At 71.2% G+C, this 55,654-nt stretch carries 53 protein-coding genes (2 of these 53 only partly in view); 36 read left to right on the top strand and 17 right to left on the bottom strand.

Features of this window, described 5'->3' with window-relative positions:
* A protein-coding gene (locus C8P66_RS03660; RefSeq protein WP_111396792.1) for a tripartite tricarboxylate transporter substrate binding protein crosses the window boundary here: on the top strand, positions 1-50 show its 3' portion. It extends 925 nt beyond the left edge of the window; 50 of the gene's 975 nt are visible here — the last part of the coding sequence; the start codon falls outside the window, past its left edge; the stop codon is at positions 48-50.
* 27 nt (positions 51-77) lie between these two features.
* Here C8P66_RS03660 and modC read toward each other — a convergent pair whose 3' ends face one another.
* The 3 genes from modC to modA are packed head-to-tail and all read right to left on the bottom strand — an operon-like array spanning position 78 to position 2,610.
* A complete protein-coding gene (gene modC / locus C8P66_RS03665) occupies positions 78-1,142 on the bottom strand; it encodes a molybdenum ABC transporter ATP-binding protein (protein ID WP_111396793.1) in 1,065 nt (354 codons plus the stop codon).
* The gene (gene modB / locus C8P66_RS03670; protein WP_111396794.1) at positions 1,142-1,828 is read right to left on the bottom strand and encodes a molybdate ABC transporter permease subunit; all 687 of its coding nucleotides are present in this window, start codon (positions 1,826-1,828) and stop codon (positions 1,142-1,144) included. The genes modC and modB overlap by 1 nt, the downstream gene beginning before the upstream one ends.
* Positions 1,825-2,610, bottom strand: coding sequence for a molybdate ABC transporter substrate-binding protein (modA, locus tag C8P66_RS03675; protein WP_111396795.1), 786 nt, complete (start codon positions 2,608-2,610; stop codon positions 1,825-1,827). The genes modB and modA overlap by 4 nt, the downstream gene beginning before the upstream one ends.
* A 108-nt stretch (positions 2,611-2,718) precedes the next feature.
* On the opposite strand from modA, the gene C8P66_RS03680 reads away from it, so the two are divergent.
* The gene (locus C8P66_RS03680) at positions 2,719-3,870 is read left to right on the top strand and encodes an MFS transporter (protein WP_111396796.1); all 1,152 of its coding nucleotides are present in this window, start codon (positions 2,719-2,721) and stop codon (positions 3,868-3,870) included.
* A gap of 4 nt (positions 3,871-3,874) precedes the next feature.
* Here C8P66_RS03680 and C8P66_RS03685 read toward each other — a convergent pair whose 3' ends face one another.
* The 3 genes from C8P66_RS03685 to C8P66_RS23735 all read right to left on the bottom strand — a co-directional run bounded on the left by C8P66_RS03685 (position 3,875) and on the right by C8P66_RS23735 (position 9,504).
* Entirely contained in the window at positions 3,875-7,750 is a 3,876-nt protein-coding gene (locus tag C8P66_RS03685; RefSeq protein ID WP_158537082.1) for a Calx-beta domain-containing protein, read from the bottom strand.
* Positions 7,751-7,883: 133 nt separating this feature from the next.
* Positions 7,884-9,056: an OpgC family protein gene (locus tag C8P66_RS03690; protein WP_158537083.1), complete on the bottom strand. Its 1,173-nt coding sequence runs from the start codon at positions 9,054-9,056 to the stop codon at positions 7,884-7,886.
* A complete protein-coding gene (locus tag C8P66_RS23735; RefSeq protein ID WP_158537084.1) occupies positions 9,049-9,504 on the bottom strand; it encodes a hypothetical protein in 456 nt (151 codons plus the stop codon). Before C8P66_RS23735 ends, C8P66_RS03690 begins: the two co-directional genes overlap by 8 nt.
* Positions 9,505-9,622: 118 nt before the next feature.
* Between C8P66_RS23735 and C8P66_RS03695 the strand changes: the two genes are divergently transcribed.
* The 3 genes from C8P66_RS03695 to pcaF all read left to right on the top strand — a co-directional run bounded on the left by C8P66_RS03695 (position 9,623) and on the right by pcaF (position 12,171).
* A complete protein-coding gene (locus C8P66_RS03695; protein ID WP_111396799.1) occupies positions 9,623-10,252 on the top strand; it encodes a sigma-70 family RNA polymerase sigma factor in 630 nt (209 codons plus the stop codon).
* A complete protein-coding gene (locus C8P66_RS03700; protein ID WP_111396800.1) occupies positions 10,242-10,877 on the top strand; it encodes an NrsF family protein in 636 nt (211 codons plus the stop codon). Before C8P66_RS03695 ends, C8P66_RS03700 begins: the two co-directional genes overlap by 11 nt.
* Before the next feature lie 85 nt (positions 10,878-10,962).
* Positions 10,963-12,171 (top strand): 3-oxoadipyl-CoA thiolase, encoded by a 1,209-nt coding sequence (gene pcaF, locus C8P66_RS03705; RefSeq protein ID WP_111396801.1) that lies wholly within the window; start codon positions 10,963-10,965, stop codon positions 12,169-12,171.
* Positions 12,172-12,175: 4 nt separating this feature from the next.
* On the opposite strand, the gene C8P66_RS03710 is transcribed toward pcaF, so the two are convergent.
* Both C8P66_RS03710 and C8P66_RS03715 read right to left on the bottom strand, forming a co-directional pair.
* Complete coding sequence (locus C8P66_RS03710; RefSeq protein ID WP_111396802.1) at positions 12,176-13,726, bottom strand: Na/Pi symporter; 1,551 nt, start codon at positions 13,724-13,726, stop codon at positions 12,176-12,178.
* A complete protein-coding gene (locus tag C8P66_RS03715; protein ID WP_146422699.1) occupies positions 13,726-14,349 on the bottom strand; it encodes a hypothetical protein in 624 nt (207 codons plus the stop codon). The genes C8P66_RS03710 and C8P66_RS03715 overlap by 1 nt, the downstream gene beginning before the upstream one ends.
* A gap of 149 nt (positions 14,350-14,498) precedes the next feature.
* Here C8P66_RS03715 and C8P66_RS03720 point away from each other — a divergent pair, with 149 nt between their 5' ends.
* The 6 genes from C8P66_RS03720 to C8P66_RS03745 are packed head-to-tail and all read left to right on the top strand — an operon-like array spanning position 14,499 to position 20,951.
* Positions 14,499-14,825, top strand: a complete 327-nt coding sequence (locus C8P66_RS03720) for an STAS domain-containing protein (protein ID WP_111396804.1) — start codon at positions 14,499-14,501, stop codon at positions 14,823-14,825.
* The gene (locus tag C8P66_RS03725; protein ID WP_111396805.1) at positions 14,791-15,621 is read left to right on the top strand and encodes a CheR family methyltransferase; all 831 of its coding nucleotides are present in this window, start codon (positions 14,791-14,793) and stop codon (positions 15,619-15,621) included. The genes C8P66_RS03720 and C8P66_RS03725 overlap by 35 nt, the downstream gene beginning before the upstream one ends.
* Positions 15,618-16,718: a chemotaxis protein CheW gene (locus C8P66_RS03730; protein WP_111396806.1), complete on the top strand. Its 1,101-nt coding sequence runs from the start codon at positions 15,618-15,620 to the stop codon at positions 16,716-16,718. The genes C8P66_RS03725 and C8P66_RS03730 overlap by 4 nt, the downstream gene beginning before the upstream one ends.
* Positions 16,715-17,788, top strand: coding sequence for a chemotaxis protein CheB (locus C8P66_RS03735; protein WP_111396807.1), 1,074 nt, complete (start codon positions 16,715-16,717; stop codon positions 17,786-17,788). Before C8P66_RS03730 ends, C8P66_RS03735 begins: the two co-directional genes overlap by 4 nt.
* Positions 17,785-18,486, top strand: a complete 702-nt coding sequence (locus tag C8P66_RS03740) for a response regulator (protein WP_111396808.1) — start codon at positions 17,785-17,787, stop codon at positions 18,484-18,486. Before C8P66_RS03735 ends, C8P66_RS03740 begins: the two co-directional genes overlap by 4 nt.
* Positions 18,483-20,951 carry a chemotaxis protein CheA gene (locus C8P66_RS03745; protein WP_111396809.1) on the top strand — a complete coding sequence of 823 codons (2,469 nt, stop codon included), beginning with the start codon at positions 18,483-18,485 and terminating at the stop codon, positions 20,949-20,951. The genes C8P66_RS03740 and C8P66_RS03745 overlap by 4 nt, the downstream gene beginning before the upstream one ends.
* Positions 20,952-20,988: 37 nt before the next feature.
* Here C8P66_RS03745 and C8P66_RS03750 read toward each other — a convergent pair whose 3' ends face one another.
* Together C8P66_RS03750 and C8P66_RS03755 are read right to left on the bottom strand one after the other, a co-directional pair.
* Positions 20,989-22,140: a PP2C family protein-serine/threonine phosphatase gene (locus C8P66_RS03750; RefSeq protein ID WP_111396810.1), complete on the bottom strand. Its 1,152-nt coding sequence runs from the start codon at positions 22,138-22,140 to the stop codon at positions 20,989-20,991.
* Positions 22,137-23,786 carry a methyl-accepting chemotaxis protein gene (locus C8P66_RS03755; RefSeq protein WP_111396811.1) on the bottom strand — a complete coding sequence of 550 codons (1,650 nt, stop codon included), beginning with the start codon at positions 23,784-23,786 and terminating at the stop codon, positions 22,137-22,139. Before C8P66_RS03755 ends, C8P66_RS03750 begins: the two co-directional genes overlap by 4 nt.
* A gap of 184 nt (positions 23,787-23,970) precedes the next feature.
* Between C8P66_RS03755 and C8P66_RS03760 the strand changes: the two genes are divergently transcribed.
* From C8P66_RS03760 to C8P66_RS03775, 4 genes are all read left to right on the top strand, one after another.
* Positions 23,971-24,675, top strand: coding sequence for an RraA family protein (locus tag C8P66_RS03760; RefSeq protein WP_111396812.1), 705 nt, complete (start codon positions 23,971-23,973; stop codon positions 24,673-24,675).
* Between the two features lie 30 nt (positions 24,676-24,705).
* The gene (locus C8P66_RS03765; protein ID WP_146422701.1) at positions 24,706-25,002 is read left to right on the top strand and encodes a hypothetical protein; all 297 of its coding nucleotides are present in this window, start codon (positions 24,706-24,708) and stop codon (positions 25,000-25,002) included.
* An 83-nt stretch (positions 25,003-25,085) separates the two neighbouring features.
* Complete coding sequence (locus C8P66_RS03770; RefSeq protein ID WP_111396814.1) at positions 25,086-25,457, top strand: hypothetical protein; 372 nt, start codon at positions 25,086-25,088, stop codon at positions 25,455-25,457.
* Entirely contained in the window at positions 25,448-25,885 is a 438-nt protein-coding gene (locus C8P66_RS03775) for an acyl-CoA thioesterase (RefSeq protein WP_111396815.1), read from the top strand. The genes C8P66_RS03770 and C8P66_RS03775 overlap by 10 nt, the downstream gene beginning before the upstream one ends.
* On the opposite strand, the gene C8P66_RS03780 is transcribed toward C8P66_RS03775, so the two are convergent.
* Both C8P66_RS03780 and C8P66_RS03785 read right to left on the bottom strand, forming a co-directional pair.
* Positions 25,869-26,711, bottom strand: coding sequence for a DMT family transporter (locus tag C8P66_RS03780; RefSeq protein ID WP_245903193.1), 843 nt, complete (start codon positions 26,709-26,711; stop codon positions 25,869-25,871). The two genes, C8P66_RS03775 and C8P66_RS03780, sit on opposite strands and share 17 nt — an antisense overlap.
* A 115-nt stretch (positions 26,712-26,826) precedes the next feature.
* Positions 26,827-28,062, bottom strand: a complete 1,236-nt coding sequence (locus C8P66_RS03785; protein ID WP_245903194.1) for an NAD(P)/FAD-dependent oxidoreductase — start codon at positions 28,060-28,062, stop codon at positions 26,827-26,829.
* A 166-nt stretch (positions 28,063-28,228) separates the two neighbouring features.
* Here C8P66_RS03785 and C8P66_RS03790 point away from each other — a divergent pair, with 166 nt between their 5' ends.
* Genes C8P66_RS03790 through C8P66_RS03815 form a run of 6 tightly spaced genes read left to right on the top strand, consistent with a single transcriptional unit; the run spans position 28,229 to position 33,713 of the window.
* Entirely contained in the window at positions 28,229-29,338 is a 1,110-nt protein-coding gene (locus tag C8P66_RS03790) for an extracellular solute-binding protein (RefSeq protein WP_158537085.1), read from the top strand.
* Complete coding sequence (locus tag C8P66_RS03795; protein ID WP_111396818.1) at positions 29,338-30,276, top strand: 2-hydroxyacid dehydrogenase; 939 nt, start codon at positions 29,338-29,340, stop codon at positions 30,274-30,276. The genes C8P66_RS03790 and C8P66_RS03795 overlap by 1 nt, the downstream gene beginning before the upstream one ends.
* Positions 30,276-31,028 carry a class II aldolase/adducin family protein gene (locus C8P66_RS03800; RefSeq protein ID WP_111396819.1) on the top strand — a complete coding sequence of 251 codons (753 nt, stop codon included), beginning with the start codon at positions 30,276-30,278 and terminating at the stop codon, positions 31,026-31,028. The genes C8P66_RS03795 and C8P66_RS03800 overlap by 1 nt, the downstream gene beginning before the upstream one ends.
* Positions 31,025-32,080 carry an ABC transporter ATP-binding protein gene (locus C8P66_RS03805; protein WP_111396820.1) on the top strand — a complete coding sequence of 352 codons (1,056 nt, stop codon included), beginning with the start codon at positions 31,025-31,027 and terminating at the stop codon, positions 32,078-32,080. The genes C8P66_RS03800 and C8P66_RS03805 overlap by 4 nt, the downstream gene beginning before the upstream one ends.
* Positions 32,077-32,910: an ABC transporter permease gene (locus C8P66_RS03810; RefSeq protein ID WP_111396821.1), complete on the top strand. Its 834-nt coding sequence runs from the start codon at positions 32,077-32,079 to the stop codon at positions 32,908-32,910. The genes C8P66_RS03805 and C8P66_RS03810 overlap by 4 nt, the downstream gene beginning before the upstream one ends.
* Positions 32,907-33,713, top strand: coding sequence for an ABC transporter permease (locus tag C8P66_RS03815; protein WP_111396822.1), 807 nt, complete (start codon positions 32,907-32,909; stop codon positions 33,711-33,713). Before C8P66_RS03810 ends, C8P66_RS03815 begins: the two co-directional genes overlap by 4 nt.
* Positions 33,714-33,751: 38 nt before the next feature.
* Here the strand turns inward: C8P66_RS03815 and C8P66_RS03820 are convergent, their stop codons facing one another.
* Positions 33,752-35,341 (bottom strand): ABC transporter substrate-binding protein, encoded by a 1,590-nt coding sequence (locus C8P66_RS03820; RefSeq protein WP_245903195.1) that lies wholly within the window; start codon positions 35,339-35,341, stop codon positions 33,752-33,754.
* Positions 35,342-35,516: 175 nt separating this feature from the next.
* Between C8P66_RS03820 and C8P66_RS03825 the strand changes: the two genes are divergently transcribed.
* The 8 genes from C8P66_RS03825 to C8P66_RS03860 are packed head-to-tail and all read left to right on the top strand — an operon-like array spanning position 35,517 to position 44,722.
* Entirely contained in the window at positions 35,517-36,290 is a 774-nt protein-coding gene (locus C8P66_RS03825) for a class II aldolase/adducin family protein (protein WP_111396824.1), read from the top strand.
* Positions 36,287-37,897 (top strand): amidohydrolase, encoded by a 1,611-nt coding sequence (locus tag C8P66_RS03830; RefSeq protein WP_111396825.1) that lies wholly within the window; start codon positions 36,287-36,289, stop codon positions 37,895-37,897. The genes C8P66_RS03825 and C8P66_RS03830 overlap by 4 nt, the downstream gene beginning before the upstream one ends.
* Positions 37,897-38,838 carry an ABC transporter permease gene (locus C8P66_RS03835; protein WP_111396826.1) on the top strand — a complete coding sequence of 314 codons (942 nt, stop codon included), beginning with the start codon at positions 37,897-37,899 and terminating at the stop codon, positions 38,836-38,838. The genes C8P66_RS03830 and C8P66_RS03835 overlap by 1 nt, the downstream gene beginning before the upstream one ends.
* A complete protein-coding gene (locus C8P66_RS03840; RefSeq protein ID WP_111396827.1) occupies positions 38,835-39,683 on the top strand; it encodes an ABC transporter permease in 849 nt (282 codons plus the stop codon). Before C8P66_RS03835 ends, C8P66_RS03840 begins: the two co-directional genes overlap by 4 nt.
* A 20-nt stretch (positions 39,684-39,703) precedes the next feature.
* A complete protein-coding gene (locus C8P66_RS03845) occupies positions 39,704-41,284 on the top strand; it encodes an ABC transporter substrate-binding protein (protein ID WP_111396828.1) in 1,581 nt (526 codons plus the stop codon).
* 2 nt (positions 41,285-41,286) lie between these two features.
* Positions 41,287-42,720 carry an amidohydrolase family protein gene (locus C8P66_RS03850; protein ID WP_111396829.1) on the top strand — a complete coding sequence of 478 codons (1,434 nt, stop codon included), beginning with the start codon at positions 41,287-41,289 and terminating at the stop codon, positions 42,718-42,720.
* Positions 42,717-43,688: an ABC transporter ATP-binding protein gene (locus C8P66_RS03855; RefSeq protein WP_408881950.1), complete on the top strand. Its 972-nt coding sequence runs from the start codon at positions 42,717-42,719 to the stop codon at positions 43,686-43,688. The genes C8P66_RS03850 and C8P66_RS03855 overlap by 4 nt, the downstream gene beginning before the upstream one ends.
* Before the next feature lie 2 nt (positions 43,689-43,690).
* Positions 43,691-44,722 carry an ABC transporter ATP-binding protein gene (locus tag C8P66_RS03860; RefSeq protein WP_456303631.1) on the top strand — a complete coding sequence of 344 codons (1,032 nt, stop codon included), beginning with the start codon at positions 43,691-43,693 and terminating at the stop codon, positions 44,720-44,722.
* Here the strand turns inward: C8P66_RS03860 and mepA are convergent.
* The 4 genes from mepA to C8P66_RS03880 form a co-directional block, all read right to left on the bottom strand.
* Positions 44,719-45,534 (bottom strand): penicillin-insensitive murein endopeptidase, encoded by an 816-nt coding sequence (gene mepA, locus C8P66_RS03865; protein ID WP_111396831.1) that lies wholly within the window; start codon positions 45,532-45,534, stop codon positions 44,719-44,721. The two genes, C8P66_RS03860 and mepA, sit on opposite strands and share 4 nt — an antisense overlap.
* Entirely contained in the window at positions 45,531-47,120 is a 1,590-nt protein-coding gene (locus C8P66_RS03870) for an ABC transporter substrate-binding protein (protein WP_111396832.1), read from the bottom strand. The genes mepA and C8P66_RS03870 overlap by 4 nt, the downstream gene beginning before the upstream one ends.
* An 81-nt stretch (positions 47,121-47,201) precedes the next feature.
* Positions 47,202-48,683, bottom strand: a complete 1,482-nt coding sequence (locus C8P66_RS03875; protein WP_111396833.1) for an aldehyde dehydrogenase family protein — start codon at positions 48,681-48,683, stop codon at positions 47,202-47,204.
* Complete coding sequence (locus tag C8P66_RS03880; protein WP_111396834.1) at positions 48,680-49,528, bottom strand: NAD(P)-dependent oxidoreductase; 849 nt, start codon at positions 49,526-49,528, stop codon at positions 48,680-48,682. The genes C8P66_RS03875 and C8P66_RS03880 overlap by 4 nt, the downstream gene beginning before the upstream one ends.
* Before the next feature lie 101 nt (positions 49,529-49,629).
* Here C8P66_RS03880 and C8P66_RS03885 point away from each other — a divergent pair, with 101 nt between their 5' ends.
* The 7 genes from C8P66_RS03885 to C8P66_RS03915 all read left to right on the top strand — a co-directional run.
* A complete protein-coding gene (locus C8P66_RS03885; protein WP_245903196.1) occupies positions 49,630-50,064 on the top strand; it encodes a GtrA family protein in 435 nt (144 codons plus the stop codon).
* Positions 50,065-50,086: 22 nt separating this feature from the next.
* Positions 50,087-51,046, top strand: coding sequence for a glycosyltransferase family 2 protein (locus C8P66_RS03890; protein WP_111396835.1), 960 nt, complete (start codon positions 50,087-50,089; stop codon positions 51,044-51,046).
* 209 nt (positions 51,047-51,255) lie between these two features.
* On the top strand, positions 51,256-51,603 hold the full coding sequence (locus tag C8P66_RS03895) for a hypothetical protein (RefSeq protein WP_111396836.1): 348 nt from the start codon (positions 51,256-51,258) through the stop codon (positions 51,601-51,603).
* Positions 51,603-53,405, top strand: a complete 1,803-nt coding sequence (locus tag C8P66_RS03900; RefSeq protein WP_245903197.1) for a type I secretion system permease/ATPase — start codon at positions 51,603-51,605, stop codon at positions 53,403-53,405. The genes C8P66_RS03895 and C8P66_RS03900 overlap by 1 nt, the downstream gene beginning before the upstream one ends.
* A complete protein-coding gene (locus tag C8P66_RS03905; RefSeq protein ID WP_111396837.1) occupies positions 53,402-54,769 on the top strand; it encodes an HlyD family type I secretion periplasmic adaptor subunit in 1,368 nt (455 codons plus the stop codon). Before C8P66_RS03900 ends, C8P66_RS03905 begins: the two co-directional genes overlap by 4 nt.
* 11 nt (positions 54,770-54,780) lie before the next feature.
* Positions 54,781-55,074, top strand: coding sequence for a hypothetical protein (locus C8P66_RS03910; RefSeq protein WP_111396838.1), 294 nt, complete (start codon positions 54,781-54,783; stop codon positions 55,072-55,074).
* A 79-nt stretch (positions 55,075-55,153) separates the two neighbouring features.
* A protein-coding gene (locus C8P66_RS03915) for an ABC transporter substrate-binding protein (RefSeq protein ID WP_111396839.1) crosses the window boundary here: on the top strand, positions 55,154-55,654 show its 5' end (the start). The gene runs 1,107 nt beyond the window's last position; the window shows 501 of its 1,608 coding nt (coding positions 1-501); its start codon is at positions 55,154-55,156; its stop codon lies off the right edge, out of view.

The raw sequence follows: 55,654 nt of genomic DNA on the forward strand, positions 1-55,654 counted from the left end.
CGACCATGCTCACCGTCGGCAATACGCTCGGCGTGTTCAACGCGGGCTGAGCGCGGCGGCGCCGGGCGGTCCCGGCGCTACCCCGCGCCGTGATCCAGCGCGCCCACCCGGACCAGCGCCCAGAGGTCGCGCCCCGGCACCAGATCCAGCGCCGCCACCGCATGGCGCGGGGTCCGCGCCAGCAAGGTGACGCTGCCGGCATGCAGGGTCAGGAACACCTCTGCCGGCCCGGCCGGGGCGATGCCGACGAGCCGCGCCGCCAGCACCGAATGCGCCGCCAGCCCGTGTGGCGGCGCGGTCGCCACCGCCACGTCGCGCGCGCGCAGCCGCAGCCGCAAGGGGCTGCCCGCGGGCTCCGGCCGCAGCGGCACCGTCAACATCTGGTCCCCGACCGCGATCCGCGTCAGCCCCCGTGCCGCGTCATGCCCCGCGATGCTCGCGCGCAGCAGCACCCCGGCATCGCGCCGCCCCGCCAGCAGGGCCAGATCGGTGCGGGCGGAAAGCGCCTCGGGCGGGCCTTCGGCGACGACGCGCCCGGCCTCGATCAGCACCAGATGATCGGCCAGCCGGTCGGCCTCCTCCAGCGCATGGGTGACGTAAACCACCGGCAGCCCGGCGGTCGCGACCAGGGATTCGAGGAAGGGCAGGATCTCCGCCCGGCGCGGCAGGTCGAGCGAGGCCAGAGGCTCATCCATCAGCAGCAGCCGCGGCCGCGACAGCAGCGCGCGGCCGAGCGCCACCCGCTGCCGCTCGCCGCCCGACAGGCGCTGCGGCCGGCGGTCGAGCAGCCCGTCCAGCCCCAGCAGCCCGATCACCGCCTCGGGCGAGGGGCCCTCGGCGCCGCGCGGCGCCCGGCGCAGCCCGAACAGCAGGTTGCGCCGCACGCTCATATGCGGGAACAGCCGGGCCTCCTGGAACACCACGCCTGCCCGCCGCGCCTCGGCCGGCAATTGGTGCAGCGCCAAGTCGTCCAGCCGGATCTCGGCCCGTTCCGGCCGCAGCAGCCCCGCGATCGCCAACAGCACGGAGGATTTCCCCGCCCCCGAGGGGCCGAACAGCACCGTCACCCCGCCGGGCGCGGAAAACCCGATGTCGAGCGCCATCCCACCCGGAAACCGGTGCCCGATCGCGACGCGCAGCATCACCCGCGCCCGATGGCGCGGGAGAGGGCGCGATGCATCGCCTCGGCCAGCAGCAGCCCGGCCAGCGCCAGCGCGAAGGACAGCCCCGCCATCCGCGCCGCCGCCGCCTCGCCGCCCGGGGTCTGGATCGCGGCATAGATGGCGAGCGGCAGGGTCTGCGTCTCACCCGGCACATTGCCGGCGAAGGTGATCACCGCGCCGAATTCCCCGAGCCCCGCGGCAAAGGCGGTGATCCCGCCCGCCAGCACCCCCGGCGCCATCAGCGGCAAGGTGATCGTGAAGAATCGGTCGATGCGCCGCGCGCCGAGGGTCGCGGCGGCCTGTTCCAGCCCCTGGTCCACAGCCTCCAGCGACAGGCGCACGCTGCGGACCACGAGGGGCAGGGACATCACCGCGGTGGCCAGCGCCGCGCCCTCCAGCGAGAACACCAGCCGCACCCCGAACCAGTCATCCAGCCAGGCGCCGAAGGGGCCACGCAGCCCGAACAGCATCAGCAGCCCCCAGCCCACCACGACGGGCGGCACCACCAGCGGCAGATGCACGATGGCATCGAGCAAGGGCCGGCCCCAGAACCGCCGGCGCGACAGGATCCAGGCCAGCAGGATGCCGACCGGCAGGGCCAAAGCGACGGAGCGCAGCGCGACCGACAGCGACAGGCCAACCGCCTGCCATTCCTCAGGCGTCACTCCTGCGCCAGGGTGAAGCCGAGGCGGCGCCAGACCGGGGCCGCCTGTTCGCCGGTCAGGAAGGCCGCCAGGGCCAGCGCCTCCGGATTGCCCGCGGCGCGGCGCGTCACCGCGAAGGGATAGGTGATGGGGGTGTGGCTGCTGGCCGGGAAGGTGCCGACCACCCGCACCCCGGCGCCGGCGTCAGTCGCATAGGCGTCGGTCGCATAGACGACGCCGAACGGGGTCTCGCCGCGTTCCACCAGCAGCAGCGCGGCGCGCACATTCTCGGCCCGGGCCAGGCGCGGTTCGACCACGGGCCAGGCGCCGAGTGCCGTCAGCGCCTGCTGCGCATAGCGCCCGGCCGGGACATGCGCGGGATCACCGACGGCCAGCCGCCCGCGCGGCCCAAGCAGGGCCGCCCAGTCCAGCCCCTCGGCCAGCGTGACCTGCCGCGTGCCGCCGGCGGGTGCCACCAGCACCAGGCTGTTGCCGAGGGCGGTGCGCCGCGTCGCCGGGTCGATCAGGTCGCGTGCGGCGGCCCAATCCATCCAGGCCTCATCGGCCGAGGCGAAGACATCCGCCGGCGCCCCCTGTTCGATCTGCCGTGCCAGGGTCGAGGACGCGGCCAGCGAGACCCGCAGCGGCGCATGGCCCGCCGCCGCCCAGAGCGGGGCGAGCGCCCGCATGCCATCCGCGAGGCTGGCCGCTGCAAAAACGGTCAGCGGCGGCGCCTGGGCCGCGGCAGGACGGGGGCCGGCGAGGCCGGCAAGCAGGAGGAGGGCGAGGAGGATCTTGCGCATGTCCCGCAGCCTAGAACAGCACCGCTATCTTTGACCAGAGATAGCGCGGTGGGATGGACGATTCCCCGAGCCGGCGGGAGGATGCGCCATGCTCCTTACTGTCCCGTCATGATCGCGCGCACGACCACCGTCGTCATCGCCCTCGGCACCGCCCAGACCCTGGCCTGGGCCTGTTCCTATTACCTGCCGGCGATCCTGGCGGCGCCGATGGCCGAGAGCCTCGGCCTGCCGCCATCGGCGGTGTTCGCGGCGTTTTCCGGGGCCTTGCTGCTCGGCGCGGTGGTGGGGCCGGTCGTCGGGCGGGTCATCGACCACAGCGGCGGGCGTGGGGTGCTGGCGGCCTCCAGCCTGGTGCTGGCGGCGGGGTTACTGATCCTGGCGGGGGCGGGCGGGCTGGTCGGGCTGATACTCGGCTGGGCGGTGATGGGGCTGGGCATGGCCATGGGGCTGTATGACCCCGCCTTCGCGACCCTGGCGCGGCTCTATGGCGCCGAGGCGCGGGGCAAGATCACCGGCATCACCCTCTTCGCCGGCTTTGCCAGCACCATCGGCTGGCCGGTCAGCGCGCTGCTGCTGGAGGCCTTCGGCTGGCGCGGGGCCTGTATCGGCTGGGCCGGGGTGCAGGTGCTGATCTGCCTGCCGCTCTATCTGTCGCTGCCGCGCGCCGAGATGCCGCTGGCCGGCAGCAGCCCGGCCGCCGCGGCGCCGCCCCGGGCGCCACCGCCGAAGCACGCCATGGGGCTGCTGGCCTTCGTCTTCGCCGTCGCGGCCTTCAATGCCGGGGCGATCGGGGCGCATCTGCCGGGGCTGTTCTCGGCCGCGGGGGCGAGCCCGGCGGCGGCGGTGCTGGCCGCCGCCCTGATCGGTCCGGCCCAGGTCGGCGCGCGGGTGGTGGAGTTCAGCCTGTTGCGGCGCTTCCACCCGCTGGTCGCGGCGCGGATCGCCACGCTGACGCATCCGCTGGGGGCGCTGACCCTGGCGGCGCTTGGGGCGCCGGGGGCGGCGGGCTTCGCGCTGCTGCATGGCGCGGGCAATGGCATGCTGACCATCGCCAAGGGCACGCTGCCGCTGGCGATCTTCGGGGCAGGGGGCTACGGCGCCCGCACCGGGCTGCTCTCGATCCCCGCGCGGCTTGCGCAGGCGGCGTCCCCGGTCGTGTTCGGGCTGCTGATCGCGGGTTATGGCGTGGGGGCGCTGTGGCTCTCCGCGGGCCTCGCGCTCCTGGCCTGCGGGGCGCTGTTCCTGCTGCGCGCCCGCTGAGCGGTCAGACGAAAAGGATGCCGTAGGAGGCAGGGGATTCGCTGATCACCGAGGGGGCGGTCAGCGCCACATGTTCCGGGCTTTCGCTGAAATCGAGGACGACATCGACGCGCGGCACGCCGGCGTTCAGCGTGTTGGTCCAATAGGCCAGCCCGCCCGCATCCGGCGCGCGGTCCAGCGTGTTCACATAGAGGGCGGCGGCGAAATCCTGGTTGCCCAGCGCGCCGTATTTCGCCTGGAACTCCGGCGATCCCACGAAGGAGGCAGCGACCTCCCGCTGCGAGATCGCGCCCGCATCCAAGGCGTCGCGCCAGAAGGAGAGCCCGCCGACATCGGGCAGCCGCCCGAACACCGTGTCGTAGATGCGCGCCACCACGGCCGCGTTCTCGTTCAGGTCCCAGATGCCGGCCGCCACGCTGGGGGCGGTGAGCTGCTTGTTCTCGGGACTTTCGGAGAAGGAGACCAACACATCCGCGCGCGGCACGCCGGCGCCGAGCACGCCCTCCCAATAGGTCTGCCCGCCCACATCGGGGCCGCGCCCGAGGACATTGTGGTAGAGCGTATCGACGAAGGCGGCGTTGGACAGGCCGGTGCCGAAGCGGGCCGCGAACTCGTCGCTGCCGAGGAAGCCCTGCGCCAGGCTGCCGAGATTGCCCGTGCCATGTTGCAGATGGCCGATCCAGAAATTCAGCCCGCCCTGGTCCGGCCCGCGCCCCAGCCCCGCCTGGTAGAGCCGCAGCACCTGCGCCGCCGGGTCGGCCGCATCGAGCACGACGCGGCCATCGGCGAAGCGGATCTCCTCGATGCCGATATACTGCTCCACCTCCGCGCCATGGGTATGGGTGAGCGTACCGCCGGAGAGGGCGAAGCCGCTGCCCCGCCGCCCGATGCCGGTAAGGTCCACGACATCGAAGCCATCGCCGCCATTGAGCGTGTCATTGCCGGCGGCGCCGAGCAGCGTGTCATTGCCGCCGAGGCCGCCGAGCAGATTGTTGCCCGCATTGCCGATCAGCAGATTGGCCAGCCCATTGCCGGTGGCCGAGATATCGCCCGATCCGGCAAGGAACAGATCCTCGACCTCGATCGGCGCGGTATAGGAGACGGTGGCGGAGATGACGTCATGCCCTCCGCCCAGCGCCTCGACCACCACGACGGCGGCGTTGTTGACGAAGTAGGTGTCGTTCCCGGCCCCGCCCTCCAGCCGGTCGGCGCCGAGCCCGCCATCCAGCGTGTCATTGCCCCCGAAACCGCGCAGCACATTCGCCGCATCATTGCCGCGCAGGTAATTGTCGAGCTCATTGCCGTCGCCATTCGCGGCCCCGGTGCCATACAGCGTGAGGTTCTCGACATTCGCGGGCAGGCCGATGCTTTCGGCGATGACGATGGTGTCGATGCCACCGCCCGGCAGTTCGGTGACCGGCGTGCCGGCATTGGGCAGCACATAGACATCATCGCCCGGCCCATAGGCCAGTGCGGCGCCCGGGGTGTCGTTGTCGATGATCGTCGCGGTCGCCGAGGTGCGGGCGAGCACGAGACCGGTCGCGCTGCCGAGGGTGAGGAGGAAGGTCTCGGGCTGCTCGGACAGGGCATCGTCGATGATGTTGACCTGCACGGCCCTGGAGGTCTCGCCCGGCGCAAAGACCATGGTGCCGGAGAAGCCCTCGAAATCCTGGCTGCCGGCGGTGCCATAGTCCCAGGAATAGCGGACGCTGCTCTGGCTGGCGGAGGTGGCGTTGAGCCGGAAGACGAAGGTCACGGTGCCGTTCGGGCCGTTCTCGGCAACGGTGACGTCATCGACGCTCAGCGTGGGCAGCGAAACCGGCGCGGTGTCCGAGCGCGAGATCAGGGCGCTGCCGCGGCCATCGGCCACGGCGATGCCGGGGGTGCCGCTGGCACCGGTCAGCAGCAGGTCGAAGCGCTCCTCGCCCTCGGCGATGGCATCGTCGAGCAGGTGCACCGAGACGGTGGCGCTGGTCTCGCCCGGGGAGAAGACGACGGAGCCCTGGGTCGGGACGAAATCCTGCCCGGCGACGGCCGAGCCAGTCGCGGCCTGGAAATTCACCGTGACCGGCGTGGTCGCGGCGCGGTCCAGGGTGAGGGCGAAATGCGCGAAGCCATCGGATTCATTGACGGTGGTGTCGGTCACGAAGACCAGCGGCGGCCGCTCGTTCCGGTCATTGTCGATGATGGTGGCCGTGGCCGAGCTGCGGCCGAGGACCAGGCCCGTGGGCGAGCCGAGCGTGAGGCGGAAGGTCTCCGGCCCCTCCGCCACGGCATCGTCGATGACGTTGACCTGGACGGATTTGAGGGTCTCGCCCGGGGCGAAGACGATGGTGCCGGAGAAGCCGCCGAAATCCTGGCTGCCGGCGGTGCCGTAATCCCAGGAATAGGTGGCGCTGGTCTGGTTGGCGGAGGGCGCGCTCAGCCGGAACAGGAAGGTCACGGTGCCGGCTTCGTTGGTCTCGGAGACGGAGACGTCGTCCACCGTGAGCAAAGGCAGCGACAGCGGCCCCGTATCGGAGCGCGCGATGATCGCGGTGCCGCGTGCGTCGGCCAGCGCGGTGCCGGCGGGGCCGGAGATGCCGGTCAGCACCAGATCGAAGGTCTCATCCGCCTCGGCGGCGCCCTCGTCGAGGATCTGCACCGCGACGGTCGCGCTGGTCTCGCCGGGGGCGAAGACCACCGTGCCCTGCTTGGCCAGGAAATCCGTCCCCGCGGCGGCGGTGCCATTCGCGGTCTGGTAATTCACCACGACGGGTGTGGTCGCGGCGCGGTCCAGGGTGATGACGAAATGCGCGAAGCCGTCGGATTCATTGACCCCGGTGTCGCCGACCGAGGCCAGCGGCGCGCGGTCCGTGCGGTCATTGTCGATGATCGTGGCCGTCGCCCAGCCCTGGCTCAGCACCAGCCCGACCGGCGTGCCGAGGGTGATGTGGAAGGTCTCCGGCATTTCGGCCAGGGCGTCGTCGAGGACCGAGACCAGGATGGTCTTGGAGGTCTCGCCCGGGGCGAAGGTGATGGTGCCGCTGAAGCCCTGGAAATCCTGGCTGCCGGCGGTGCCGTAATCCCAGGAATACCGGACGCTGGTCTGGTTGGCCGAGGGCGCGCTGAGCCGGAAGACGAAGGTGAGGGCATTCAGCTCGCTGCCCTCGGAGATGGACACATCATCGACCGTCAGCATCGGCAGCGATACCGGGGTCGCGTCCGAGCGTGAGAGGGTGGCGGTGCCGCGGGCATCGGCCAAAGCGGTGCCGGCGGGGCCGGTGACGCCGGTCAGGATGAGGTCGAAGCTCTCATCCGACTCGATCGCCGCATCGTTCAGCAGCGGGACGGCGATGGTCTTGGCGGTCTCGCCCGGGGCGAAGACGATCGAGCCCTGGGTCGTGGTGAAATCGGCCCCGGCGGTGGCGGAGCCATTGGCGGTCTGGAAGGCCACGGTGACCGGCGCCCCCGCCGCGCGGTCCAGCGTCACCACGAAATAGGCGAAGCCGTCGGATTCATTGACCGCGGTATCGGTGACGGAAACCAGCGGCGCCCGGTCGGTGCGGTCGTTGTCGAGGATGGTGGCGGTGGCCGAGGTGCGCGCAAGGCCAAGGCCGACCGGCGTGCCCAGAGTGAGGTGAAAGGATTCAGGCTCCTCGATGATGGCATCATCGGTGATCGCGACCTGAATGCTCTTGCTGGTCTCGCCGGCGGCGAAGGTGATCGTCCCGGTGAATGACCCGAAATCCTGGCTGCCGGCGGTGCCGTAGTCCCAGGAATAGCGGATGCTGGTCTGGTTGGCGGAGGCCGCGTTCAGGGCGAAGACAAAGGTCGCCAGGCCATCCTTCTCACCGACGACGATATCGCGGACCTCGACGAGTGGCAGAGTACCGGACATCGCGCACATCTCCCGCTGCTTCCGCAATGAAAGCAGCGGGTGCAGGAGATCGTCAATTAATAAGTGGTAACGATATGTTGGTCAAATCCACAAGACAACCATTAGGTGGTGATAGGAACTCACGTTACTTTTTTCATGCGGTTCTTACTGCGCTTGGTGGCGCCTTCATCGGACGCCCGGCGCCTTCCGGCGCGCGATCCAACCAGCGGGCAAGGCGCGACAGCAGCAACGTGCCGGCCCCGATCAGCACGACATCCAGCACGAAGGGCTGCATCGGCCCCCAACCATGGCCCGTGGTGCGGAACAGCGTCGCCGCCGCATAGGACAGGAAGAGGCCGACGCAGAAGACCATCAGGCTGTGCCGCCCGATGCGGCCGAGCGCGCCCGACAGCGGATGCCGCCAGATCGCCGCCCCGGCCGCCGGCAGCACCCGCACCGCGATCCAGGAGGTGGCGAAGGCATGCAGCAGTCGCAGCGGCCCCAGGCTGTCCTTGGCCGTCAGCGCGCCCAGGCCCGGCGCCGGCCCGGCCAGAAAGCCGTGCTCGATCAGCCGGAACCACAGCCCGCCCGCCAGCACCAGGATGGCGGCGGCGGTGATCCATTTCGTCCCCGGCAGCGGCCCGGCGCCGAACAGCGCCCGCCGCCCGATCCAGGCCCCGGTCATGAACAGGATCTGCCAGGCCAGGGGGTTGAAGCCGATCCCGCTGCCGCCGAGCGAGGGCAGGTTCCAGCCCCAGAGCTGCACCGCGCCCCAGAGCAGGACGGGCAGGATCAGCGCCAGGCCCCCCGCCCGCGCGAGCAGCAGCACGAAGCCCGGCAGCAACATCATGCACCAGATGAAAACCGGGAGGATTTCCTGAAAATTCGGCTGGTAGAGCAGCACCGCCGCCCCCGCGAAGCCGCTCAGCGGGTTGTGCAGCAGATGCCCGAAGCCCATCCGCTCGACCTCGCTCGGCATGCCGAGCAGCAGCGAGACGCTCAGCACCATCAGCGCGAAGCCGCTGAACACGACCAGATGCGTGCGCCACAGCCGCACGATCCGCAGCCCCAGATCCAGCAGTGCCGCGCGGAGCCCGTCCCGCGCCCGCTTGCGCGAGAAGACGCTGCCCAAGGCGAGGCCCGAGAGGAACAGGAACTGCTCGCTGCTGTCCGACAGGCCCCAGGCCGCGGGGATCAGCCAGGCGCCGATGAAGGAGCCGTAGGAATGCGAGGCGAAGATCACGAGTTGCAGATAGCCGCGCAGCGCATCGAGCCGCCCGTCGCGCCCCGGCGCCTTGGGCACCGCCATCGCCGCCGCCTCACGCATGGTGGCGCCCCGGCACCAGCCCGCGCAGGCGGTCGATCCACAGCGGGATCTGCCCCCGCAGCAGCACGAGGATGGACAGCGAGGCGACCCAGGTGACGCAGGCCTCGATGAACAGCGTCGCGCCGTCATTGTAGGGGTCGATGCCGAGCGGGCTCACGACATGGAAGAAGATCGCCCCGCTGATGATGCCGAGCGAGAACAGCGCCCCCGGCACCCGCGTCTGCGGGATGAGCACCAGGATCGAGGCGATGATCTCCATCGAGGCGACGAAGAGGCGAAATGGCTTCTCGCCGCCCGGGGTGCCGAGCCAATCGGACAATATGGTGAAAAGAAACACCGATCCTTCGGCGCCCGGCAGCTTGAACTGCAAATAGTAGCCGTATTCCCAGGCGATCCAGATCGCCGGGATCCAGGACAGGCGGCGGGGCCAGGGGTGGGGCAGCGGCATCTTCGGCATCCAGTGTCAGCCATATGCCCTGGTTCGCCTGATCCCCAGGCGTGGTTACGGCCGTAACCACGCGGGCCGTGGCGGCGAAACAACAGCATCGAAATCGGAGCGAAACGCCATGAGCATGGCCATCGGCGCCGGGCTGTGCAGGATGCCGATGCCCGCTAGTGTGGCCGCCATGCGAGATGAGGCCGGCGCCTGGGAAGTCTGGATGGTGGCCGCTCAGGCGGGCGATGGCGCCGCCTATACGGCGGTGCTGCGCGCCTGCGTCCCTTATCTGCGCGGTGTCGCCCGCCGGCGGCTGCGCGAGCCTTCCTCCATCGAGGATGCGGTGCAGGACACGCTGCTGAGCATCCATCGCCTGCGCCATACCTGGGACCCGGAGCGGCCGCTGCGGCCCTGGCTCGCCGCCATCGCCGACCGCCGCGCCATCGACGTCGCCCGGCGCGAGGGGCGCCGCCAAGGGCGCGAGGTCGATCTGGCGCCGCTCGCCGAGACCCTGGCCTCGGCCGGGGAGGATGGCGAGGCCGCCTCGGCGGCGCATCAGCTTCGCGTCGCGATTTCCGAATTGCCGGAGAGCCAGCGCACCGCCTTGCGGCTGGCCAAGCTGGAGAACCTGCCTTTGGCCGAGGCCGCGGCCCGGTCGGGGCTTTCGGTCGGGGCCTTGAAGGTCGCGACGCATCGGGCGATGGCGAGTTTGAGAAAACGTCTGGGCGCATCACCGGGGGGAGGGCGAGATGGAGACTGACGAGATGATCGCGACCCTGGCCGCCGATCTGACCCCGGTGCAGCCGGTCGTCCCCTGGCGGCGGGCGATGTTCTGGCTGCTGCTCGCCGTGACCCTGATCACCGGCGCGGTCGCCTGGTACGGCTTCCGGCCGGATATCCACGAACGCATGCTGATGCCGTCCGAACAGATCCAGTGGATCGCCTCCGTGCTGGCCGGGGTGCTGGCGGCCTTGGCGGCGGCGCGGCTGGCCGAGCCCGGGCGCTCCGAAGCCTGGGCGCTGCTGCCGCTGCCGGCGGTGGTGGTCTGGCTGGCGGGGCTGGGCTGGGGCTGCCTTGCGGATATCGCGCGGCTGGGGGCGGCGGCGCTGACGCTCGGCACCTCCTGGCACTGCATGGGCTTCATCGTCGGACTCGGCGTGCCGCTGCTCGCGGTGCTGCTCTATTTGCTGAAGGATGGCGCGAGCCTGCGCCCCGGCCCGGTCGCGGCGCTCGCCGGGCTCGCGGCGGCGGCGCTGTCCTCCGCCGGGCTGTCGCTGTTCCACCATCTGGATGCGGTGCTGATGATCCTGGTCTGGCACGGCGCCGCGGTCGCGCTGGTGGCGGGAATCGGTGCGGTTTCGGGGCGGTTCGCGCTGGCGCGTTGACCCGTCCTCCTTGGCGCCCCCCTTGGCGGCGAGGCAAAAACGCGCTTGTCCTCCCTGGACATCTCTATCCCGGGGGAACCAAGCCATGTCCGATGCCTTCATCTGCGACGCCGTTCGCACGCCCATCGGCCGCTATGCCGGGGCACTCGCCGCCGTCCGTGCCGACGACCTGGGGGCCGTGCCGCTGAAGGCGCTGATGGCGCGCAACCCCGGCGTGGACTGGGCCGCGGTCGAGGATGTGATCTACGGCTGCGCCAACCAGGCCGGCGAGGACAACCGCAACGTCGCCCGCATGGCGCTGCTGCTGGCCGGGCTGCCCGACAGCATCGGCGGCAGCACGGTGAACCGGCTCTGCGGCTCGGGCATGGATGCGGTCGGCATCGCCGCCCGCGCTATCCGCGCCGGGGACGCCGAGTTCATGATCGCGGGCGGGGTCGAGAGCATGACCCGCGCGCCCTTCGTCCAGGGCAAGGCGACCGAGGCGTTTTCCCGCCAGGCCGAGATCTACGACACCACCATCGGCTGGCGCTTCGTGAACCCGGCGATGAAGGCCAGGCACGGCGTCGATTCCATGCCTGAGACGGCGGAGAACGTCGCCCAGCAGTTCCAGGTCAGCCGTGCCGACCAGGATGCCTTCGCCTGGCGCTCGCAGCAGCGTGCCGGCCGCGCCCAGGCCGCCGGCATCTTCGCCGAGGAGATCGTCCCCGTCACCATCCCCCGCCGCAAGGGCGACCCGATCGTGGTGGACCGCGACGAGCATCCCCGCCCGGAGACCACGCTGGAGGCGCTGGGCAAGCTCGGCACCCCCTTCCGCAAGGAGGGCGGCAGCGTCACCGCCGGCAATGCGAGCGGCGTGAATGACGGCGCCTGCGCCATGCTGGTGGCGAGCGGGGCCGCCGCCGGCCGCTTCGGCCTCGTCCCCCGCGCCCGCGTCGTCGCGGTCGCGGCGGCCGGCGTCGCGCCGCGCATCATGGGCTTCGGCCCGGCCCCCGCGGTGCGCGCGGTGCTGGCCAAGGCCGGGCTGTCGCTGGCGGACATGGCGGTGATCGAGCTGAATGAGGCCTTCGCCGCCCAGGCGCTGGCGGTGACCCGCGACCTTGGTCTCGCGGATGACAGCGACCTCGTGAATCCGAATGGCGGGGCCATCGCGCTCGGCCATCCGCTGGGGATGAGCGGCGCGCGGCTGGTGCAGACGGTGGTGGCCGAACTCCACCGCCGCCAGGGCCGCTACGGGCTCGCGACCATGTGCATCGGCGTCGGCCAGGGCATCGCGATGATCGTCGAACGGGTCTGACGCGTCAGGCCGCGAGGGGGAGTGCGAGGCGGCGGAGCAGCCAGACCGCGCGCTCCGTCTGCGCGGTCGCCCGCATCAGCGCGGCCTGGGCCTCCGGGGCCGGGCTCGCCTGCGCCGCGCGGCGGCGCAGCGCCGCCATGCTCGGCCCGCGGTCCTCGGTCAGCGTGACCAGGGTCGCGGCCTCGGCGGCATCATCGGTCGCCTCGGCATATTGCAGCAGCAGCAGATGCAGCGCCTCGGCCAGCCGCGCCAGGATCGGGCGCAGCGAGGCATGCGCGGTCGCGGCCTCGGCGCTGAATTCCTCCAGCGTGCTCCGCAGCGCGCCCTGGTGGCCGAGCGCCTGCTCCAGCGCCATCGCGCGCGCCAGGGTCTCGCCTTGCAGTCCGCGCCCGAGCAGCCCGGTCATGAAGCGGGCGATCTCGCCCTCCAGCGCGCGCAGCCCCTCGGCATTGCCGGCCCCGCGCCCGCCATCCTCGCGCAGATGGTCCAGCAGATCGGGCAGGGCGGCCGCCAGCCGCGCCTGTTCGCGGGCGACGAGGTCGAGTGCCGTCGGCGGGTCCTCGGCCGCCTCCTCGAACAGGAAGGCCGGCCGCGCCAGCGCCTCGGCCGGGGAGGGCGGCAGCAGCCGGTCGATCAACCGGCCGCCGATCCCGGCGAAGGGGGTGGCGAGCAACGCCGTCCCGCCCTGCAACAGGGCGAACATCACCCCGGCACGGGCCTGGGGGTCGTGCACCCCGGCCAGGGCCGATTGCAACAGCGGAACCCCGCCCCAGTATTCGGCAAGGTAGATCCCCGCGAAAACCGTGGTGCCGAGCCCGCGCGCCAGCGCCTGCCAGAGCCCGAGGCGCCGGATCGGCCCCGCCCCGCCCAGCAGCAGAATCGCGAGCCCCGAGCCGAGGAAGGCGCCATGCACCACCATCACCATCTGCGGCTCGGTCAGCAGCCCGGCGGAGGACAGGGTGAGGGCCAGGATGGTGACCGTGGAGGCCGATTGCACCATCAGCGTCACCACCACCCCGGCGATGGCGGCCGGCAGCAGCGCCTCGCCGGCGAAGCGCGCGACCTCGCGCATCAGCGCCGAGGCACCCAGCGGCGCCGCCCCCGCCTTGATCAGAGCGAGCCCCAGCAGCAGCAGCCCGAGCCCGGCCAGCATCCCCATCAGCGCCCGGCCCTGGCCCATGCGGCCGATGCCGAAGGTCGCCCCGATCCCCGCGACCGCCAGCAGCCACAGGGCGGCGAGCCGCAGGTCGAAGGCCGCGAGCAGCACCAGCGCCGCGGTCCCGAGCCCGGCCCAGAGCACCACCCCGAGCGCGCGCTGCGCCGGCAGCATCCCGCCCGCGACCATGGAGGCCGCGATGAAGGTCGCCGCCGCCGAGGATTGCGTCACCACCCCGAGCACCACCCCCGCCGCCGCCGTGCCGCCGGGGCGGGAGGTGATGGCGGCGAGCCCGGCCCGCAGCCGCCGGTCGGTCAGCCCGGAGAGGCCGGCGCTCAGCGCCTTGGCGCCAAGGAAGAACAGCCCGAGGCCGCCCAGCAACGTCGCGGCGAGGTCCATCAGCGACGGCGGCGCGCGAGCAGGCCCAGCAGGATCAGCGTCGCCAGCAGCCCGGCGAGGGTGACGACGAGCAGCAAGTGCCGCGTTTCCTCATAGCGGTCGGTCAGCCGCTCCTCCATCGCCATGGCGGCGTCGCGATGGGCCTCGCCCAGGGCCTCGGCGAGGCCGTCGAGCTGCTCCTGCACCTCGCGGTCCGCACCCCGCACGGCGGCATCGGCGGCGCGCACGCCCTCGGCCGTGGTCAGGTCGGCGCTGGCCAGGGCCGCGTCATAGGCCTGCCCCAGCACGGCATGGGCGGCGGCGAGCCGCCCGGCCTCAGGCGTGCCGGCCAGTGCCGCGAGTCCCACCGCGACATCGGCCCGCCGCTCCGCGAAGGCGGCCTGGTACCGCGCCCGCAGCGCCGGGTCGTAGCCACGCAGCAGGATGTTCTTCCACTCCTGCACCTGGACCTTGAAGGCGACCTCGATCTGGCGGGCGTTGTCGCGCTGCTCGGTCAGGGCGGCGAGGCCATGGACGGCCTGGAGATGGTCGTCGCGGGAGCGGTCGAGCGCGAAGAGCCCGACCCCCGCGGAGGCCAGCATGAGCAGCATCACGAGGCCCGCGAGCGAGAGCGTCTGTCGCATGGTCTGCTGTCCCGAAGTTGGCGGAGCCTGCCGCCTCGGGCGAGATGCGGCAAGCCCGCCGGCGCGGCCCGCACCAATGCGTCGGGCGGGCTGGCGCGCCGCCCCGGCGGCGGCGATAGTGCGGTGGAATTTCCTCCGAGGGGCAACCGATGCAAATCGTCGAAACACGCGCGGGCGCGGCCATGGTCGCCGCCATCGATGGCCGGCTGGACACCGCGACGGCGGCCGAGGCCGAGACGAAGCTGCTGGCGCTGCTCGGCGCCGGGCCGCTGATCGTCGATCTGGAGGCGGTGCGTTACGTCTCTTCCGCCGGGCTGCGCGTGCTGCTCAAGACGGCCAAGCAGGCCCAGTCGGCGGGCGTGAAGTTCTCCGTCTGCGCCTTGCAGCCGGCGGTGCGGGAGGTCTTCGAGATCAGCGGCTTCGACCGCATCATCCCCTCCTATGCGACACGGGCCGAAGCCATCGCCGCCGGCTGATCCTGCCGGCCCGCCGGGCGCGATCGTCGCGCGGCGGGCCGCCGACGAGTGGCGCCTTCCCGCTTTGCTGGATGCGCTGGCGCGTCTGGCCGGGTTGAAGGCCGACTCGGTGCTTCGCGGGCGAATCGCGCGGCTGCCGCCGGCGGTGCTCGCGGCCGCCGACCCGCGTCAGGTCCGGCTCGACCATCCCGGCTGGGCCGGGGTGCTGGATGGCGTGACGGTGCAGGAGACGCGGCTGTTCCGGCACCCGGCGCAGATGCTGGCGATCGGGGCCTGGCTGGAGACGGCCGGGCCAGCGCCGCTGCTGCTTTCGGCCGGCTGCGCCTCGGGCGAGGAGGCCTGGAGCCTCGCGGCATTGCTGCTGCAACGGGGCGCGCGGGAGGGGCGGGTGCTGGGCATCGACCTCTGCCGCCCGGCGCTGGCCCTGGCCGAGGCCGCGGCCTATGGCCCCGCGCCGCCCGACCCGCTGCGCGACGTGCCCGACACCTGGCAGCCGATGTTCCTGGCCGAGGCCGGCCTCGTGCGGCCGCTGGCGGCGCTGCGCGAGATGGTCGCCTTCCGCCGCGCCTCGCTGCTGGACCTGCCCTTGGATACGGCGCCGCTCGATCTGGCGCTGTGCCGCAACGTCCTGATCTATCTGACCGCACCCGCGCGGGTGCGGGTCGTGACCGGCCTCGTCGGCCGGCTGCGGCCGGGCGGGCTGCTGGGGCTGGGGACGACCGATTCGCTGCCGCCCGGCCTGCCGCTGCGCCCCTGGGGCCCGCCCGGCATGGCGCTCTGGGAAAAGCGCGCATGAGCACGCCGGTCGCGGCCCTCCGTGCCGCGGGCAAGGTCTGGCGCCTGCCGCCCGGCAGCATGGCGGCCGAGGCCGCGACCATGCGGGCGCTACCGGCCGGGGGGGTGGCCGGGCTTGCTTTGCTCGCGGGCCGCGCGGTGCCGGTGCTCGCCCCTGGCGGCGCGGCCGGGTCGGCCTGGGCCATGGTGCCGCTGGCCGGGGGCGATCTGCTGGTGACCGGGGAGGCCCTGCTGGCCGAGGCCCCCGCCGGCGCGCCGCCGCTGCCGATGCCGGACATGCCGCCCCGGCAGGCCGCCCCGCCGCCGGCGCCACCGCGCCTCGCCGCGCCGCCCAAGGCAGCGGCACCCGGCGCCGTGGCCTCCGGCGCGCTGGACCTGATTTCGGCGGGCGGGCGGCTGCGGGTCGGGCTCACCGCCTTGCGGCATGTGGTGCCGCTGCCGGCCTGGCGCCCGGTGCCGGGGGCACCGGCGGAGGTGCTCGGCTGGACCATCGCCGATGGCGCCCCGGTGCTGGTGCTGGACCCGGGCGGCATGGCGGGGGGGGCGGCGCATCTGGCGTTGCTGACCCTGGGCGGCCGGCTTTTGGGCATCCCTTGCGCGCGGCTGGCGCCGGCCCCGGTGGAGGGGGTCGATCTCTCCCGCCTCGCGCAGCTTGTGCATTGGGCCGCCGCGGCACCACCCGAGGTGCCGCTGGAGACCGCCGCCACGCGCTCGCTGCTGCTGGTCGTGGCGGGCGGGCAGCGCTTCGCCCTGCCGGCGCAGGATGTGGAGGCCGCCATCGCGCCCTTGCGCGCCAGCGCTTTGCCCGGCGGCGCGGCCGTGATCATGCATAAGGGCGATGTGCTGCCGGTGCTCGATGCCGGTGTCCTGTTGGGCGGCACGCCGGTGCTCGATGGCCGCGCCAGCCCCTGCCTGCGGCTGCGGCTGCCCCGCCCGGTGGCGCTGGCGGTCTCCGCCATCGAGGCGCTGCGCGCGGTGCCCGGGACGGCGATCGCGCCCCTCTCGGCCCCGGGATTCGCCATCGCCGTTCTCAGCCTGAATGGCGAGGCGGTGCCGGTCTGCTCCGCCGCCAGGCTCGGCGGGGCCTACGACCAATGATCCGCGTGCTGATCGCCGATGACAGCGGCTTCATGCGCCTGGCCCTGCGCCGGATGATCGAGGCCGAGGCCGATCTGCAGGTGGTGGGCGAGGCCGCCGATGGGCTTGCCGCCGTCGAGCAGGCGGCGCGGCTGCGTCCCGATGTCGTCACCATGGACATGGAAATGCCTGGGCTGGACGGGGTCGAGGCCACGCGGCGCATCATGGCCCGCCCGGACCCGCCGGCCGTGGTGATGGTCAGCCACCATACCCAGGACGGCAGCGCCGCGGCGCTGGCGGCGCTGGCGGCCGGGGCGTCCGATACGATCTGGAAGGGCTCCACGCTGTCGGGGCTGGGCGCGCTGGACCTCGGCGCGCTGGATGCGGCGCTGCGGGTGCGGCTGCGGCATTGGGCGGATCTGCGCCGGGCCACGCGCGGCGCCGAGCGCCTGGCCAATCGCGGCCGTGGCGCGGCGGTGGCGGCCCTCGCGCCGACCGGCTGCGTGGCGCCGCCGGTGCAGAGCGGGGTGCAGATCGTGATGATCGGCGCCTCCACCGGCGGGCCGGATGCGATCGTCGCACTCCTGAAGGCGGCGGGGCCGCTGCCGGTGCCGGTGCTGGTGGCGCAGCACATGCCGGCCGAACTCGGCGCGCATTTCGTGACGCACCTCGCCGAGCGCAGCGGCGTGCCGGCGATGCTCGGCACCCATGGCATGGCGCTGCCCACGGGCTGCACGCTGCTGCTGCCGGGCGGCGCGGATGGGCTGGTCGCGCGGGCGGCGGCGGGCGGCTTCGTCTTGCGCCTCGCCCCCGGGCACGGGGCGGTGCATCCTTCGGTGGACGTGCTGTTCCGCTCGGCCGCCGTGGCCGCGGACCGCGCCTTGGGGGTGGTGCTGACGGGGATGGGACGCGACGGGACGGCGGGGGCGGAGGCGATGGCCCGGCGCGGCATGGCGGTGCTCGCGCAGAGCCCCGAGAGCTGCGTCGTCGCCGGCATGCCCGGCGCGCTGATCGCCGCAGGGTTGGCGGCCGAGGTGGAACCGCCCGAGGCGCTTGGCCTGCGGCTCGCGCGACTGCTGCGGCCCTCGTGACGATCCTCGACCCCGAACTGCTTGAGGCCTTCGTCCCGGAATTCGCGGACCTCTGCGGCCGGCTGTCGGCTGCCGCCGAGGTGGGGGCGGCGGGGCGCGGCCTGGATGCGCTGCACGGCATGGCCGGGGCCTTCGGCATCGCGAGCCTGGTGGCGATGATCGAGGCGGCGCGGGAGGCGCTCGACCCCTTCGACCCCACCATGCCGGAGACGACGGCGCAGCTGCTGCGCGCGCGCCTCGCCGCCATCGCCGATGCCGGCGCCGACCTGCCGCCCGAGGCGGCCCCGGCCGGTCCCGGGCGCCTGCGCGTGCTGATCGTGGATGACAGCGCCCTGATGCGGCGGCTGCTGCGCGAGGCGGTGGCGGAGGATGCCGGCGTCGAGGTGGTGGCCGAGGCCGCCGATGGCACCGCCGCCCTGCGCGCCATGGCGGAACACCAGCCGGATGTGACCTTGCTGGATATCGAGATGCCGGTGCTGGACGGCTTTGGCGTGCTGCGCCGCCGTGCGCTGTTCGGCGGCCCCGGGGCGGTTGTGGTGGTCAGCAGCGCGGCACCGCCCGGCTCGCCCGCCGCCGTGGCCTTGCGTCGGCTGGGCGCGCAAGCGGTGGTGGGAAAGCCCTCGGGCGCCTTCTCGCCCGATCTGGCGCGGCAGGCGGGGGCGGCGATCCGCGCGGCGCTGCGGGGGGCGGTGCCGTGATCGCCGCCGATGATCCGCTCTGGGCCGAATTCGCCGCCGAGAGCGAGGAGCATCTGGACACGCTGGACCGGCTGCTTTCGGCCGGTGCCGGCGGGCTGGGGGCGGATGGCATCAACCGCCTGTTCCGCGCGATGCACAGCCTCAAGGGCATGTCCGACGCGCTGGGGGCGGCGGGGATGACGCGGCTCGCGCATGTCTCCGAGGATCTGCTCGGCCAGATCCGGAGCGGGCGCCGTGCCCTGGACCCCGAGGCCGGGGACGCGCTGCGCGCCGCGGTCGATACGCTGCGGGGCCAGCGCGCGGCGGTGCTGGGGCGGGACAGCGAGCGGCCCGCGCCGGGCGCGCTGCTCGATCGCCTGGCGGCGCTGGTGGCGGGCGAGGCGCCCGTGGGGGCCGCACCCGCGGTGCGCGCGATCCCCGAAGCCAACCCCATGCTGGCCAGCATGGCCCAACGCCTGGCCGAGGCGTTGCCGCTGCTCGGGGCAGGCGATGCCCTGCCGCTGCTGCGCGACCTTGCGGAGGCCGCGGATATCGCGGGGCTGCCCGGGTTACGCGATGGGCTGCGGGCGGTGGCCGTGGGTACGCCGGCGGCACTGCCCGCGCTCGGCCGGCTGCGACGGATCATCGCGGTGCTGAACGAGGTGGCGGGGCTGCCGGCCCCAGGGGCCATCGCCGATCCCGCCTTGCTCGCCCCCTGGCTCGCGCCGGTGCTGGCGGCGGGGGGCGTGGGGCTGGCGCCGGCGCTGCTCGCCGATGCCGCCGCCTGCGCCAGCGCCTGTGGCGCGGAGGATGTGGAGGCCGCGCTCCTCGCCTTGCAGGATCTGCTGGAGCGTGGCGCCGAGGCCGATACCGCCGCCGTGCTGGCGACCATGCGGCCCAGCCTGCTGGCCCGGATCGCCACCGCCGAGGCGCTGCCCCCGCCCGAGGCGCTGCCCGATGATCCGCGCCTGCCCCCGGCCTTCCTGCCGGTGCTGGGCCCCGCCGGCCGCGCGCGGGTGCTGGCGGCGCTGGAGGCCGGGCAGACGCTGTTCCGCCTGCGTCTGGCCCTCGGCGCCGATGCCCTGGCCGAGGCCGCGGTCGCCGAGGCGATCTCCACCCATGGCGAGATCATCGCGAGCCATCCGCTGCCGGAGGCCGGGCTGCTCGACCTGCTGATCGCCTCGGGCGCCGGGCTCGATCCGCTCTCCCGCGCGGCCACCGCGGCCGATCCGGCCCGGCGCGTGGTGCTGGCGCTCGGCCCGATCGGCGAGGAGAGGCCGCCGACCAGCACCGACCTCACCAGCACCATGCGGGTGCGGCAGGAGGTGATCGACGGCATCATCACCTTGGAGGCCGAGGTCCGCGCCGCCGCCATGGCCGTCGAGGAAGCCATCGCCGAGGGGGGCGCGCGGGCCGATCTGGCGCGGCTCAACGTGCTCGGCCAGCGCCTGCCGACCGGCCCGGCGCGGGAGGCCGCGAGTGCCGCCGACCGGCTGCGGCGGTTCCTGGACGGGCTGGAGGGCGCCGAGCAGCGCCTCGGCCTCGCGCTGCGGCGGCTCGACGATGCGGTGATGGATCTGCGCGTGCTGCCGATCGGCACGCTGTTCGCGCGGCTGCCGCGCGTGGTGCGGGCGGTGGCGGAGGCAGGGGCGAAACAGGTCGATCTGGCGATCGAGGGCGAGGAGGTGACGCTGGACCGCGGCCTCGTGGAACTGCTGGCCGATCCGCTGCTGCATCTCACGCGCAATGCCGTCGATCATGGGATCGAGGCGCCGGCCGAGCGGCTGGCGGCGGGCAAGCCCGCGCGGGCGGTGCTGCGGATTTCGGCGGCGCGGCGTTCGGGCCAGGTGCGGCTACGCGTCTCCGATGATGGGCGCGGCATCGATACCGATGCGGTCTTCGCCCGCGCGGTCGAACGCGGGCTGCTCACCGCCGCCGAGGCCGCCGCCGGCACCGCGACCGAGGCGCATGCGCTGCTGTTCCGCCCCGGCTTCTCCACCATGCGGCAGGTGACCGAGACCTCCGGCCGCGGGGTCGGGCTGGATGTGGTGCAGGATGCGGTGCGCCGGGCGGGCGGCAGCCTGGAGGTCGCGAGCCAGGCGGGGCAGGGCACCTCCTTCACCCTGCGGCTGCCGCTGACGGCGGCATTGGCCCCGGTGCTGCTGGTCCAGGTCGGCGGCCAGCCCTGCGCCATCCCGGCGGGGCGGGTCGAGGCGGTGTCGGCCGCCGCCGATACGGAATTGCCGGTGATCGACCTCGCGCCCCTGCTGGGGCTGATCCGGCGGGGCGAGGGCGAGATCGTCGCCGTCACCGTGCGCGGCCGCAAGCTTGGGCTGCTGGTGGACCGGGTGCAGCGGCGCACGGATATGCTGCTGCGCCCGCTGCATCCGGCGCTGGCGGCGCTGCCGGGGGTGGGGGGTGTCGGCGTGCTGGGGAATGGCGAGCCGGTGCTGGTGATCGAGCCGGATGGGGTGGTCGAGGCCTGAGGCTCAGCCTCGCCTGAGGCTTAGCCCCGCCTGAGGCTCAGCCCCGCCGGATCACCAGGATCGTGATGTCGTCATTTGCCGGGTTGCCCGCGACGAACCCCGCGACCGCCGCCAGGGTCGCCGCGACCACCGCCGCCGGGCTGGCGAGGGCGACGGGGGCCAGCATCGCCTCAAGCCGTTCACGGCCGAAGAAATCCTGGGCGGCGTTCTCGGCCTCCGACACGCCATCGCTGTAGAGGTAGAGCCCCTGGCCCGGTGCCAGCGACAGCGCCGAGGAGGCGTAGTCGAACCCCTCCCAGGCGCCGAGCGGCGGCTGGCGCGCGAAGCCGGTCAGCACGCGGGGTGCCGCGCCATCCAGCAGATAGGGCGCCTCATGCCCCGCGACGCAGATGCGGCCTTCGCCCGTCGCCGCATCCAGCACGATCAGCGCTGCGGTCACGAAGGTCTGGCTGTCATTGTCGGCGGCAAGGTCCGCATTGGCATGGCGGAGGATGGCCGCCGGATCGGGCAGCGGCCCCGGCACCAGCCGCGCGGCGGCCCGGATGGCGCCGACCGTGCGGGCCATGGTCAGCCCGGCCGGCGCGCCCTTGCCCGAGACATCCGCGACACAGAGCAGCACCCCGCCGCCCGGCAGGCGCATCGCTTCATAGAGGTCGCCGCCGACCTGCCGCGCGGGGATCATCGCCGCCGCGATGCTTAGCCCCGGGGGGGCGATGGCCGCGAAATCGCGCGGCACCAGGGAAAGCTGCGCGGTGCGGGCGCTTTCGAGCTCGGCCTCCAGCAGGCGCAGCCGCTCGTCGGCCAGATCCCGCAGCCGCTTCTTCTCCAGCACCGCGCCGAGCCGCGCCCGCAGCAGCGGCGGGTCGAAGGATTTCGGCAGATAATCCTCGGCGCCGAGTTCGATGCAGCGCACGATCTTTTCCATCTCCGTCAGCGCGGAGATGACGATGACGGGGGGCGCGTTGGCCGGGTCCCGGCGCAGCGCTTCCAGCACGCCGATGCCGTCCAGCTCGGGCATTTCCAGATCGAGCAGCACGCAGTCGAAGCGCCGCGCGGCGATGGCCGCCAGCCCCTGCACGCCGTCATTGGCCATGGAAACGTCGTTGTAGCCCTGCTCCGCCAATCGGCGTTTCAGCATCAGCCGGTTGAAGGAGCTGTCGTCGACGATGAGCAGCGCGACATCACTCATGCCCGCTGGCCGCGCGCCATGGTCTCGACGGCGCTGCGGGTTTCGGTCGCAAGGCGCGACAGGTCGATCATGGTCACGGTGATCTCCTCGGCGGCTGTCGCATTGGATTGCCCGATGCGGGAGAGGGTGGTGACCCGCTCCTCGATGCCGGTGACGGTCGCCTGCTGCTCCTCCATCGCCACCGCGATCAACGCGGCGAGCCGGGCACTTTCGGCGACCAGATGGGTCAGGCTGTCCATCGCCTCGCCGACCGCGGCGGCGGTGCCGCTGCCCTGGCGGGTGCGGCGGCCGGCAACCTCGACCACATCGGCGATTTCCTGCGCGAGCTGTTCGGAGGAGGCCGCCAGCGCCCGGACTTCCTCGGCCACCACGGCCAGGCCGCGGCCGTGCTCGCCGGCGCGCGCCGCCTCGATCGCCGCGTTGATCGCGAGGATATTGGTCTGGGTCGCGATCTTGGCGATGTGGCCGGCGATGCGCGTGACACGCTCGGTGTCATCGCCCACGGCATCCACCAGCTCGATGAGGCGATGCACCTTCTCCACGCTGGCGGAGAGCAGGCCGCGCGCCTCGGCGGCACGGTCATTGGCATCCTGGGTGCTGCGGCCGACGTCGCGGATGGCATCGGCCGATTGCGACAGCGCCTCCACCACCTGGCGCAGTTCGGAAAGCTGGGTGAGCGCGCCGTCGCTGACCTGCCCGATCGCCTCCGAGGCCTGGTTGGTGGCGATGGCGGTGCGTCGGGCGTTCTCCATGGCACTCCCGGTCAGGCGGCGCTGCGCCTGGGCGGTGTCGCGAAAGACCAGCACGGCGCGGGCCATGGCGCCCACCTGATCGGAGCGGTCGGCCCCCGGCACCTCGGCCTCCACATCGCCATGGGCGAGGCGGTCCATGCTGGTGGCCACGCGGTCGATCGGCCGCGCGATCAGCCAGACCAGCACGTACCAGATCAGCCCCGAGCCCAGCAGGCCGACCAGGCCCGCGCCGACCACGACGCGTACGGCGCGCGTGGACAGGGCATTCGCCTCCATCAGCGTCGCAGCGATCCGCGTATGCACCGCCTTCCGCGCGGCGGCGGCGACGCCGTTGAAGGTGGTGGCGAAATCCAGCCATTCCTCGTGCAGCGGGGCATATTCGGCACGCCGGCGGGCGGCGAAGGCGTCGCTGACGCGGGCGGCGAATTCGGGCATCCGCGCCATCATGTCGCGGCCGCCGCTCAACACCAACGGGTCCATCTCACTGCCCAGCGCCGCCTCCAACCGCCCGAAGTTCGTGACAAGCTGCGTCGCGCTGCGCGACATCCGGCTCGCGGCGGGCCCTGGGGGGATCACCCCCGCGGTGACGCCGGCGAAGGCGGCGGAGACATCGGCAAGCTCGGTCGCGAATTCATCGGCGATGGCATCGGCGTCCCGGTCGCTGGTGCCCATGTGGAGGATGATCGCGGATTGCTCGGCGCCGACGAACAAGGCGGTGCCGGTCAGCAGCCCGACCGTGCAGAGCATCAGCAGCGCGATCAGCACCGCCTTGGTGCCGATGCGGCCGAACCAGGCGCGGAGTCCCTGCTCCATCGGCGGCATGGCGTCCGCGGCGGAGGCCCCTGGGGCCTCGGCATCGCCAGCGTGGGGAAGGGGGCGCAGGGTCTCGTTCATCGCCTTGGCATCATGCTGGCGGAGAGGCTAGCCGGGGTGGACCCAAGGCGCCAGTCAAGCTGGCCTATGGGCGGGATGCCGGAAATCGCGGGGGATTGCGCCAGCGGCCCAAATCCGTGGCGGGAGGGGGTTTGACCGCCCCTCGCGCAGCGTCGATCCTGTGCGGAACACGGGAGAAAACGCCATGACCGAACGAGCCTTCACCGCGGCCGACCTCGAAGCCCTGCGGGCCTGGGACACGCCCACCATCTGCAATGCGCTGGAGGTGGTGACGCCGCATCGCCGCGGCCATGGCTTCACCGTGCGCCCCTTCCAGGTGGCCGATGTGGCGATGAAGCCGATGTGCGGCCTGGCCCGCACCGGCACCATCCGCGCCGCCCATCCCGCCGGCCGCACGAAGGAGGCCGATCGTGCCTCCCGCGTCGGCTGGTACGAATATGTGGCCGAGGCCGCGATGCCGACCATCGTCGTGTTGCAGGACCTGGACGACGTGCCCGGCACCGGCGCCTTCTGGGGTGAGGTGAACAGCAATGTGCACAAGGCGCTGGGCTCGCAGGGCTGCGTCACCAACGGCTCGTTCCGCGACCTCGACATGCTGGCGCCGGAGTTCCAGATCCTCGGCATCATCAACCCCTCCCATGCGCATGTGCATGTCGTGGCGCGCAAGCTGGAGGTGACGGTGCATGGCATGGCGGTCACGCATGATGCCGTGGTCCATGCCGACCGCCATGGCGCGGTGGTGATCCCCGATGAGGCGGTGACCAAGCTGCTCGCCACCATCGACCTGTTGACCCGCAAGGAGGCGGTGATCCTCGACCTCTGCAAGGCGGGCAAGCTGAACATCGCCTCGCTGCGCGAGGCCTTCTCGAAGATGGACGACATCCACTAAGCCCCGGCAGCCGGCCGAGGGGGAATGACGATGCGCCTGTCGCGACCCGGGTTGGTCGCGGCCGGGCTGCTGGTCGCGAGTTGCGCGCCGCCCCCGCCCGACTACAGCATCACCCCCGGCACGGATGGCAATTTCCGCATCACCCTCAGCGCCGAAGGCCCGGCTGCGCGCTGCCGCGCCGAGGTGCTGCGGCTCGCGCGGGAGGAGAGCGCGCGCCGCGGCATGCCAGGCGGCGTTATCGATGACACCGGCATGGCGGTGACGGCGGCGCGCGGCCGATGCACGGCCGAGTTGACCGTCTCGACGCTCGGCGCCTGGCCGAGGTGACGCTGCGGGGCGGCGCGGTCTAGATTGACCTGGGCCGCGGATCGCGCCGCCTCTTCGAAGATGGACGCCATGCCTTGAGGTTAGTGCCGATCTACCTGTCCCTGCTGCTCGCGACCCCCGTGGCGGCGCAGGAATTCTGGACCCGTGAATTGCCCGGCATCGCGCCGAGCCTGCGCGCCTGCCTCGGCACCGAGGCGCGTGCCTCGGTCGTCGCGGCGGTGCCGCTGGAGGGCGGGCGCGTGCTGGCCCGCATCCGTGGCGCCGATGGCGAGCGGGTCGATTGCACAGCACTCGGCGATCGCGTCACCGGCCGCCGGCCGGTGGGCATCGCGCCGCCCATGGTGGGCGAGGATGAGCGCCGCTTCACCCTGGAGCGCGGCTGCGTCGATGCCCGCCGGGTGGATGCGGCGGATGGCACGGTGCTCGGCTGGATCGGTTATCCCGGATGCGGCTGACCGCGCGGGTTCTGCCCGAATGGGTCGATCACTACGGGCATATGAACCTCGCCTATTACCTGCTGGCCTTCGACCGCGCGACCGACACGCTCTGGCCGACCATCGGGCTCGGGGCCGGGCTGCGGGCGCAGGGGCTCGGCACCTTCGCCGCCGAGACCTGGGTCGGCTACCAGCGCGAGGTGACGGAGGGCATGGAACTCGCCTTCAGCAGCGAGGTGCTGGGCTTCGACGACAAGCGCCTGCTCATCCGCCATCTGATGTTCCATGCCGAGGAAGGCTGGCTCGCGGCGGAGAATGAGGTGCTGTTCCTCTGCGTCGATCTCGTGGCGCGCAAGGTCGGCCGCTGGCCGGAGGCGACGCTGGCGGCCTTCGCCCTCGCCCCGCAGGGCGCGCCGGCCAAGCGGCTCGCCCTCAAGCGGGCCGGTTGACCAGCCAGATCCCGACGCAGATCAGCACCAGCGCGGTGACCAACGGCAGGGTCACCGCCTCGCCCAGCAGCACCGCCCCGGCGAGCACGCCGAACACCGGGGTCAGGAAGGACAGCGCCGCGAGCCCCGAGACGCGGTAGCGCGTGATCAGCCAGAACCAGGCGAGGTAGGAGCCGAAGGCGACCAGCACGATCTCGAAGCCCAGCACGCCAAGGATCAGCGGGCTGGGGTCGAAGATGCCCGGCTCCCCAAGTGCCAGGCCCAGCGGCAGCAGCAGCGCCGAGACCGCGAGTTGGGAGGCGAGCGTCGCCTCGGCCGGGGCGAAGCGCAGCCGGGTCGCCTTGATGGTGATCGTCGTCGCCCCCCAGGCCATCGCCCCGGCGAGGCAGAGCAGATCCCCGATCGCCTCCCGCCCCGAGGGCAGGCGCAGGCTGTCGCCGAAGGCCAGCATCAGTGCCACGAGGCAGAGCCCGAGCCCCGCGGCCTTGCCCCGGGTCAGCCGGTCGTTCGGCAGCAGCAGATGCGCGAGCAGCGTGATGAGGCAGGGCGCGGTATAGAGGAAGACCACCCCGCGCGCGGCGGTGGTATAGGTCAGTCCGGTATAGACCAGCACGAATTCGCCCGCGAACAGCGCCCCGCACAGCGCCGCCGCGGCCCGCGCGCCCTCCGGCGGCACGATCGGCACCCCGCGCGCGCGGCACCAGAGCCAGAGCAGCGCCAGGCTGCCGATCGAGCGCAGCCCGGCATGGGCGAGCGGCGAAATGCCCTCGCCGCCGACCTTCATCGCCACCTGGCCGACGCCCCAGGCGGCGCAGAGCAGCACCATGAGGGCCGTGGCCGAGGTGTCGATTCTCTCTGAGGCAGGGGGCCGCTCGGAAGCAGGGGGAGAGGTCAGCGGTCCGGCACCCATCTCGTGGTGACGGCTTCTGGCATGGGAAGGCTCAGGCGGCGAGACGGTCCAGCCGGTCGCGCAGCCGATACCAGCCCCCCACCATCGGCAGGAACCAGGGGTCGCCGGTATAGCCCGGCACCGTCGGCACCTTCAGCCCATCCAGCGCGAAATCCGAATTGCCGGCGCCGGCCATCTTCAGCGCGACCTGATGCCCGAGCCAGCTTGCCATCGCCACACCCGAGCCCTGGCAGCCGGCGGCGTAATGCACCCCGTCCTCGACGCCGATATGCGGCAGGAAGTCGAAGGTGAAGGCGACATTGCCGGTCCAGGCATGGGTCAGCTTCACCTTGGCCAGTTCGGGGAAGACCTCGGCCATGGTGGCATGCAGCACGGGGGCGGCGATCCCGGGCGTGGTCGGGCCGAAGCTCGCCCGCCCGCCCCAGATCACCCGCGAGCCATCCGGCGAGGGCCGGAAATAGTTCAGCACCCGCTTGGTGTCGCTCATCGTGCGGCGCTCGGGGAAGAGCCGGTCGATCAGCCCCGGTTCCAACGGCTCGGTCGCGATGATGTAGGAGCCGACCGGGATCATCCGCTTCGCGAGCCAGGGCATCGCCGAGGAGCCATCGGTGCCGCGGGTATAGCCGTTGGTCGCCATCAGCACCGCATCGGCGGTGAACTCGCCGGCGCTGGTCGCGATGCGGAAGCCATTGCCCTCGGGCCGCGTCGCCTGGACGCGCACGCCATCCACAAGGCGCGCCCCCGCGGCCTCGGCCGCCTTGGCGAGGCCGCGGGCGTATTTGCCGGGATGCAGGCTGCCGCCAGCATCGGCGATCATTCCGCCATGGTAGTGGTCGCTGCCCAGCGCCTCGCGCTGCCGCGCCCGTGGCACCATCCGGGTCGGCATGCCCGTCACCTCGGCGAGGTAGCCGGCGCGGGCGGCGAGGCCGTCGTAGTGCCTGGGCGTCCAGGCCGGCATGAAGCGGCCGCAGCGGACGTAATCGCAGTCGATGCCCTCGCGGGCGATGGTCTCCTCCAGGAAGGGGAAGGAGGCGGTGACGGACTCGGCGATTCGCCGCGCGCCTTCCTCGCCATAGGCGGAACTCAGCGACTTGGCCGCGACCTTGATGCCGCCCGAGACCATGCCGCCATTGCGGCTGCTCGCCCCCCAGCCGATGCGCTCGGCATCAAGAACCGTGACCTCGTGCCCGAGGCGGCGCAGGGTGAGCGCTGCGGAGAGCCCCGCATAGCCACCGCCGATGATGGCGACGGCGGTGCGGTCCGGCAAAGCGCCTCCCCGTTGTGCAGGTTCGGCCGCATCCCACCAATATGGGGCAATCCGGAAGTTTTCGGCGAAAAGAGGGTGGCTTGTGGTCATTGCGGGGGGCGCCGCCTTTCGATTGACTTCCATTCATCAGGGTCGCGCCAGCCGGCCCGCGAGGCAAGGGATCACGATGATGCAAACATTCCAGCAGGATTGCATGGAGCTCGCCATGCGCAAGTTCCGCGAAGGCAAGGTCGATCGCCGCGCGCTGCTCGCCGGCCTCGTGGGGCTCGGCGTGCTGCCGGCCGGCAGCGATGCCGCGGCCCAGGCGGCGCAAGAGATGGTGATGGTCAACTGGGGCGGTGTCGCCAACCAGGGCTTCGGCACCAACTACGGCGCGCCCTTCATGGCGGCCAACCCGGGTTGGAAGGTGGTGCAGGACAGCACCGGCCCGAGTGCCGGGCGCATCCGCAGCATGGTCGAGAGCGGCCGCACCACCTGGGACCTCTGCGACAGCTCCGCCTCCTCGGCGATCCTGCTCGGCAAGGCGGGGTTGCTGAACAAGATCGACTACAGCGTCGTGCAGAAATCCGACGTGATCTCCCCCGCCTTCGCCATGGAGCATGGCGCGGCGCCCTATTCCTTCAGCAGCGTGCTGATCTACGACACCGCGAAATTCCCCAATGGCGGCCCGCAGAACTGGGCCGATTTCTACGACGTCCAGAAGTTCCCCGGCACAAGGCTGCTGCGGCGGGATGCGCTGGCGGTGCTGGATGGCGCGCAGATGGCGCTCGGCAAGAGCCCGGCGGCCCTCTACCCGCTCGACGTGCCGGCCTGCCTCGCCAAGCTGCGCGAAATCCGCCGCAACTGCGTCTTCTGGACCAATGGCAGCGAGAGCGAGCAGTTCATGCGCACCGGCGAGGCGGTGATGGGCCAGATCTGGCACACCCGCGCCACCATCCTGGAACGCGAGACCAGCGGCCGGCTGAAGTTCATCTGGAACCAGGGCCTGTTGCAGGGCGGCATCTTCGTCAGCCCCAGGGGCAACCCCGGCGGGGCGATGGTGCAGAAGCTGCTGGCCTCGATGCTGGCCAATCCCGAGCCGCAGGTGGAGCTGCTGAAGTTCCTCGGCAATGGCCCGACCAACCCGCGCGCCGCCGCGGTGGTGCCCGAGGAGTTCAAGCGCTTCAACCCGACCGATCCGGCCAATGTCGCCGTGCAATGCACGCTGGACGGCACCTGGTGGGGCGAGAACTACGCCGAGCTGAACAGCAAGGTCTTGGATGTGATCACGGGCTGATGCCGCATCTGTTGGTGAAATCGGGCGGCCTTGCGTCGATGCCCGAGTGGAAGGCGGCCTTCGCGGAGGCCGCCCCTGAACTGAACGTGGCCCATTGGGATGATGCCGTCCCGGTCGAGGACGTGCGTTATGTGATGGTCTGGGACCCCGAGCCGGGGCGGCTTGCCACCCTGCCGGGGCTGCATGTGGTGTTCTCCTCCGCCGCCGGCGTGGACAACATCACCCGCGACCCGGACTGGCCACGGCATCTGCCGCTGGTCCGCATGGGCGGGGACAATACGGCGCAGCGCATGGGCGAATACATCGCCTGGGCCTGCCTCTCGCTGCTGCGCGGCGGGCGGCGGATCGCGCTCTCCCAGGCCGCTTCGCGGTGGGAGAATTTCGAGAACCCGTTCAGCGCCGCGGAGCGCCGGGTCGGGATCATGGGGCTCGGCAACCTGGGCACGCGGGCGGCGGAGATGCTGCAAGGGCTCGGCTTCGCCGTCTCCGGCTGGTCGCGCACGCGCAAGTCGCTGCCGGGGGTCGCCTCCTTCGCCGGGGATGCGGAGCTGGATGCCTTCCTGGCGCAGACCGACATCCTGGTCTGCCTGCTGCCCTCCACACCTGAGACGGCGGGGCTGATCTCCGCCCCGTTGCTGCGAAAACTGCCGGCGGGGGCGGGGCTGGTGAATGCCGGGCGCGGCAGCCATGCCAGCCTGCCGGACATCATCGCGGCCCTGGACAGCGGTCATCTCTGCGGCGCCGTGCTCGATGTGTTCGAGCCGGAGCCCCTGGCCGCCGACAGCCCGGCCTGGACCCATCCCAAGATCATCGTGACGCCGCATCTCGCCTCGCTCGCGCCGCGGCGGGAGCGGGCGCGCTATGTCGTGGACGCGATCCGGGCCTATGAGATGGGCGCACCCCTGCCCAACCTCTATGATCCTGACAAGGGCTATTGATGATCGCCAAACCGCCCTCGGGCCCCGCCACCGAAGCCGCATTGCGTGAGGATCTGGCCTGCGCCTATCGGCTGATCGCGCATTTCGGGATGACCGACCTCGTCTACACGCATCTGTCGGTGCGGGTGCCGGGGGCCGGTCATCGCTTCCTGGTCAACCCCTATGGGCTGTTGTTCGAGGAGGTCACCGCCTCCAGCCTGGTGCTGGTCGATGCCGATGGCGAGCCGGCGCAGCCGACCGACTGGCCGGTCAATCCGGCGGGCTTCGTGATCCATTCCGCGGTGCATCGCGGCCGCGCCAATGCGGGCTGCGTGATGCACACCCACACCTTGGCGGGCATGGCGGTTGCGGCCCAGGCGGATGGGCTGCTGCCGCTGAACCAGATCAGCATTGAGTTCACCGGCCGCGTCACCATCCATGGCTATGAGGGCGTCGCGGCCGAGGACAACCTCTCCGAACGCGAGCGCCTGGTGCGCGACCTCGGCGACAAGCCGGCGATGATCCTGCGCAATCACGGGCTGCTTACGGTCGGCGCCACGGTCGCCGAGGCCTTCTACTGGATGTATTATCTGGAGCAGTCCTGCCGTATCCAGATCGCGGCACAATCCTCCGGCGTGGCGCTGTCGCTGCCGCCCGTCGAGGTGGTGGCGCATACCACGAACCAGTTCGGCACCGGCTCCGACAAGGGCTGGCTGGTCTGGCAGGCGCTGAAGCGGAAGATGGACCGCGAGCAGCCGGGCTATCGGGCATGAGCCACGCCCTCGCGCTTCACGGCGTCACCAAACGGTATGGCAATTTCGTCGCTGTCGATCGCGTCTCGCTCGATGTCGCGGCGGGCTCGTTCCTGACGCTGCTGGGGCCGAGCGGCTCGGGCAAGACCACCATACTGATGGCGATCGCGGGCTTCACCGTGCCGGATGCGGGGCGTATCCTGCTGGACACCAAGGACATCACCGCCCTGCCGCCGGAGAAGCGCGACTTCGGCATGGTGTTCCAGGGCTATGCGCTGTTCCCGCATATGACGGTCGCCGAGAACGTCGCCTTCCCCTTGCGCGTCCGCGGCATGGGCCGCGCCGAACGCGAGGACAAGGTGCGCGCGGCGCTCGACCTCGTGCAGCTTTCGGCCTTGGGCGACCGCCGGCCGCAGCAGCTTTCGGGCGGGCAGCAGCAACGCGTGGCGCTGGCCCGCGCGCTGGTCTTCGACCCGGCGCTGCTGCTGCTGGATGAGCCGCTCTCGGCGCTGGACAAGAAACTCCGCGCCGAGTTGCAGGAGGAGCTGCGCGCGCTGCATCGCCGCGTCGGCCGCACCTTCGTCAATGTCACCCATGACCAGGATGAGGCGCTGTCGCTCTCCGACCAGGTCGCGATCCTGAACCATGGCAAGCTGATCCAGACCGGCGAACCGGCCGCGCTGTATGAGCGCCCGGCGACGCGGTTCGTCGCCGATTTTCTGGGCAAATCGAACTTCCTCGAAGCCACTGCCGAAGGCGGCGTGCTGCACCTCGGCGGCCTCGACCTGGCCCAGGCGGATGCGCCGGCCTCCGGCCCGGTGCTGCTCTCGCTGCGGCCCGAAAAAATCGCGCTGCTGGCCGATGGCGAAACCGCCGCCAATGTCGCGCCCGGAAAAATCCTGAGCTGGTCCTATCTCGGCGCCGGGTATTCGCTGGTGGTGGATACGCCGATGGGGCCGCTGCGCGCCTCGCTGCCGTCCTGGCGCGCGCCGATCGCGCCCGCCGAGGGCCTGGCCGTGCGTCTGGGTTGGGCCGCGGATGCCGCCGTCGCGGTGGCCGAGGATCCGGCATGAGGCGCGACACCGGCTGGTGGCTGCTGATCGCGCCGGCCTTCCTGTTGCTGACCCTGGTCTATATCGCCCCGATCGCGCAGGTCCTGGCGATCAGCGTGATGGAGCCGAGCCCTGGCCTCGGCAATTACGAACGCCTGTTCACCAGCGAGAGCGTGCAGCGCGTCATCGTCACCACGCTGCGGATCTGCATCATCACCACGGCCATCGCGCTGCTGCTGGGCTACGGGCTCGCCTATGTCATCGCGCTGGCGACCGAGCGGGCGCGGCGCTGGTGGCTGCTCGCGGTGCTGGTGCCCTTATGGATCTCGGTGCTGGTGCGCGCCTTCGCCTGGGTCACGCTGCTGCGCCGCCAGGGGGTGATCAACGAGGGGTTGATCGCCGCCGGGGTCATCACCGAACCGCTGGCGCTGGTCTGGAACGAGACCGGCATCGTGATCGGCATGGTGCATTACATGGTGCCCTATGCCGTGCTGCCGATGCTGGCGGCGATGCGTGAGGTCGATCCGCGCCTGCTCGCCGCGGCGCGCGGCATGGGCGCCTCGCGCGGGTTCGCCTTCAGCCGGGTGTTCCTGCCGCTGTCGATGCCGGGGGTGATCGCGGCGGGGGTGCTGGTCTTCATCTTCTCGCTCGGCTTTTACATCACGCCGGCGCTGCTCGGCGGCGGGCGGACGCTCATGGTCGCGGAATGGATCAAGCTGCAGATCCTGGACCTGCTGCGCTGGGGACTGGGGGCGATGATGGCGACGGTGCTGGTGCTGGCGATCCTGGCGACGCTCGTGGTCTTCTCGCGCCTCGTGAACCTGCGGCGCCTGTTCGGGGGCGGGGCATGAACGGGGGTCACGGACCCGGCGGCGGTCACGGCCCGGGCCCCTTCGCGCGCGGCATCGCCTGGGCGACGGCGCTCTATCTGCTGCTGCCGCTGTCGATCGTGCTGCCGGTCTCGCTGACCGACCAGCGCTTCCTGTCGCTGCCCAAGCACGACATCTCCTGGCAGTACTACCACAACCTGTTCACCTCGCCGCTCTGGCTGGACGCCATGGCGCAATCCTTCTGGATCGCCTGTGCGGCAACCGCGATCGCGGTCATCTGCGGCACGCTCTGCGCCATCGGCTGCTGGCGGCTGGCGCGGCGCTCGACCGAGGTGATCCGGGCGCTGATGCTGCTGCCGCTGATCATCCCCTCGATCGTCTATGCGATCGGGCTGTATCGCTACTTCGCCTGGGCGGGGCTGCTCGACACCTTCCTCGGCGTGGCGCTGGCGCATGGGGTGACGGGCATCCCCTATGTGATCGTCACCGTCTCCACGGCGCTGGCGGCCTTCGACCCGCGGCTGGAACAGGCCTCGCGCGGGATGGGGGCTTCGCTGCGGCAGACGCTGGCTTGGGTGATCCTGCCGCGGATCATGCCGGGCATCGTCTCGGGCGGGATCTTCGCCTTCATCCATTCCTGGGACGAGCTTCTCATTGTCCTCTTCATCGCCTCGCGCAACGTCTACACGCTGCCAAGGCGGATCTGGAACGGGATCAACGAGAACCTGGACCCGACCATGGCCGCCGTCGCGGTGCTGCTGATCGGGATGACCCTGGCGCTGCTGCTGCTGGATATGGCGCTGCGGCGCCGCCGGGAGGGGTGAGGCGAGGGGGGCGTCGCCGCCCTCCTCGCCCAAGGGTGCTACTGCTTCGACACGCCCCAGAACACCGGCACGGTGGTGGGGCGCAGCCCGACCACATTGGCGCGATAGGCGGCGAGGGTGCGGTACTGCCCGGCGTTGATATAGGGCAGCACCACATACGCCCGGGCATGGACCCGGTGCAGGATCTCCATCCGCTTGGCGGGATCATTCTCCTCCCACCAGGACCGGCGCAGGTTTTCCAGCTCCTGGTCGCAGGGCCAGCCGGTCAGCCCGCCCTCGCAGGGGCTGGCGAGGTAGAGGTTCGTCAGCGGGTTCTGCCCGTCGAGCACATTGGCGACGGTGACAAAGAAGTTCCAACCGCCCTGGTCCACCGGCTCACGGCGGTTGCGGCGCTGGGTCACGGTCGCCCAATCCATCGAGGGCGTGTCCACATTCAGCCCGGCGGTGCGGAACGCCGCAGCCATGGTCTGGGTCGCGGCATGGTTGGTCGGGCTGTCGGCCGCATCCATGAACACGATCCTGCGCCCGTCATACCCGGCTTCACGCAGCAGGGCGCGGGCGCGTGCCACATCCGGCTCTCGCAGCCCCACGGCCCCGGCCGAGGAGTCCAAGGGCGAGCCGCAGAAGAAATAGGCGGGGCAATAGGGCACCTGTTCGGCCGGCCGCACGCCGACGGCGTTCAGCACATCCTGCTGGTTGATCAGATGCAGCAGCGCCTGGCGGGCCTCGGGCCGATCGAAGGGCGGCTGGGTGTGGTTGATCCGCAGCCAGACCATGAAGCCCACGGGGTTGAGCGCCATGGTCCGCACGTCGCGGGCGCGTTCCAGGGTCGGGATCAGATCGGGCGCGGGCTGTTCAATGAAGTCGATCTCACCGCGCTGCAGCGCCGCGGCCGCGGTCGCGGGGTCGGGCAAGGAGAGCCACTCGATCCGCTCCAGCAGCGCCACCTTGCCGCCGGCGAAGCCGTCGGCGGGCTCGGCGCGGGGGCGATAGGCGGGGTTGCGGAGATAGACCGCGCGCTCGCCGGCCCGCCACTGATCGGTCTGGAAGATGAAGGGGCCGCTGCCGGTCGCATCGGTGATGGCGGTATTGGCCGGCGTGCTGGCGATCCGCTCCGGCATCACGAAGAGCGCGCTCGCGGTCGGCCGGGCCAGCGCCTCGGTCACCAATGCGAAGGGGCGGGCGAGGCGGAGGGTGAAGGTCTTGTCGTCCACCACCTCAAGGGCGCCGGTCGCGGAGGCCAAAGCCTTGCCGACGATGTCGCGCTGTTCCCAGCGGCGGATCGAGGCTACCGCATCCGCCGCCCGCACCGGCGTGCCGTCATGGAACAGCAGGCCGTCGCGCAGGGTGAAGCTGTAGCTCATCCCATCCGCGGAGACCTCATGCGCGCCGACCATCTGCGGCTGGGCGACGCCTTTGCTGTCCAAGGCAAAAAGCTGGTCATAGACCATGAAGCCATGGTTGCGGACGAAGGCGGCGGTGGATTGCACCGGGTCCAGGCTGGCCAGATCGTTGACCAGCACGATCCGAAGGGTGCCGGAGGGGGCGGGCTGGCTCCAGGCAGGCGCGGCGAGGGACACCGCCAGGGCCAGCGGCAAGGCCAGCCGGCGGGTGAAGGCGCGGATCATTGGGGACATCTCCTTGGTGGCCGGGCATGATCGCCCATCGCCTTGGGCATGCAACCGCCTATTGCCCAAGCCCTGGGCAGGATTGGTCGCCAAGGGCCATCGGTTTTGCCTCAACAGTGTTGACGCGGCGCCGTCACGGCATGACTTTGAGGCAATCCGGTTAAGGAGCTCCCGCATGACCTACGCCGCCCCCCCTTCCAGCCTCCATGGCGTGTCGGAGGCCGAATGGGCCGTCCGCTGCGATCTGGCGGCGCTTTATCGGCTCATCGCGCATTTCCGCATGACCGATTTCATCTACACCCATCTCAGCGCCCGGGTGCCCGGCCCCGACCACCACTTCCTGATCAACAAGTACGGCGTGCTCTTCCATGAGATGAAGGCGTCGGATCTGGTCAAGATCGACCTGCACGGCAATGTCATCGAGGACGGGCCGGAGTCCAAGCGGGTCAATGCCGCGGGCTTCACCATCCATTCCGCGATCCACATGGCGCGGGAAGACCTGATGTGCGTGGTGCATACCCACACCGCCGCCGGCATGGCGGTCGCGGCCCAGAAGCAGGGGCTGCTGCCGATCAGCCAGCATGCGCTGAAATTCTATGGCCACCTCGCCTACCACGGCTATGAGGGCATCGCGCTCGACCTCGACGAGAGGGACCGGCTGGTTAACGACCTTGGCACCCACAAGGCGATGATCCTGGCCAACCACGGGCTGCTCGTCGCCGGCGAGACGATCCCCGAGGCGTTCAACTACATCTATTACCTGGAGCGCGCCTGCCAGGCGCAGGTCGCCGCACTCACCGGCGGCTGCGAACTGGTGCTGCCGCCCGAGAGCGTGCGGCTGAAGACGGCCGAACAGTTCAACCGCCCGAACGTCCAGGACCACTACATCTGGGCCTGGGACAGCGCGCTGCGGCTGATCGAGGGTCAAGGCTCCGACTGGCGTTCATGACGTCGGGGCTACTGCTGCACGGCGGGCGCGTCTGGACAGGGTCCGGCGCGCCGCTCACCGATGCCGTGCTGCTGCGCGATGGCGTCGTCACGGCCCTCGGCGAGGACGCGCTGGCGGCTGCGGGGCCGGAAGACCGGCGGCTCGACCTCGAAGGCCGCCTCGCGACCCCGGCGCTGGATGAGGCGCATATGCATCTGCTGCCCTATGGGCTCGGGCTGGTGGAGGTGAACCTGCGCCCCGACCAGGTGCGGACCCTGGATGCGCTGCTCACCCGCATCGCCGATGCCGCCGCCGCCACGCCCAAGGGGGCCTGGCTGATCGGCCGGGGCTATGACCACACCGCGCTGGACGTGGCCCGCCACCCGACCGCGGCCGAACTGGACCGCGCCGCCCCCAACAACCCGGTCTTCATCAAGCGGACCTGCGGCCATATGGGCGTCGCCAATGCCGCGGCGATGCGGATCGCGGGCGTCGGCCACAATACCCCGGACCCTGAGGGCGGGGTGATCGGGCGCGGCCCCCGCGGGCTGACCGGGCTGTTCCAGGAACGCGCGATGCGCCTGATCCTGGACGTCACCCCGGTCCCGGATGAGGCCGCCATGGTGACCGCGATCGAGGCGGCGGGGCGCAACCTCGCGAGCTTCGGCTTCGCTTCCGCCTCGGACATGAATGTCGGGATGACGGCGGGCCTCGCGGAACTCGCCGCCTATCGCCGCGCCTTGGCCGAGGACCGCTTGCAGCAGCGCATGTGGCTGGTGCTCTCCGCCAATCCGGAAGGCATCGCCGAAGCCGCCTGGGCCGAGGGCCTGCGCCCCGATGTCACCGACCCGATGCTTGCCTGCGGCGCGGTGAAGGTCTTTGCCGATGGCAGCGCCGGCGGCATGACCGCTGCCTTCATGGACCCCTACCTGCCCGGCGGCACCGGCGTCTTCTGCTTCCCGGAGGAGACGATGCATGGGCTGCTCGCGCTTTGGCATGGCCGGGGCTTTGCCCTGAACATCCATGCCATCGGCGATGCCGCGATCGAGCAGGTGCTGAAGGGCATGGAGGACCTGCCCGATCCGCGCCCACGCCACCGCATCGAACACGCCGGCTGGGCCAATCGCCACCAGCGGCGGCGCATGCTGGCCGCGGGCGTGCTGCCGGTGCCGCAGCCGATCTTCCTCTATGAGTTCGGCGACAGCTACATCGACGTGCTGGGGCCGGAGCGGGCCAACGCCTGCTACCCGATGCGGACCTTCGTCGAGGAAGGCCACAACCCCTCGGCCTCCTCGGACTGCCCGGTCTCGACGGTCGATCCCTTCGTGAATTTCTTCACCATGCGGACGCGGCAGACCAGCCGTGGCCGGGTGCTGGGGGCGGGGGAGACGCTGACCGCCGAACAGGCGCTGCATGCCTATACCTCGGCCGGTGCCTTCGCCCGCTTTGCCGAGACGCGGCGCGGGACGCTGGCGCCGGGCATGGATGCGGATGTCGCCGTGTTCGACACCGATCTGCTGGAGGCCTCGCCCGAGGCGGTGAAGGGCGCGCGCTGCGACCTGACGATCCGGGGCGGCCAGGTGATCCATGACCGCCACGGGGTCTTTGCCAACGGGGCGCTTGGCTGATGCTGCGCCACGCCGCGGAGCGCATCGCGCTCGCGCTGCCGGTGCTTCTGGGGGTGGTGCTGGTCGGCTTCCTGTTGATGCAGGTGGTGCCGACCGACCCCGCCATTGTCCGCGCCGGGCCCAATGCCACCATCGATATCGTCGAGGCGATCCGTCGCGATCTCGGGCTCGACCAGCCGCTTCATGTGCAGTTCGGCCTGTACATGTGGCGGCTGGTGCAGGGCGATCTTGGCGTCTCCATCATCAACAACGTGCCGGTGTCGCAGGAGCTGGGCGCGACCATCGGCCCGACCCTGGAGCTGATGTTCGCGGCCCTGATCTGGTCGATCCCGCTCGGGATCGGGATGGGGACGCTCTCGGCCTATCTGCGCGGGTCGTGGCTGGACCGGCTGATCATGGCGATCTCGGTCGGTGGGGTGTCGGTGCCGGTGTTTTTCGTCGGCCTGCTGCTGATCTGGTTCGTCGGCTTCCAATGGCAGTGGCTGCCCTTCACCGGGCGGCAAGGGCCGCTCTGGACCCTACAGGGGCTGCGCGGCGTGGCGCTGCCGGCGATTACTTTGGGCGGCGTCTTCATCGGGCCGGTGGCGCGGATGACGCGGACGGCGGTGCTGGAGGTGCTGTCCGCGGACCACGTCCGCACGGCGCGGGCCAAGGGGCTGACCGAGACCGCCGTCGTGCTGCATCACGCGCTGCGCAATGCGCTGATCCCGGTGGTGACGCTGATCGGCTTGCAGATCGGCTTCCTGCTCGGTGGCGCTGTGGTGACCGAGACGGTGTTTTCCTGGCCGGGCGTCGGGCGCCTCGCGGTGGGGGCGATCACCTCCTCCGACTTTCCCATGGCGCAGGGGACGATCATCGTGCTGTCGGGCGGCTTCATCATCGTGAACCTGATCGTCGATCTGCTTTACGGTGTGCTCGATCCGCGGGTGCGCGGGGCATGAGTGCGGCCCTCTCCGCCCGGCCCTCGGTGCTGCGGCTGGTGTTCCGCGATGTGGCGGCGGCGGCGGCGGCGAGCTTCCTGCTGCTGGTCGTGCTGGCGGCGCTGTTCGCGCCCTGGCTGGCGCCGGTCGATCCCTATGAGACGGACCTCATGTCGGTGATGACGCCGCCTGGGGGCGACTACATCCTGGGCACCGATGGGCAGGGGCGGGACATGCTGTCGCGGCTGCTGTTCGGGCTGCGGATGACCTTGCTGATGGGGGTCGCCGCACTGGTCGTCGGCGGCGTCATCGGTGTCAGCATCGGGCTGATCGCGGCGCATTGGCGGCGGCTGGATGGCGTGTTGATGCGGCTGATGGATGTCATGCTGTCCTTCCCGGCGATCCTGTTCGGCCTCGCGCTCGCCGCGATCTTCGGGCCGGGGCTGGTGGCCGTGGTCATCGCCTTGTCGGTCGCGACCGTGCCGCTGATGGCGCGGATCGCCCGATCGACCGCGCTCGTGGTGATGGCGCAGGATTATATCGAGGCCGCGCGGGCCACCGGCATGGGCTCCTTCCGGCTGATCCGGCGGCATCTGGCGCCCAATTGCGTGGCGCCGCTGCTGGTGTTCGCCACCCTGCGGCTGGGGCAGGTGATCCTGCTGGGCTCGGCGCTGTCCTTCCTGGGACTGGGGGCGCAGGCGCCGACGGCGGAGCTTGGCGCCATGGCCGCCCAAGGGCGCACCTTCCTGTTTTTCGCCCCGCATATCGCGGTGATCCCCTCGCTCGCGATCTTCGGAATCGTTCTGGCCTGCAATGTGCTTGGGGATGCGCTGCGCGACGCGCTCGATCCGAAGCTTCGACCCTGAAACAGCCGGGAGACCCATCCATGCGCCGCCTGCTCACCGCCCTCTGCCTGGTTGCAGCGAGCCTTCCCGCCGCCGCCCAGACACCGCGCAACACCGCCGTGCTGATGCGCGAGATCGACGCCGACCGCTACGACCCCGTGCGCAGCACCGCCCGCAGCGCCGGTGAGGTCATCTACATGATGTCCGATACGCTGGTCTCGATGGATTGGGACATGCAGACCATCCGCCCCGGGCTGGCGGAACGCTGGGAGGTCTCGCCCGATGGCAAGACCTACACCTTCCATCTGCGCGGCGACGTCACCTTCTGCGACGGGCGGCCGATGGTCGCCGATGACGTGGTCTATACCATCAAGCGCTGGATCGATCCCGCGACCCGCAGCCCGGTCGCCTGGCGCGCCGGCAAGGTCAGGGACATCCGCGCGACCGATGCGCATACCGTGGTCTATGAGCTGGAGGAGCCGTTCTCCGAACTGCTGGCGCAGCTGACGCTGTTCTTCGCCTCGGTGGTCGATCGCAACTCGGTCGAGCGGCTGGGCGCCAACTTCGGTGTGCAGGGCTTCAACGGCACCGGCCCCTATTGCTGGGAATCCTGGACCCCGCGCCAGGATCTGGTGCTGACCCGCCACCCCAACTACCGCTGGGGCCCGCCGATCTTCGAGAACCGTGGCCCCGCCCAGATCGAGCGGGTGATCTGGCGTGTCATCCCCGAGGCGACGGCGCGGCTGGCGGCCTTGCAGACCGGGGCCGCGGATGCCACGCAATACATCCCGAATGTGGCGCTGGACCAGCTGCGCCGCGTGCCCTCGGTGACCGTGACGACCCAGCCGAACTACCTCTGGGACTTCTACATGGCCTTCAAGATCGACAAGCCCTTCGTCAATGACGCGACGGCGCGCCGGGCGATGGCCATGGCGATCAACAAGCCCGCACTGGTCCGCGCCGTGTGGTTCGGCCATGCGCAGCCGGCTGTGAACATCGTCAACCCTGTGGCGCTGGACTATGATGCCGCATCGGACGCGCTGGTGCCGGGCTTCGATCCGCCGGGGGCGATGAAGCTGCTGGATGAGGCGGGCTGGGTGATGGGCAGCGATGGTGTGCGCGTGAAGGATGGCGTGCGCGCGAGCTTCCTGACCTATGGCATCAACACCCTGGAAAACGAGCGCCAGTCCGAGATCATGCAGCAGGCGCTGCGCCGGATCGGGGTTGAGATGCGCATCCAGTTCTTCGATGCGACCGTGGCATGGGGCCGCATGGCGACGCAGGAATTCGGCGCGGTGTTCCTGTCCTACCCGTATTTCTCGGCCGGTGACGCGCTGAACCTGTACTTCCCCTCGACGCAGCGGCCCTCGCCGAACCGGATGAACTGGAACGATCCGCAGACCGATGCCTGGCTGGCGGAAGCCCGTTCGGCGACCGATCCTGCTGTGCGGGCCTCGGCTTTGGCCAATGTCCAACGGCGACTTGCCGAAAACAATGTCTGGATCACCACGGCGCGCGAGCAGCTCTTCGTCGGTGCCAGCAACCGCGTGACGGGCGCGCGGGCGCATGGGCTTTACGGCGTCGGGCTGTACAAGGCGCTCGATCTGCGGGTGGTGCGCTGACCATGGCGACGACGCTCATCCGCAAGGCCGAAATGGTCGTCGCCTGGGATGCGACGGCCGGGACGCATGCCTATATGCCCGATGCGGATGTCGTCTTCGCCGATGGCGTCCTCACCTTCGTCGGCCGTGGCTATGAGGGCACGGCGGACACCATCCTCCCCGGCACGGGGCGGATGGTGATGCCCGGCCTCGTGAACATCCATTGCCACCCCTCCAGCGAGCCGATGAACAAGGGGCTGATCGATGAGATCGGCAGCCCCGGCTTCTACAATTCCTCGCTCTACGAATACCTGCCGATCTTCCGCGGCGATGCCGAGGCGGTGCCGCATTGCGTGCGCGTCGCACTGTCAGAACTGTTGCTGTCGGGCGTCACCACGCTCGCCGACCTGTCGATGGCGCATCCGGGCTGGCTCGACATCCTGGGCGAGAGCGGGATGCGCGTCTGCGTCGCGCCGATGTTCCGCTCCGCCCGCTGGTTCACCAGGAACGGCCATGTCGTCGAGTATGAATGGGACGAGGCCGCCGGCGAGAAGGCGATGGCCGAGGCGCTGTCGCTGATCGAACGCGCGCAGCAACATGAAAGCGGGCGCCTGTTCGGCATGGTCGTGCCCGCCCAGATCGACACCTGCGCGCCGCAACTGCTGAAGGACAGCCATCAGGAAGCGACCCGTCGCGGCATCTCCTGGCAGATCCATGCCGCGCAATCGGTCACCGAATTCCACGAGATCACCCGCCGCCATGGCATGACGCCGATCGGCTGGCTGGATTCCATGGGCCTGCTGTCGGAGCGCAGCATCATCGGCCATGGCATCTTCCTCGACGACCATCCCTCGACCCGCTGGCACACCACCAGCGACATGGACCGCCTGGCCGCGACCGGCACCACCGTCGCGCATTGCCCGACCGTCTTCGCCCGCCGTGGCATCACCCTGAAGGATTTCGGGCGCTACAGGCGGGCAGGGGTGAACATGGGCCTCGGCACCGACACCTATCCGCACAACATGCTGGATGAGATGCGGCTGGTCGCCTATCTCGCCCGCACCCAGGCCGGCGATCCGCGCACCCTGACCACCACGCATCTGTTCGAGGCCGCGACCATCGGCGGTGCCAAGGCGCTCGGCCGCGACGATATCGGCAGGCTCGCGCCGGGGTGCCGCGCCGATCTCGTGCTGGTCGATACCACGCATCCGCAGATGCGCCCGGCGCGCGACCCGATGCGCAGCCTGATCTATGCCGCCGGCGATCGCGCGCTGACCAATGTCTTCGTCGATGGCCGCGAGGTCGTGCGCGATGGCGAGGTGCTGACCATGGACTACCGCCAGGCCGCCGAGCATCTGCACGAGGCCCAGAAGCGCGTCATCGCCAATGTGCCCAGCCGCGACTGGGCGCACCGCCCGGTCGAGAAGATCAGCCCTCCGACCTTCGGGTCCTTGTGAGCCTGCTGCAGGTCGAGAACCTGCGCACCGTCTTCGACACGCGACAGGGCGCGGTCGTCGCGGTCGATGGCGTGGATCTGTCGCTGGCGGCCGGGCGCACCCTCGCGGTGGTCGGCGAAAGCGGTTGCGGCAAGTCGGCGCTGGCGCTGTCGCTGATGCGCCTGCTGGCCCACCCCGGCCGCGTCGCCGGTGGCCGTGTGCTGCTGGAGGATGAGGATCTGCTGGCCCTCTCCCCCGCAAAGATGCGGGCACGGCGCGGATCGCGGGTGGCGATGGTGTTCCAGGAACCCATGACCAGCCTCAACCCGGTGCATACCGTGGGCGCGCAGATCATGGAGGCGATGCGCGCGCATGACCGCAGCCTCTCGAAATCCGATCTGCGCGACGCCGCGATCTCGGCGCTGGCGCGTGTGCGAATCCCGAGCCCGGAACGGCGGTTCGACGACCACCCGCATCGCCTCTCGGGCGGCATGCGGCAGCGGGTGATGATCGCCATGGCGCTGGCCTGCCAACCGCGCCTGCTGATCGCCGATGAGCCGACCACGGCGCTGGACGTCACCGTGCAGGCGCAGATCCTCGACCTGCTGCGCGACATCCAGGCCGAGACCGGCATGGGGCTGCTGCTGATCACCCACGACCTCGGCGTGGTCGCGGAGACGGCGGATGAGGTGGCGGTGATGTATGCCGGCCGCGTGGTCGAACGCGCCTCCGCGACCGACCTCTTCGCCGATCCGCAGCATCCCTACACGATCGGCCTGCTGGGCAGCATTCCCCGCATGGATCTTGAGACACCCCGCCTGCCGACGATCGAGGGCAGCGTGCCGCCGCCCTTCGCCTGGCCCCCAGGCTGCCGTTTTGCGCCCCGCTGCGCCTTCGCCGATGCGGCCTGCGAGGTGGCGCCGCCACCGCTGGCGATGCTGGCGCCGGGGCATGAGGTCGCCTGCATCTATGCGCCGGTGGATGCGTGACCATTCTCGAAGTCACCGATATCGCCAGGCATTTCCGTGTTTCGGGCGGGGTTGTGCGCGCGGTGGATGGCGTCTCCTTCCAGCTTGCGCGCGGCGAGACCCTCGCGCTGGTCGGCGAAAGCGGCTGCGGCAAATCCACCACGGCGCGCCTCGCGCTGCGTCTGATCGAGCCCAGCGCCGGCTCTCTGCGCTTCGACGGCGTGGATATGACGCAGGCCGGCACCAAGGCGATGCGCGCGATGCGGCGCCGCGCGCAGATCGTGTTCCAGGACCCCTACGCCAGCCTCAACCCGCGCCACACCATCGCCGAAACGCTGGAGGAACCGCTGCTGGTCCATGGCATCGGCGATGCTGCCTCCCGCCGCGCGCGGGTCGAGGAATTGCTGTCCCTGGTTGGCCTCGCGCCCTTCCACGCGGCGCGCTTCCCGCATGAATTCAGCGGCGGTCAGCGCCAGCGCATCGGCATCGCCCGCGCGCTGTCGGCCGGGCCCGACGTCGTGGTCTGCGACGAACCGGTGAGCGCGCTGGATGTCTCGATCCAGGCGCAGGTGGTAAACCTGTTGAAGGATCTGCAATCCCGCTTTGGCCTTGCGTATCTGTTCATCGCGCATGACCTCGCGGTGGTGCGCCACATGGCCGACCGCGTGGCGGTGATGTATCTCGGCCGCATCGTGGAGCAGGCCGACAAGCGCAGCCTCTTCGCCAATCCGCGCCACCCCTATACGCGGGCGCTGCTGGCCGCGATCCCGCGGCCGGACCCGGCCGGGCGCGGACGTTTGTCGCCGCCGCCCGGCGATCCGCCGAGCCCGATCAACCCGCCCCCGGGCTGCCCGTTCCATCCGCGCTGCGGCTTCGCCGTGGCGCGCTGTGCCGTGGATGTGCCACCGCTGCGCGAGATCGCGCCAGGGCATGTCGCGGCCTGCCACCTCGCCGAAGCGCTGCCGGCATTGCCGCCCTCGATGGATGACCGGCCCTCGCCGGTGGCGATGCGGCGGATCGCGCTGGCGGCGGCGCGCATGGCGGCGCGGGTCTAGCGGCGCAGCAGCCCGGCGCAGGCCGCCGGCAAGCGCGGCCGGGCGCCCGGCGTGCTGCGCGGCGGGTGCCGCGCCTGCTCGGAGAACCACCACTCCAGGCTCGTATCGCAGCCATCGCCCCCCGGCGGTGGCGCCTGCGCGATGCAGCCCGGCGATCCCGCGGGGCAGGCCAGCCGCACATGCATATGGCTGTCATGCCCGTACCAGGGCCGCACCCGGCGCAGGAAGGCCTCGCCGCGATGCGCGGTGCAGAGCGCCCGCTTGATCGCGAAATTGACGAAGATGCGGTCCACGCCTGGGCTCTCCGCCGCCAGTCGGATCAGCGCCGCATGCCGCTCTGAAAACCGCGCGGGATCGACCCCGCTCTCATCCGGCAGCACCAGGGAGGGCACCTCGATCCGCTCCCGCGCCGCCAGCGGCAGCACCGGCTTCGGGTCCAGATCCAGCCAGACATCCACATCCAGCCCGATCTGATGGCTGGCATGGCCGAAGGGCAGGGGCCCGCCGCGCGGCTGGCCCATGTCGCCGATCCACAGATCGGCGAAGCCCGCCGCCCGCGCCCGCGCGGCAAATCCCTCGATGAAGCCCACCAGCGAGGGATGCCCGTAGAAGCGGTTGCGCGAGGCCCGCACGACCTGCCAGCCCGGCCCCTGCAACGGCAACGCCGCGGCGCCCCCGATGCAGCCGTTGGAATACTCGCCGACGATCCGCGGCGCGTCGCCCGAGGGCGCCCGCACCGCCGCCCATTCCGCCACCGGCTGCGCCCAGGCAAGGCCGGGCCACAGCAGGCAGGCGGCCAGAAGTGTCCTCACACCCGCTTGATGTTCCAGAACACCGGCGGGCCCTTCAGCACGCCCGTCAGCGACTTGCGATACGCCGTCGGCTGGAAATACTGCCCGGTCGGGACATAGGGCACCTGGTCGAAGGCGACCCGCTGCATCTCCTTCGTCGCGGCCTGCTGGGCTGCGAGGTTCGGTGCGTCGAACCAGGCATCGCGCCCGGCCTCGATCGCCGGGATGTCGGGCCAGCCGAACCAAGCCTGCGCGCCATTGCCGCGAATGGCGTTGTGGCCGGCCGGGGTCCAATGATCGATGCCGGACCAGAAGGTGAAGAAGCCCGACCAGCCGCCCTTGTCGATCGGCTCGCGCGAGGCGCGGCGCTGCACCACCGTGCCCCAGTCGGTCGCGACATATTCGACGTCAAAGCCCATGCGCTTGAACAGATCGCCGCCGACCAGCGAACAGGCGTTGATCGAGGCGAGATCCGTCGCCGCCAGCAACACGAGCTTCGAGCCCATGGCACCGGCCGCCTGCAAGGCCGCGCGCGCCTCGTCGATGCTCTTGTGGTAGCGGTCGAGCCCGATGTCGGAGGCCAGCGGGCTGCGCGGCGCGAAGAAGCCGACATTGTCGCGGATCAGCGAGGCATCGGTGCCGATCACCGCGGTCATCATATCCGCCTGGTTGATGGCGGTGATGACGGCGCGGCGCACGGCGGGGTTGTTGAAGGGCTCGGTGGTGTGGTTCGGCCGGAAGGTGCCGATGAGGCCCATCGGGTCGGCGACCTCGACCGTCACATTGCGGTTGCGCGCGAGCGAGGGGAACAGATCCGCGGTCGGCTGTTCCCACCAGTCGATCTCGCCGGAGGTGACGGCCGCGGCGGCGGTCGCGGCATCGGGGATGATGTGCCATTCGACACGTTCGAAATGCGCGACCTTGGTGCCCGCGGTATTGTGCGCGGGGCCGCCATCCGGGCGCGGGGAATAGCCGGCATAGCGTTCCCACACCGCCTTGGAGCCCGGCACCCATTGGTCACGGACGAATTTGTACGGGCCGCTGCCGGTCGCATCGGTGATCTGCGTGAAGGCATCGGTCTGCGCGACGCGTTCGGGCATGATGAACAGGCAGGGCGTGGTCACCTTGGCGAAGGCGTCCAGCATCATCGGGAAGGGTTTTTTCAGTTTGATCTCGAAGCGCAGGTCATCCAGCGCCGTCATCGAGTCCATCTGCGTCAGCAGACGCTGGCCGAAGGCGTCGCGCTTGGCCCAGCGCCCGATGCTCGCCACCGCATCCTTCGCCCGCACCGTCTCGCCATCGTGGAACTTCATGCCGGAGCGGAGCGTGAAGACCCAGCGCAGCCCGTCATTCTCGACGACATGGCCGGCGGCGGCCTGCGGATGCACCTTGTAGTCGTCATCGACGCCGTAGAGCTGGTCATAGACCAGGTAGCCGTGATTCCGCGCGATATAGGCGGTGGTCCAGAACGGGTCGATCGTGGACAAATTCGCCTGGGGTACGAATTTCACGACACTCGAACTCGCGGTCTGCCCCACCGCGGGCGCGCCGATAATCCCGGCGCCGCCAATGGCGGCGCCCCCCAGCAACAGGTCACGACGAAACATCGGCATCTCTCCCAGAACAACCCTGCCGCAGACTAGGCACCACCTTGCCTATCGCGGAAGGGGTTTCGCATGGCAGCCATGTCAGGGTCGGTGGCCGAACCCCAGCTTCGGCGTGGGCGCCGTGTCGATCCAGACCGCCTTGCTCGTCGTATAGGCAGCCAGCGCCTCCAGCCCGGAGGAGCGTCCATGCCCCGAGGCGCCGAAGCCGCCGAAGGGCACCGCGACATGGATGGCCCGGTAGCCGTTGATCCAGACCGTCCCCGCCCGCAGCCCGGCGGCGACGCGATGCCCGCAGCCCAGGTCCCGCGTCCAGACCGCGCCCGCGAGCCCGTAGCGGGTGCCATTGGCCAGGCGCAGCGCCTCGGCCTCATCCGCGAAGCCCTGGGCGACGACCACGGGGCCAAAAATCTCCTCGCGCAGTGCCGGGGCATCCTCGGCCAGGCCCGCCAGGATGGTGGGCGGCACGAAGAAGCCGCCCGAACAGGCGGGCAGGGGGGCGCCCGCCCCTTCGAGCATGGCGCGGACATGGGCGTATTGGCGCGGGGTGCAGACCGGGCCCATCTCGGTCTCCGGGTCCAGCGGATCGCCCAGGCGGATGCGGGCCATGGCGCCGCGCAAAAGGTCGAGGAAGTGCTCGGCCACACTGTCCTGCACCAGCAGCCGCGACCCCGCGACGCAGGATTGCCCGGCGCCCGCAAAAATCGCCTGTTGTGCCCCCTGCACGGCGGCGGGCAGGTCGGCGTCGGCGAAGACGATATTGGCGCTCTTGCCGCCCAGTTCGAGCGTCAGCGGGATGCCCCGCGCGGCACAGGCCGCGGCGACCGAGGCACCGCCGGCATGGCCACCGACGAAGGTGACGCAGGCGACCTCGGGCGCCGCCAGCAAGCCCGCCCCGGCCCCGGCGCCCGATCCGGCCAGCACCTGCAAGGCGCCATCGGGCAGCCCGGCACGGCTGGCCAAAGCCCCCAGCATCAGCGCGGCGAAGGGTGCCAGCTCCGATGGCTTCACCACCACCGCATTGCCCGCCGCCAGGGCCGGGAAGGCATTCCAGCCCGCGGTGAACAGCGGCGCGTTCCAGGGGGTGATGGCGGCGACCACGCCATAGGGCTCGGGCGTGACCAGCACCGTATGGCCGGACGGCACGGGCACGATCCGCCCCTCGATCTTGTCGCACCAGCCGGCCCAGTATTCGGCCATCTCGGCGACGCGGGCGACCTCGCCGCGGCAGTCGCGGATCGGCTTGCCGGTGGTTGCGCAATCCAGCAGCGCCAGGGTCTCGGCCTCCGCCCGCACCGCCTGGCCCAGCGCCCAGAGCCGGCGGCCGCGCTCGGCCCCGGTCAGCGCGATCCAGGCGCGCTGGCCGCGCGCGGCGCCGGCCGCCGCCGCGCCAGCCTGCGCGGCACCGGCCGCGACGTAGCGCAGCAGCGGCTGCCCGGTCGCGGCATCGGTCAGCGCGATCGTCTCGCCATCCCCGGCCACGGCCGCACCATCGATCCAGGCGCCGGGCGGGCCCGGCAGGTTCGCAGCCAGCAGGGCGGCGAGGGTCTCGGCGGCACGGCTCACCGGTAGCCCTCGAAGATGGTGGCGGCGACGCGGTTGAAATCGGCATCATCGGCCACACCCGAATGGCCCCAGACGCTGATGGCGCGGTCGCAGACATCCAGCGGCGCGCCCACGCTCGTGGCCAGCGCCCCGGCGAGCCTCGCGTCCTTCCGCATCAGCCCCGCCGAAAACCCCGAGTCGAAATGGCCATTGCCGATCCAGCGCGGCCAGTTCACCTCGGTCGCGCCCGAGCGGCCGGTGGCGGCATTGATCACCGCCAGCAAGGCATCGGGCGCGACGCCGGCCCGCGCGCCGAGGCGCAGCGCCTCGGCCGCCGCCACCAGATGCGTCGCGACCAGCAGGTTGTTCACGAGCTTGGCGACCTGCCCCGCGCCGGCATCGCCGACATGGACGATGCGGGAGGCGATGCGCGCGAGATCCGGCCGCGCCGCATCCAGCCCGCCCTTCTGGCCGCCGACCATCATGGTCAGCGTGCCTTCGGCGGCACCCGCGGGCCCGCCCGAGACCGGGGCGTCCAGATAGGCGACGCCATAGGGGGCGGCCTCGGTGGCGAAGCGCCGGGCGGCGAGGGGGTCCAGGGTCGAGGTATCGGCGATCACGCCCCCGCGCGGCATCGCGGGCAGCAGGGCCGAGAGCACCGCGCCCACCACCTGGTCATTGGGCAGCGACAGCACCACGAGATGGGTCGCGCAGGCGGCGGCCGTCTCCGTCACGCGCGCCCCGGCGGTTTCCGCCAGCGCCCGGCGGGCGGGATCGAGGTCATAGGCGAGGGGCGGATGGCCGCCGGTGACAAGGCGCCGCACCATCGCCAGCCCCATGTTGCCGAGGCCGATGAGGCCGATCATGAGCAGAATCCCTGTAGGACGGCCTCCGACTCTGGGCGCGGGCGGCCCTGGCGGCAAGCCGGTGGCTTCCCTTGCGCCCGCTGCCATGCAATCCCCCGGCCATGCCCGTGACCCGAACGATCCACCGCCTGTTCCCACGCCAGGGGCCGCTGGTGCTCCAGATGTGGCGCTTCGGCGTCGTGGGCGGGCTCGGCTTCCTGGTCGATACCGCGGTGCTCTACGCCGCGCTGGGGCTGGGGGCGGGGCTGTATGGCGGGCGGGTGCTGTCCTATATCGCGGCGGCCAGCTTCACCTGGGCGCTGAACCGGGCCTGGACCTTCTCCGACCGGGCGCGGGTGCCGGTGGCGCGGCAATGGGCGCTGTTCCTGGTGGTGAACCTCGGCGGCTTCGCGCTCAACTACGGCACCTATGCCGCCATGGTCGCCTTCTGGCCGCTGGCCGCGGCCTGGCCGGTGCTCGGCGTGGCGGGCGGGGCGATCGCGGGCATGGGCTGCAACTTCTGGGCCTCCCGCGCCCTCGTCTTTCGCCAGGCATGACCGCGACCCTCCCGGAGGCACCATGACCGACCCCGCCGAAGCCGCCCCGCGTATCGCGGTCCTCGTGCCCTGCCACAATGAGGAGGTGGCGATCGGGCGCGTCGTCGCCGGCTTCCGCGCGGCGCTGCCCGGGGCGGTGGTGCATGTCTATGACAACAACAGCACCGACGGCACCGCCGCCGCCGCCCGCGCCGCCGGCGCCGTGGTCCGGCGGGAGCCGTTGCAGGGCAAGGGGAATGTCGTCCGCCGCATGCTCGCGGATATCGAGGCCGATGTCTTCGTCCTGGTCGATGGCGACGACACCTATGATGCCGCCGCGGCCCCGGAGATGGTGCGGCTGCTGGTCGAGGACCGGCTGGACATGGTGACCGGCGTGCGGGTCACCGCCGCACCGCAGGAGGGTGCCCATGCGGCCGCCTACCGGCCCGGGCATGTCCTCGGCAACCGGGTGCTGACCGGGCTCGTGGCCTCGGTCTTCGGCGACCGGATCTCCGACATGCTGTCGGGCTACCGGGTGTTTTCCCGCCGCTTCGCCAAATCCTTCCCCGCCCTGGCCGAGGGCTTCGAGACCGAGACGGAGTTCACCGTGCATGCGCTGGAACTGCGCCTGCCGGTCGGCGAAGTCGCCACCGCCTATCGCGAACGGCCGCCCGGCTCGATGTCCAAGCTCTCCACCTTCCGCGACGGCTGGCGCATCCTGCGCACCATTGGCGGGCTGGTGAAGCGGGAGAGACCTCTCGCTTTCTTTAGTGTCATCGCGCTTTCTCTTGTCGTAATCGGCGTCCTGCTGTTTCTGCCGGTTCTTGGCACCTGGCTCGCGACCGGGCTGGTGCCGAGGATGCCGACGCTGATGGCGGTCATCGGGCTTTGGATATTGGCCAGCCTGTCGCTGGCCTGCGGGCTGATCCTGGATACCGTGACGCGCGGCAGACGGGAGATGAAGCGCCTCGCCTATCTGGCGGTGGCGCCTCGTGGTCCATAGCCCAGACTGGGATCATCGGCCCTCCGGGATCATGAATCAGCCGCGCGCGGTCCCCTCCCGCGTTCACGGCTCTGTCAGCATTCGGGGGGCACAACCGGCCGGTTGAACGCGTTTCCGCTGGCCCAGGAACGGACTACAGGCACACCATGGCTCTGCCAGAACCCATTCGAGCTGTCGCTCCCGCCCCCGCGGGCAGCGACAAACCCGCAGTGCTGGCGCCCTGGCTGCGCCGGGAGAACGGCGCCGCCGAGCCCGGGCCGACCGAGCGGATCGAGGCGCTGCTGGCCTTCGCCCTGTCTGCCGAGGGGGCCGACCCCGCGCCCCTCGCGGCCGATGTCATGGCCCGCCGCCGCGCCGAGGCGGACCGGCTGCTCACGGAACACGCCTTCCGCCTGCTGCACAACCGGGTCGAGGAGATCCGCGGCACCGCCACGGCCGAGGCGCTGCGCGGGCTGCGCGCGCCGCCGGGCTTCGTGACCCTGGTGCTGGCGGTGCTGGTCGGGCTGGGCGTGGCCGCGGGGGCTGTCTTGCTCGCGCATCGCCTGGGCTACCTCTGATGGCGATGCAGCCCCAGGGTGCGGGCCAGCGGGGCGCGGGCCAGCAGGGTGCGGGCCAGGGTCGCGACAGCGTGCTGACCGCGGCGATCAGCGCCTGCAAGCGGCAGTTCTGGACCGTCGGGCTGTTCAGCGGCGTGGTGAATCTGCTGCAGCTTACAGTCAGCCTTTACATGATGCAGGTATTCGACCGGGTTTTGGCGACCCGCAGCCTCGACACCCTGTATTACCTGACCGCGATCGCGCTGCTGGCGATCTCGGTGCTGGCGCTGCTGGAGGCGGTGCGTTCGCTGGTGATGCAGCGGGTCGCGGCCTGGATCGAGCAGCGTGTGGCGCCGGAGAGCTTCTCCCGCGCCATCGAGGCGCAGCTGCGCGGCCGCCCCTACCGGATGGAGGCGCTGCGCGACCTCGCGGTCTGCCGCGGCTGGCTCGGCTCGCCGGGGGCGCTGGCGCTGTATGACGTGCCCTGGGTGCCGATCTACCTCGCGGTGATCTTCCTGCTGCATCCGGTGCTGGGCTGGATCGCGCTGGGGGGCGCGGTCCTGCTGTTCCTGCTGACCCTGGTGAACGAGGTCATCACCTCCAATCTGCTGCGCCGCGCCAATACCTCGGCCATGGCCAGCCAGCGCCGCGCCGACGCCATCGGGCGCAACGCCGAGGTCATCGACAGCATGGGCATGGGCCCCGCCGTGATGCGCCGCTGGCGTGAGGCGGTGGCCGAGACCATCCCGCCCCAGGCCGCCGCCGCCGATCGCGCCGCCGGGCTGATGGCGGTGACCAAGTTCATCCGCCTCGCGGTGCAGATCGGCATCCTCGGCGTGGGCTGCTACCTCGTGCTGCAGCAGGAGCTGACCTCGGGCGCCTCGATCGCCGGCTCCATCATCATGGGGCGGGCGCTGGCCCCGGTGGAGCAGCTCATCGGCGGCTGGAAGGGGCTGGTTTCGGCACGGCAGTCCTTCCGCCGGCTCTCGACCTTCCTGGCCCTGCCGCGGCTGCGGCCGCCGGGGCTGCCGCTGCCGGCGCCACGCGGCGCCCTTTCGGTCGAGCGGGTCACCTTCGGCCTGCCCGGCATGGCGATGCCCATCGTCAAGGGCGTCGCCTTCGCGCTGGACCCGGGCGAGAGCCTGGCCATCATCGGCCCCTCGGCCGCGGGCAAGACCACGCTGATCCGCCTGCTGATCGGCGTCACCGCGCCGACCAGCGGCACCGTGCGGCTGGATGGCGCCGATGTGCATACCTGGCTGCGCGAGGATTTCGGCAAGCATCTGGGCTATCTGCCGCAGGATGTGGAGCTGTTCGACGGCACCGTCTTCCGCAACATCGCCCGCATGGCCGAGGCCGAGCCGGATGAGGTCTATGCCGCGGCACGCCTGGCCGGCTGCCATGAGATGATCCTTCGCCTGCCCGCGGGGTACGACACCGAGATCGGCGACGGCGGGCAGCACCTCTCGGGTGGGCAACGGCAGTTGATCGGCCTGGCGCGGGCCCTGTTCGGCTCGCCCAAATTCGTGGTGCTGGACGAGCCCAACAGCAACCTCGATGGCGATGCCGAGGCGGTTCTCGTCGCCTCGCTGCAACGGTTGAAGACGCAGGGCACCACCATCGTGCTGGTTAGCCATCGCCCGACGCTGGTGCAGGGTGTGGACAAGGTGCTGCTGCTGCGCGAAGGCGCGGTCGAGATGTTCGGCCCCCGGGCCGAGGTGTTGAAACGGCTGATGGCCCCGGCCAAGCCCGCCGAGGTCACCGGCCCGGCGCAGCAGGGCCGGCTTGCCCCGCCCCAGGCTGCTCAGGGAGCCGCGACATGACCGCGAACGCCGTTGCCGAACGGGCCGACCGGCTGCCCGCCATCGCCCGCCCCTTGCCGCCCGATATCGTGCTGGACGCGCCGCGGCCGCGCACCACGCTGGTGACGCTGTTCGGCGTCGTGGTGATCCTGGCCTTCTTCGGCGGCTTCGCCGCCTGGTCGGTGCTGGTGCCGCTGGCCGAGGCCGCCATTGCCCCGGGCACCATCCGCAGCGAATTCAGCCGCCGCGCCATCCAGCACCTGGAGGGCGGGATCGTCAGCGAGATCCTGGTCCATGACGGCGACCGGGTGACCGAGGGGCAGGTGCTGATGCGCCTGGCCGCCACGCAAACCACGGCGAACCTGGAGGCGACCCAGGCGAGCCGCTGGTCCCTGATGGCGCAGGATGCGCGGGCACGCTCCGAACTTGCGGGCGCGAGCCAGATCGCCTTCCCCGCCGAACTCAGCGCCGTCACCGATGCCCGCGCGATGGAGGCGGTCGTCGGCCAGCGCGCGCTGTTCGAGGCGCGTCGCGCCTCGCTGCTCTCCCAGATCCAGGTGCTGGAGGCACGGATCGCCCAGCAGGATTCCGTGCGGGCGGCGGCGGCGGGGCAATTGCTTTCGGCCGAGACGCAGCTGCGATCCTTCCGCGCCGAGGAGCGCGAGATCGCCCCGCTCGCCGCCCAGGGGCTGATCCAGCGGCCGCGGCTGCTGCAGGTGCAGCGCAGCGCCACCGAGCAGGAAGGGCGCATGTCCTCCAGCCGCGCCGATATGGAACGCGCGGAAAACGCGATCCTTGAGGCGCGGAACCAGATCCGGCAGATCGAGGACCAGCGCATGCAGGAGACCGCGACGGAGCTGCGCGAGGTCCGCAGCCGGCTGAACGAGGCCGAAGGGCGCCTCGGCACCGCGCAGGATGTCGCCACCCGCCGGGACATCACGGCGCCGGAGGATGGCACCGTCATCGGGATGAAGATCTTCAACCTCGGCGCCGTGGTACGCGCCGGCGAGCCGATGATGGAGCTTGTGCCCGCCCGCGACCGTCTGGTGGCGGAGGTGCAGTTGCAGCCGAACGACATCGACGTCGTCTATCCGGGGCTGCGGGCGGAGGTGCGGCTACCGGCCTTCAAGCAGCGGCTGGTGCCCTTCCTGCATGGGCATGTGATCAGTGTTTCGCCCGATGCGATCTTCGACGACCGCACGCGGGCCTCGCATTACCGGGTGCTGATCTCGATCGATCCGGAGCAGCTGGCGGCCTTGCCGAATGTCACGCTGGTGCCGGGTATGCCGGTCGAGGCGCAGGTGCAGATCGGCACCCGCTCCTTCCTGCGCTATATGATCCAGCCGGTGCTGGATTCCTTCCACCGCGCCTTCCGCGAACAGTAAGGACACCCGCGATGAGCAGCCCGTTGCCGACCCTTTTTGCCGATGGCGTCGTGGAAGCCAATGTGACCCATGGCGTCGCGCGGATCACGCTTGGCCAGGCCGGCGCCGATGGCAAGCCGCAGCCCTGCGGCGTGTTGATCGTGCCCTTGGTGCAACTTCCGGTGGTGGCCAATGGGTTGTTGGCGCTGCTGAAGCAGATCGACACCAAGATGAAGGAAGCCCAGGCCGCCGCTGGCCCCGCTGCCGCACCCGCCGCGGCCGAACCGGCGGTGCCGAGCGATGGCGCCTTCCGTTTCAACGCGTGACGTGAGGTAACCTCGCACCCTCTTGCGTGGCGCCACCGCCGGGGCAGGATGCGCGCTGAGTTCCTGGGGAAAGACCACCATGCATCGCAGAACCCTGTTGACCGGCGCCGCGGCCATCGGCGCCGCGGCCATCGGCGCCGCGTCCTCCCTGCCGAATGTCGCCATCGCACAGGCGCCGGGCAGCCGGGTGCTGAAGTTCATCCCTCAATCGGATCTGGCGGTGTTGGACCCGATCGTGACCACCGCCTATGTCACGCGGCATCACGCCTTCATGGTCTACGACACGCTGTACGGCATCGACGCCGATTACGCGCCGCAGCCGCAGATGGCCGAAGGCCATACCGTCGAGCAGGACGGCAAGCTCGTCACCATCACCTTGCGCCCGGGCCTGCTCTGGCATGATGGCGAGGCGGTGCGCGCCAAGGATTGCGTCGCCTCGATCCGCCGCTGGGCGGCGCGCGACGGCCTTGGCCAGGTGCTGATGTCGCTGACGGACGAGCTGTCGGCACCCGATGACCGCAGCATCGTCTTCCGCCTGAAACGGCCCTTCCCCTTGCTGCTCGATGCGCTGGCCAAGCCC

It is taken from the genome of Humitalea rosea (genome assembly GCF_003253705.1).
GTDB classification, from domain to species: Bacteria; Pseudomonadota; Alphaproteobacteria; order Acetobacterales; family Acetobacteraceae; genus Humitalea; species Humitalea rosea.

Bases quoted from the DNA above. Each gene is read 5' to 3' on its own strand.
- modC (WP_111396793.1), bottom strand. From the start codon at position 1,142: ATGCTGCGCGTCGCGATCGGGCACCGGTTTCCGGGTGGGATGGCGCTC.
- modA (WP_111396795.1), bottom strand. From the start codon at position 2,610: ATGCGCAAGATCCTCCTCGCCCTCCTCCTGCTTGCCGGCCTCGCCGGC.
- C8P66_RS03680 (WP_111396796.1), top strand. From the start codon at position 2,719: ATGATCGCGCGCACGACCACCGTCGTCATCGCCCTCGGCACCGCCCAG.
- C8P66_RS03685 (WP_158537082.1), bottom strand. From the start codon at position 7,750: ATGTCCGGTACTCTGCCACTCGTCGAGGTCCGCGATATCGTCGTCGGT.
- C8P66_RS03690 (WP_158537083.1), bottom strand. From the start codon at position 9,056: ATGCGTGAGGCGGCGGCGATGGCGGTGCCCAAGGCGCCGGGGCGCGAC.
- C8P66_RS23735 (WP_158537084.1), bottom strand. From the start codon at position 9,504: ATGCCGCTGCCCCACCCCTGGCCCCGCCGCCTGTCCTGGATCCCGGCG.
- C8P66_RS03695 (WP_111396799.1), top strand. From the start codon at position 9,623: ATGAGCATGGCCATCGGCGCCGGGCTGTGCAGGATGCCGATGCCCGCT.
- C8P66_RS03700 (WP_111396800.1), top strand. From the start codon at position 10,242: ATGGAGACTGACGAGATGATCGCGACCCTGGCCGCCGATCTGACCCCG.
- pcaF (WP_111396801.1), top strand. From the start codon at position 10,963: ATGTCCGATGCCTTCATCTGCGACGCCGTTCGCACGCCCATCGGCCGC.
- C8P66_RS03710 (WP_111396802.1), bottom strand. From the start codon at position 13,726: ATGGACCTCGCCGCGACGTTGCTGGGCGGCCTCGGGCTGTTCTTCCTT.
- C8P66_RS03715 (WP_146422699.1), bottom strand. From the start codon at position 14,349: ATGCGACAGACGCTCTCGCTCGCGGGCCTCGTGATGCTGCTCATGCTG.
- C8P66_RS03720 (WP_111396804.1), top strand. From the start codon at position 14,499: ATGCAAATCGTCGAAACACGCGCGGGCGCGGCCATGGTCGCCGCCATC.
- C8P66_RS03725 (WP_111396805.1), top strand. From the start codon at position 14,791: ATGCGACACGGGCCGAAGCCATCGCCGCCGGCTGATCCTGCCGGCCCG.
- C8P66_RS03730 (WP_111396806.1), top strand. From the start codon at position 15,618: ATGAGCACGCCGGTCGCGGCCCTCCGTGCCGCGGGCAAGGTCTGGCGC.
- C8P66_RS03735 (WP_111396807.1), top strand. From the start codon at position 16,715: ATGATCCGCGTGCTGATCGCCGATGACAGCGGCTTCATGCGCCTGGCC.
- C8P66_RS03750 (WP_111396810.1), bottom strand. From the start codon at position 22,140: ATGAGTGATGTCGCGCTGCTCATCGTCGACGACAGCTCCTTCAACCGG.
- C8P66_RS03755 (WP_111396811.1), bottom strand. From the start codon at position 23,786: ATGAACGAGACCCTGCGCCCCCTTCCCCACGCTGGCGATGCCGAGGCC.
- C8P66_RS03760 (WP_111396812.1), top strand. From the start codon at position 23,971: ATGACCGAACGAGCCTTCACCGCGGCCGACCTCGAAGCCCTGCGGGCC.
- C8P66_RS03765 (WP_146422701.1), top strand. From the start codon at position 24,706: ATGCGCCTGTCGCGACCCGGGTTGGTCGCGGCCGGGCTGCTGGTCGCG.
- C8P66_RS03775 (WP_111396815.1), top strand. From the start codon at position 25,448: ATGCGGCTGACCGCGCGGGTTCTGCCCGAATGGGTCGATCACTACGGG.
- C8P66_RS03780 (WP_245903193.1), bottom strand. From the start codon at position 26,711: ATGGTGCTGCTCTGCGCCGCCTGGGGCGTCGGCCAGGTGGCGATGAAG.
- C8P66_RS03790 (WP_158537085.1), top strand. From the start codon at position 28,229: ATGATGCAAACATTCCAGCAGGATTGCATGGAGCTCGCCATGCGCAAG.
- C8P66_RS03795 (WP_111396818.1), top strand. From the start codon at position 29,338: ATGCCGCATCTGTTGGTGAAATCGGGCGGCCTTGCGTCGATGCCCGAG.
- C8P66_RS03800 (WP_111396819.1), top strand. From the start codon at position 30,276: ATGATCGCCAAACCGCCCTCGGGCCCCGCCACCGAAGCCGCATTGCGT.
- C8P66_RS03805 (WP_111396820.1), top strand. From the start codon at position 31,025: ATGAGCCACGCCCTCGCGCTTCACGGCGTCACCAAACGGTATGGCAAT.
- C8P66_RS03810 (WP_111396821.1), top strand. From the start codon at position 32,077: ATGAGGCGCGACACCGGCTGGTGGCTGCTGATCGCGCCGGCCTTCCTG.
- C8P66_RS03815 (WP_111396822.1), top strand. From the start codon at position 32,907: ATGAACGGGGGTCACGGACCCGGCGGCGGTCACGGCCCGGGCCCCTTC.
- C8P66_RS03820 (WP_245903195.1), bottom strand. From the start codon at position 35,341: ATGATCCGCGCCTTCACCCGCCGGCTGGCCTTGCCGCTGGCCCTGGCG.
- C8P66_RS03825 (WP_111396824.1), top strand. From the start codon at position 35,517: ATGACCTACGCCGCCCCCCCTTCCAGCCTCCATGGCGTGTCGGAGGCC.
- C8P66_RS03830 (WP_111396825.1), top strand. From the start codon at position 36,287: ATGACGTCGGGGCTACTGCTGCACGGCGGGCGCGTCTGGACAGGGTCC.
- C8P66_RS03835 (WP_111396826.1), top strand. From the start codon at position 37,897: ATGCTGCGCCACGCCGCGGAGCGCATCGCGCTCGCGCTGCCGGTGCTT.
- C8P66_RS03840 (WP_111396827.1), top strand. From the start codon at position 38,835: ATGAGTGCGGCCCTCTCCGCCCGGCCCTCGGTGCTGCGGCTGGTGTTC.
- C8P66_RS03845 (WP_111396828.1), top strand. From the start codon at position 39,704: ATGCGCCGCCTGCTCACCGCCCTCTGCCTGGTTGCAGCGAGCCTTCCC.
- C8P66_RS03850 (WP_111396829.1), top strand. From the start codon at position 41,287: ATGGCGACGACGCTCATCCGCAAGGCCGAAATGGTCGTCGCCTGGGAT.
- C8P66_RS03870 (WP_111396832.1), bottom strand. From the start codon at position 47,120: ATGTTTCGTCGTGACCTGTTGCTGGGGGGCGCCGCCATTGGCGGCGCC.
- C8P66_RS03880 (WP_111396834.1), bottom strand. From the start codon at position 49,528: ATGATCGGCCTCATCGGCCTCGGCAACATGGGGCTGGCGATGGTGCGG.
- C8P66_RS03885 (WP_245903196.1), top strand. From the start codon at position 49,630: ATGCCCGTGACCCGAACGATCCACCGCCTGTTCCCACGCCAGGGGCCG.
- C8P66_RS03890 (WP_111396835.1), top strand. From the start codon at position 50,087: ATGACCGACCCCGCCGAAGCCGCCCCGCGTATCGCGGTCCTCGTGCCC.
- C8P66_RS03900 (WP_245903197.1), top strand. From the start codon at position 51,603: ATGGCGATGCAGCCCCAGGGTGCGGGCCAGCGGGGCGCGGGCCAGCAG.
- C8P66_RS03905 (WP_111396837.1), top strand. From the start codon at position 53,402: ATGACCGCGAACGCCGTTGCCGAACGGGCCGACCGGCTGCCCGCCATC.
- C8P66_RS03910 (WP_111396838.1), top strand. From the start codon at position 54,781: ATGAGCAGCCCGTTGCCGACCCTTTTTGCCGATGGCGTCGTGGAAGCC.